Origin of the sequence: Nonomuraea salmonea (genome assembly GCF_042428605.1) — a bacterium.
Lineage (GTDB): Bacteria > Actinomycetota > Actinomycetes > Streptosporangiales > Streptosporangiaceae > Nonomuraea > Nonomuraea salmonea.
The window spans coordinates 56,328-111,966 of record NZ_JBHMCF010000013.1; the positions used below are offsets into that span (position 1 = coordinate 56,328).

At 69.8% G+C, this 55,639-nt stretch carries 54 protein-coding genes and 1 pseudogene (2 of these 55 only partly in view); 28 read left to right on the forward strand and 27 right to left on the reverse strand.

The annotated features are described in order from the left end of the window. Both ACFFR3_RS18175 and ACFFR3_RS18180 read right to left on the reverse strand, forming a co-directional pair. On the reverse strand, window positions 1-554 hold the 5' end (the start) of the coding sequence (locus tag ACFFR3_RS18175; RefSeq protein WP_379483480.1) for a hypothetical protein. 3,535 nt of this gene lie to the left of the window's left edge; only the first 554 of its 4,089 coding nucleotides appear in the window; it begins with the start codon at window positions 552-554; its stop codon lies off the left edge, out of view. A gap of 104 nt (window positions 555-658) precedes the next feature. Continuing rightward, on the reverse strand, window positions 659-3,001 hold the full coding sequence (locus ACFFR3_RS18180) for a S1 family peptidase (RefSeq protein WP_379483481.1): 2,343 nt from the start codon (window positions 2,999-3,001) through the stop codon (window positions 659-661). Between the two features lie 189 nt (window positions 3,002-3,190). On the opposite strand from ACFFR3_RS18180, the gene ACFFR3_RS18185 reads away from it, so the two are divergent. Together ACFFR3_RS18185 and ACFFR3_RS18190 are read left to right on the forward strand one after the other, a co-directional pair. Beyond that, window positions 3,191-3,958 (forward strand): oxidoreductase, encoded by a 768-nt coding sequence (locus tag ACFFR3_RS18185; protein WP_345390820.1) that lies wholly within the window; start codon window positions 3,191-3,193, stop codon window positions 3,956-3,958. A gap of 15 nt (window positions 3,959-3,973) precedes the next feature. Next, a complete protein-coding gene (locus tag ACFFR3_RS18190; RefSeq protein WP_364377268.1) occupies window positions 3,974-4,705 on the forward strand; it encodes an SDR family NAD(P)-dependent oxidoreductase in 732 nt (243 codons plus the stop codon). A gap of 6 nt (window positions 4,706-4,711) precedes the next feature. On the opposite strand, the gene ACFFR3_RS18195 is transcribed toward ACFFR3_RS18190, so the two are convergent. Both ACFFR3_RS18195 and fxsT read right to left on the reverse strand, forming a co-directional pair. Next, window positions 4,712-5,605, reverse strand: a complete 894-nt coding sequence (locus ACFFR3_RS18195) for a LysR family transcriptional regulator (RefSeq protein ID WP_345390823.1) — start codon at window positions 5,603-5,605, stop codon at window positions 4,712-4,714. A 69-nt stretch (window positions 5,606-5,674) separates the two neighbouring features. Beyond that, a complete protein-coding gene (gene fxsT / locus ACFFR3_RS18200) occupies window positions 5,675-8,251 on the reverse strand; it encodes an FxSxx-COOH system tetratricopeptide repeat protein (protein ID WP_364377270.1) in 2,577 nt (858 codons plus the stop codon). 102 nt (window positions 8,252-8,353) lie between these two features. On the opposite strand from fxsT, the gene ACFFR3_RS18205 reads away from it, so the two are divergent. The 7 genes from ACFFR3_RS18205 to ACFFR3_RS18235 all read left to right on the forward strand — a co-directional run bounded on the left by ACFFR3_RS18205 (window position 8,354) and on the right by ACFFR3_RS18235 (window position 15,313). Further along, window positions 8,354-8,515, forward strand: coding sequence for an FxSxx-COOH-like cyclophane-containing RiPP peptide (locus tag ACFFR3_RS18205; RefSeq protein ID WP_345390832.1), 162 nt, complete (start codon window positions 8,354-8,356; stop codon window positions 8,513-8,515). A gap of 83 nt (window positions 8,516-8,598) precedes the next feature. Beyond that, on the forward strand, window positions 8,599-9,471 hold the full coding sequence (locus ACFFR3_RS18210) for an SIR2 family NAD-dependent protein deacylase (protein WP_379483482.1): 873 nt from the start codon (window positions 8,599-8,601) through the stop codon (window positions 9,469-9,471). Window positions 9,472-9,481: 10 nt separating this feature from the next. Continuing rightward, window positions 9,482-11,113: an nSTAND1 domain-containing NTPase gene (locus tag ACFFR3_RS18215; protein ID WP_379483483.1), complete on the forward strand. Its 1,632-nt coding sequence runs from the start codon at window positions 9,482-9,484 to the stop codon at window positions 11,111-11,113. A 6-nt stretch (window positions 11,114-11,119) separates the two neighbouring features. Then, complete coding sequence (locus ACFFR3_RS18220) at window positions 11,120-12,358, forward strand: FxsB family cyclophane-forming radical SAM/SPASM peptide maturase (RefSeq protein WP_379483484.1); 1,239 nt, start codon at window positions 11,120-11,122, stop codon at window positions 12,356-12,358. Beyond that, a complete protein-coding gene (locus ACFFR3_RS18225) occupies window positions 12,355-13,638 on the forward strand; it encodes an HEXXH motif domain-containing protein (RefSeq protein ID WP_364377279.1) in 1,284 nt (427 codons plus the stop codon). Before ACFFR3_RS18220 ends, ACFFR3_RS18225 begins: the two co-directional genes overlap by 4 nt. 64 nt (window positions 13,639-13,702) lie before the next feature. Next, window positions 13,703-14,503 (forward strand): hypothetical protein, encoded by an 801-nt coding sequence (locus tag ACFFR3_RS18230; protein ID WP_379483485.1) that lies wholly within the window; start codon window positions 13,703-13,705, stop codon window positions 14,501-14,503. A 120-nt stretch (window positions 14,504-14,623) separates the two neighbouring features. Then, the gene (locus ACFFR3_RS18235) at window positions 14,624-15,313 is read left to right on the forward strand and encodes a hypothetical protein (RefSeq protein WP_345390859.1); all 690 of its coding nucleotides are present in this window, start codon (window positions 14,624-14,626) and stop codon (window positions 15,311-15,313) included. A 51-nt stretch (window positions 15,314-15,364) separates the two neighbouring features. Here the strand turns inward: ACFFR3_RS18235 and ACFFR3_RS18240 are convergent, their stop codons facing one another. Beyond that, window positions 15,365-16,786: a class I adenylate-forming enzyme family protein gene (locus ACFFR3_RS18240; protein WP_379483486.1), complete on the reverse strand. Its 1,422-nt coding sequence runs from the start codon at window positions 16,784-16,786 to the stop codon at window positions 15,365-15,367. Beyond that, on the reverse strand, window positions 16,776-18,326 hold the full coding sequence (locus ACFFR3_RS18245; protein WP_345390869.1) for an NAD(P)-binding domain-containing protein: 1,551 nt from the start codon (window positions 18,324-18,326) through the stop codon (window positions 16,776-16,778). Before ACFFR3_RS18245 ends, ACFFR3_RS18240 begins: the two co-directional genes overlap by 11 nt. A gap of 62 nt (window positions 18,327-18,388) precedes the next feature. On the opposite strand from ACFFR3_RS18245, the gene ACFFR3_RS18250 reads away from it, so the two are divergent. Further along, complete coding sequence (locus tag ACFFR3_RS18250) at window positions 18,389-19,876, forward strand: aromatic amino acid ammonia-lyase (protein ID WP_379483487.1); 1,488 nt, start codon at window positions 18,389-18,391, stop codon at window positions 19,874-19,876. Window positions 19,877-19,880: 4 nt separating this feature from the next. Continuing rightward, on the forward strand, window positions 19,881-20,264 hold the full coding sequence (locus ACFFR3_RS18255; RefSeq protein WP_345390874.1) for an Hsp15 family ribosome-associated heat shock protein: 384 nt from the start codon (window positions 19,881-19,883) through the stop codon (window positions 20,262-20,264). Here ACFFR3_RS18255 and ACFFR3_RS18260 read toward each other — a convergent pair. The 5 genes from ACFFR3_RS18260 to ACFFR3_RS18280 form a co-directional block, all read right to left on the reverse strand. Further along, window positions 20,261-21,319, reverse strand: a complete 1,059-nt coding sequence (locus ACFFR3_RS18260; RefSeq protein ID WP_364377289.1) for a VWA domain-containing protein — start codon at window positions 21,317-21,319, stop codon at window positions 20,261-20,263. The two genes, ACFFR3_RS18255 and ACFFR3_RS18260, sit on opposite strands and share 4 nt — an antisense overlap. A gap of 72 nt (window positions 21,320-21,391) precedes the next feature. Then, window positions 21,392-22,342, reverse strand: coding sequence for a VWA domain-containing protein (locus tag ACFFR3_RS18265; protein WP_379483488.1), 951 nt, complete (start codon window positions 22,340-22,342; stop codon window positions 21,392-21,394). Between the two features lie 31 nt (window positions 22,343-22,373). Beyond that, window positions 22,374-23,318 (reverse strand): DUF58 domain-containing protein, encoded by a 945-nt coding sequence (locus ACFFR3_RS18270; protein ID WP_364377293.1) that lies wholly within the window; start codon window positions 23,316-23,318, stop codon window positions 22,374-22,376. A gap of 6 nt (window positions 23,319-23,324) precedes the next feature. After that, window positions 23,325-24,329, reverse strand: a complete 1,005-nt coding sequence (locus ACFFR3_RS18275; RefSeq protein WP_379483489.1) for an AAA family ATPase — start codon at window positions 24,327-24,329, stop codon at window positions 23,325-23,327. Further along, entirely contained in the window at window positions 24,326-25,159 is an 834-nt protein-coding gene (locus ACFFR3_RS18280) for a S1C family serine protease (protein WP_379483490.1), read from the reverse strand. The genes ACFFR3_RS18275 and ACFFR3_RS18280 overlap by 4 nt, the downstream gene beginning before the upstream one ends. Window positions 25,160-25,296: 137 nt before the next feature. On the opposite strand from ACFFR3_RS18280, the gene ACFFR3_RS18285 reads away from it, so the two are divergent. Together ACFFR3_RS18285 and ACFFR3_RS18290 are read left to right on the forward strand one after the other, a co-directional pair. After that, window positions 25,297-26,187, forward strand: a complete 891-nt coding sequence (locus ACFFR3_RS18285) for a diacylglycerol/lipid kinase family protein (protein WP_379483491.1) — start codon at window positions 25,297-25,299, stop codon at window positions 26,185-26,187. A gap of 17 nt (window positions 26,188-26,204) precedes the next feature. Next, a complete protein-coding gene (locus tag ACFFR3_RS18290) occupies window positions 26,205-27,203 on the forward strand; it encodes a MerR family transcriptional regulator (protein ID WP_379483492.1) in 999 nt (332 codons plus the stop codon). On the opposite strand, the gene ACFFR3_RS18295 is transcribed toward ACFFR3_RS18290, so the two are convergent. Beyond that, entirely contained in the window at window positions 27,194-28,513 is a 1,320-nt protein-coding gene (locus ACFFR3_RS18295; protein WP_379483493.1) for an AAA family ATPase, read from the reverse strand. The genes ACFFR3_RS18290 and ACFFR3_RS18295 overlap by 10 nt on opposite strands. A gap of 79 nt (window positions 28,514-28,592) precedes the next feature. Between ACFFR3_RS18295 and ACFFR3_RS18300 the strand changes: the two genes are divergently transcribed. After that, on the forward strand, window positions 28,593-29,030 hold the full coding sequence (locus ACFFR3_RS18300; RefSeq protein ID WP_379483494.1) for a DNA-binding protein: 438 nt from the start codon (window positions 28,593-28,595) through the stop codon (window positions 29,028-29,030). A gap of 75 nt (window positions 29,031-29,105) precedes the next feature. Then, entirely contained in the window at window positions 29,106-30,167 is a 1,062-nt protein-coding gene (locus ACFFR3_RS18305; protein WP_345390916.1) for a glycoside hydrolase family 19 protein, read from the forward strand. 41 nt (window positions 30,168-30,208) lie between these two features. On the opposite strand, the gene ACFFR3_RS18310 is transcribed toward ACFFR3_RS18305, so the two are convergent. From ACFFR3_RS18310 to ACFFR3_RS18320, 3 genes are all read right to left on the reverse strand, one after another. Then, on the reverse strand, window positions 30,209-32,053 hold the full coding sequence (locus ACFFR3_RS18310; RefSeq protein WP_379483495.1) for a protein kinase domain-containing protein: 1,845 nt from the start codon (window positions 32,051-32,053) through the stop codon (window positions 30,209-30,211). 64 nt (window positions 32,054-32,117) lie between these two features. Continuing rightward, a complete protein-coding gene (locus tag ACFFR3_RS18315) occupies window positions 32,118-32,597 on the reverse strand; it encodes a phospholipase (protein WP_379483496.1) in 480 nt (159 codons plus the stop codon). Window positions 32,598-32,692: 95 nt separating this feature from the next. Continuing rightward, complete coding sequence (locus tag ACFFR3_RS18320) at window positions 32,693-33,073, reverse strand: hypothetical protein (RefSeq protein ID WP_345390925.1); 381 nt, start codon at window positions 33,071-33,073, stop codon at window positions 32,693-32,695. A 186-nt stretch (window positions 33,074-33,259) separates the two neighbouring features. Between ACFFR3_RS18320 and ACFFR3_RS18325 the strand changes: the two genes are divergently transcribed. After that, window positions 33,260-33,688 (forward strand): anthrone oxygenase family protein, encoded by a 429-nt coding sequence (locus tag ACFFR3_RS18325; RefSeq protein WP_345390928.1) that lies wholly within the window; start codon window positions 33,260-33,262, stop codon window positions 33,686-33,688. A 65-nt stretch (window positions 33,689-33,753) separates the two neighbouring features. Then, the gene (locus tag ACFFR3_RS18330; RefSeq protein WP_364377313.1) at window positions 33,754-34,224 is read left to right on the forward strand and encodes a PPOX class F420-dependent oxidoreductase; all 471 of its coding nucleotides are present in this window, start codon (window positions 33,754-33,756) and stop codon (window positions 34,222-34,224) included. A gap of 16 nt (window positions 34,225-34,240) precedes the next feature. Here ACFFR3_RS18330 and ACFFR3_RS18335 read toward each other — a convergent pair whose 3' ends face one another. After that, window positions 34,241-35,362 carry a serine hydrolase domain-containing protein gene (locus ACFFR3_RS18335; protein ID WP_379483497.1) on the reverse strand — a complete coding sequence of 374 codons (1,122 nt, stop codon included), beginning with the start codon at window positions 35,360-35,362 and terminating at the stop codon, window positions 34,241-34,243. A 200-nt stretch (window positions 35,363-35,562) separates the two neighbouring features. Next, window positions 35,563-36,285, reverse strand: coding sequence for a Clp protease N-terminal domain-containing protein (locus ACFFR3_RS18340; RefSeq protein ID WP_345390934.1), 723 nt, complete (start codon window positions 36,283-36,285; stop codon window positions 35,563-35,565). Between the two features lie 63 nt (window positions 36,286-36,348). On the opposite strand from ACFFR3_RS18340, the gene ACFFR3_RS18345 reads away from it, so the two are divergent. Beyond that, entirely contained in the window at window positions 36,349-37,806 is a 1,458-nt protein-coding gene (locus tag ACFFR3_RS18345; RefSeq protein ID WP_379483498.1) for a serine hydrolase domain-containing protein, read from the forward strand. A 107-nt stretch (window positions 37,807-37,913) separates the two neighbouring features. Here ACFFR3_RS18345 and ACFFR3_RS18350 read toward each other — a convergent pair whose 3' ends face one another. The 4 genes from ACFFR3_RS18350 to ACFFR3_RS18365 form a co-directional block, all read right to left on the reverse strand. Continuing rightward, a complete protein-coding gene (locus ACFFR3_RS18350; RefSeq protein ID WP_379483499.1) occupies window positions 37,914-39,743 on the reverse strand; it encodes an ABC transporter ATP-binding protein in 1,830 nt (609 codons plus the stop codon). An 11-nt stretch (window positions 39,744-39,754) separates the two neighbouring features. Further along, complete coding sequence (locus tag ACFFR3_RS18355; protein ID WP_379483500.1) at window positions 39,755-41,644, reverse strand: ABC transporter ATP-binding protein; 1,890 nt, start codon at window positions 41,642-41,644, stop codon at window positions 39,755-39,757. A 125-nt stretch (window positions 41,645-41,769) separates the two neighbouring features. Further along, on the reverse strand, window positions 41,770-42,627 hold the full coding sequence (locus ACFFR3_RS18360; protein WP_364377325.1) for a fumarylacetoacetate hydrolase family protein: 858 nt from the start codon (window positions 42,625-42,627) through the stop codon (window positions 41,770-41,772). Continuing rightward, entirely contained in the window at window positions 42,624-43,457 is an 834-nt protein-coding gene (locus ACFFR3_RS18365; RefSeq protein WP_379483501.1) for a dioxygenase family protein, read from the reverse strand. Before ACFFR3_RS18365 ends, ACFFR3_RS18360 begins: the two co-directional genes overlap by 4 nt. Before the next feature lie 64 nt (window positions 43,458-43,521). Between ACFFR3_RS18365 and ACFFR3_RS18370 the strand changes: the two genes are divergently transcribed. Continuing rightward, window positions 43,522-44,214 (forward strand): FadR/GntR family transcriptional regulator, encoded by a 693-nt coding sequence (locus ACFFR3_RS18370; RefSeq protein WP_379483502.1) that lies wholly within the window; start codon window positions 43,522-43,524, stop codon window positions 44,212-44,214. Between the two features lie 187 nt (window positions 44,215-44,401). On the opposite strand, the gene ACFFR3_RS18375 is transcribed toward ACFFR3_RS18370, so the two are convergent. Next, window positions 44,402-44,920, reverse strand: coding sequence for an ATP-binding protein (locus tag ACFFR3_RS18375; RefSeq protein WP_379483503.1), 519 nt, complete (start codon window positions 44,918-44,920; stop codon window positions 44,402-44,404). A gap of 113 nt (window positions 44,921-45,033) precedes the next feature. Here ACFFR3_RS18375 and ACFFR3_RS18380 point away from each other — a divergent pair, with 113 nt between their 5' ends. From ACFFR3_RS18380 to ACFFR3_RS18390, 3 genes are read left to right on the forward strand one after another with little or no spacing between them, the layout of a single operon-like run. Then, window positions 45,034-45,270: a helix-turn-helix domain-containing protein gene (locus tag ACFFR3_RS18380; RefSeq protein WP_379483504.1), complete on the forward strand. Its 237-nt coding sequence runs from the start codon at window positions 45,034-45,036 to the stop codon at window positions 45,268-45,270. A gap of 47 nt (window positions 45,271-45,317) precedes the next feature. After that, the gene (locus ACFFR3_RS18385; RefSeq protein ID WP_379483505.1) at window positions 45,318-45,998 is read left to right on the forward strand and encodes a DUF5753 domain-containing protein; all 681 of its coding nucleotides are present in this window, start codon (window positions 45,318-45,320) and stop codon (window positions 45,996-45,998) included. Further along, the gene (locus ACFFR3_RS18390) at window positions 45,896-46,351 is read left to right on the forward strand and encodes a DUF397 domain-containing protein (protein WP_379483506.1); all 456 of its coding nucleotides are present in this window, start codon (window positions 45,896-45,898) and stop codon (window positions 46,349-46,351) included. Before ACFFR3_RS18385 ends, ACFFR3_RS18390 begins: the two co-directional genes overlap by 103 nt. 13 nt (window positions 46,352-46,364) lie before the next feature. On the opposite strand, the pseudogene ACFFR3_RS18395 reads toward ACFFR3_RS18390, so the two are convergent. Next, window positions 46,365-47,000: pseudogene (locus tag ACFFR3_RS18395) on the reverse strand (DUF6551 family protein); the annotation flags it as partial. 1,769 nt (window positions 47,001-48,769) lie between these two features. Continuing rightward, entirely contained in the window at window positions 48,770-49,021 is a 252-nt protein-coding gene (locus ACFFR3_RS18400; protein ID WP_345390964.1) for a GntR family transcriptional regulator, read from the reverse strand. A gap of 166 nt (window positions 49,022-49,187) precedes the next feature. Here ACFFR3_RS18400 and ACFFR3_RS18405 point away from each other — a divergent pair, with 166 nt between their 5' ends. The 4 genes from ACFFR3_RS18405 (at window position 49,188) to ACFFR3_RS18420 (ending at window position 51,063) form a co-directional block, all read left to right on the forward strand. Beyond that, window positions 49,188-49,370 (forward strand): hypothetical protein, encoded by a 183-nt coding sequence (locus ACFFR3_RS18405; protein WP_345390967.1) that lies wholly within the window; start codon window positions 49,188-49,190, stop codon window positions 49,368-49,370. Window positions 49,371-49,498: 128 nt separating this feature from the next. Then, the gene (locus ACFFR3_RS18410) at window positions 49,499-49,645 is read left to right on the forward strand and encodes a hypothetical protein (RefSeq protein ID WP_345390970.1); all 147 of its coding nucleotides are present in this window, start codon (window positions 49,499-49,501) and stop codon (window positions 49,643-49,645) included. Between the two features lie 252 nt (window positions 49,646-49,897). Continuing rightward, entirely contained in the window at window positions 49,898-50,764 is an 867-nt protein-coding gene (locus tag ACFFR3_RS18415) for a hypothetical protein (RefSeq protein ID WP_379483507.1), read from the forward strand. Beyond that, window positions 50,761-51,063, forward strand: a complete 303-nt coding sequence (locus ACFFR3_RS18420; protein ID WP_379483508.1) for a hypothetical protein — start codon at window positions 50,761-50,763, stop codon at window positions 51,061-51,063. Before ACFFR3_RS18415 ends, ACFFR3_RS18420 begins: the two co-directional genes overlap by 4 nt. Window positions 51,064-51,065: 2 nt before the next feature. Here the strand turns inward: ACFFR3_RS18420 and ACFFR3_RS18425 are convergent, their stop codons facing one another. Beyond that, window positions 51,066-51,818, reverse strand: coding sequence for a DUF429 domain-containing protein (locus ACFFR3_RS18425; protein WP_379483509.1), 753 nt, complete (start codon window positions 51,816-51,818; stop codon window positions 51,066-51,068). Between the two features lie 16 nt (window positions 51,819-51,834). On the opposite strand from ACFFR3_RS18425, the gene ACFFR3_RS18430 reads away from it, so the two are divergent. Further along, on the forward strand, window positions 51,835-52,443 hold the full coding sequence (locus tag ACFFR3_RS18430; RefSeq protein WP_379483543.1) for a mycothiol-dependent nitroreductase Rv2466c family protein: 609 nt from the start codon (window positions 51,835-51,837) through the stop codon (window positions 52,441-52,443). Window positions 52,444-52,591: 148 nt separating this feature from the next. Continuing rightward, entirely contained in the window at window positions 52,592-53,125 is a 534-nt protein-coding gene (locus tag ACFFR3_RS18435) for a hypothetical protein (protein ID WP_364377355.1), read from the forward strand. 47 nt (window positions 53,126-53,172) lie between these two features. Here the strand turns inward: ACFFR3_RS18435 and ACFFR3_RS18440 are convergent, their stop codons facing one another. Together ACFFR3_RS18440 and ACFFR3_RS18445 are read right to left on the reverse strand one after the other, a co-directional pair. Continuing rightward, a complete protein-coding gene (locus tag ACFFR3_RS18440; RefSeq protein WP_364377357.1) occupies window positions 53,173-53,631 on the reverse strand; it encodes a nuclear transport factor 2 family protein in 459 nt (152 codons plus the stop codon). 56 nt (window positions 53,632-53,687) lie between these two features. Further along, window positions 53,688-55,639, reverse strand: partial view of a xanthine dehydrogenase family protein molybdopterin-binding subunit gene (locus ACFFR3_RS18445; RefSeq protein WP_379483510.1) — the 3' portion only. It continues 295 nt past the right edge of the window; only the last 1,952 of its 2,247 coding nucleotides appear in the window; the start codon falls outside the window, past its right edge; the stop codon is at window positions 53,688-53,690.

Genomic DNA, 55,639 nt, shown 5'->3' on the forward strand with positions numbered 1-55,639 from the left:
ACGGCCCGCAGGTCGATCCGGTACGGCAGCCGCCACCCCGTCTCGATGAACTCCCCCATCGCGCCGCGCGAGCCGTTGCGCAGCACCGCGTTGGCGGCGGCTTTGACCTCGGGACCGCCCACCGCCTTCATCTTGTTCACGCTGGCCCGCAGGTCGATCTCGCGGGCCAGCTCCCATCCGCCGTCGAGGAACGCCGCCACCGCGCCCGGCTGCTCAGAGCGCAGGGCGGCGTTGGCGGCGGCGGCCACCTCGGGACCGCCGAGCGCCTTGACGCGGCCGACCTGCTCGCGATCGTCGAAGGCGGCGAGCCTGGGCAGCTCGGCGAGGAAGGCGCAGACGGCCGCCCTGTCGCCGAGCAGCGCCTGCTCCGCCTTCGGGCGGACGTTCAGCCCGCCCGTCACCCAGGCTTCCAGCACCACCTGCCGCTCGCAGACCGGCTCCTGCGGCGGGTCAGCCGATGCGGCGCGGGCCTGCCCGATCGGGGCGACCGACGTGAGCACCAGGCCGGTGACCAGGGCGGTCCGTCCTAAGAATCTTCTGCATAACGCATTCATCGCCGTCTCCTTGAAAAGAGGGCCGGCCGGACACCCTGGTCCGGCCGGCCGGGTGCTCCGTTCCGGCCGGCCGGCCGGGTGCTCCGTTCCGGCCGGCCGGGTGCTCAGCGAACGACCCGCAGTTCGAGGAGGGTCTCGCGGCAGTTGTCCGGGAAGTCGGGGTGACTCTCGTCGCAGAGGGGGTCCGTACGCCCGAACTGCTCGCTCTCGTCCGCCTCGACGCGCTTGGTGCGCTCCGTGCCGGTCGCCAGGTGCCGCACGGTCGCGTCCACGTCGTGGCCGGCTCCTGGTGCGCGGCTGTCGCCCTGGACCTCCTGGACGTTCGGGATGCGCAGCTTCACGTACCCGCCCGGCGACAGGATCTTGAAGCACACCGCCGTCACGCCGAGATACGGCTCGCCGACCTGGCCCTCGCCGTTGATCAGGCCCGGGAAGACCTTGAGCGTGCCGACCCCGTCCTCCGACGGCGTGCTGCACGAGACCCAGATGATCCCGCCGTTGCCGGACAGCAGCTCGAAGTTCTTCGCCTCGGCCGCGGCCGTGCCCCAGTCGGTCTGGCCGGACGTGCCGCCGTAGTCGTGGCGGAAGGTCGCCGGGTAGGCGAAACGCTCCAGGATGGAGTCGGGCCGGTGCACGGGGTACGCGACGATGTTGCGCGGTATCAGGTAGCCGTTGCTGCGGCTGACGATCCAGGCGATCCTGCTGGCCGGCCGGTAGAGGAAGAGCTGGTTCTGCGTGCCCCAGCCGAGGCCGTCCAAGGCGATGATCCGGTCCGCGGGGCTCTCCAGCGCGTACCCGCCGATGCCCGCCGAGCTGTGGAAGACGGCTCTGAACGAGCTGCCCGCTTCATGCGCGAGGATCCAGGCCGTACGCGAGCCCGGGCGGTAGAGCAGCAGGTGGTCCAGCTTGCCCGAACCGTCGTAGTCGTAGGCGATGATCCGGTCGGCCGAGCTCTTCAGGTCGTAGCCGCCGATGCCGGTCGAGCTGTGGAACACCGCCCTGAACGAGGCCCCCGAGCCGCGCTCCAGGATCCACGCGATCTCCACACCCGGGCGATGGAGCACGAGGTGGTCGAGCTTGCCCGAATGGTCGTAGTCGAAGGCGATGATCCGGTCGCGGTCGTCCCTCAGGTCGTAGCCGCCGATCCCCGTGGTGGAGGTGAAGACCGGCGTGAAAGCACCGCCCGCGCCCCGCTTGACGATCGTGACCAGCTGCGCCCCCGGCCGGTACAGCAGCAGGTGGTCCTGCTTGCCCGTCCCCTCGTAGTCGAAGGCCACCACCTGGTCGCGGGCGTCCTTCAGGGTGAACCCGCCGATGCCGTCGTGGGTCGAGGTGAAGACCGGCGTGAACGTGGTGCCGCTGCCGTGCTTGAGTATGTGGATCGTGCCGACGCCCGGCCGGTACACCACGAGATGGTCCAGCTTGCCCGTCCCCTCGTAGTCGAAGGGGACGATCCGGTCGGCCGCGTTCTTCAGGTCGTAGCCGCCGATGCCCGTCGTGGAGGTGAAGACCGGCGCCCAGGCGCCCTCCGCGCCCCGCTTGACGATCCTGGCCAGCTCCCCGCCCGGCCGGTAGAACAGCAGGTGGTCCTGCTTGCCCGAGTGGTCGTAGTCGAAGGCCACCGCCTGGTCCCTGGCGTCATTGAAGTCGTAGCCGGCGAACCCTTCCGACCCGTGCTCGAACGCCCGCATCGTCTCGGTGGGCTCCCGCGCGGTCGTCCGCACCCAGTTCGCCAGGCCGTCCGTCCGCTGCGCCTCGCCGCCGCGTCCCCCGTCGGCGGCCGCGCCCAGGCAGCCGCCCTGCCCGGCGCCGATGGCGAGACCGACGAGCTCAGGGCCGCTCCCGCCCGTCCTGATCATCGGCGCGCCCGCGTCGCCCTGGCAGGCGCTCACGTCGGCGCCGTTCGCCCCGCTCCAGCCGAACGACTCCGCCCCCACGGCTCCGATCGCGACGGGCGCGGTGTGCAGCCGGTCGGGCGCCCACTCTCCCGCGGTCCGCCCGTAGCCGGCGAGCTGCAGCACGTCCCCCGCGACGGGGGCGGAGCCGATCGCGACGGGCGGCACGTCGACCACCCGCAACGCCAGCCTGACCAGCACGAGGTCGAGGCCGTCGTGGGGATGGACCCAGGTCGCGGGCAGCACCCGCGCGCCCGTGCCGGTGCGGCCCGTGCCGGTGAGCGTCACCGTCGTCGGCAGGGGCGGCGCGCCGGTCCTGACGGACCCGCCCTCGGGCGTGAAGCACGTGGCCGCGGTGAGCACCCAGTGCGGACTGATCAGGGCGCCGCTGCAGGAGTGCAGCTCGCCGACCTCGACCTTCGCGACGAAGCCCCACGCGCCGTCGGAGGGCTGTCCGCCGCCCCGCACCCCGTGGGCCGGCGTCGCGACGGCGCAGAGTGCGAGCGCGAGGGCTGTGATGGGTAATAACCGGATTAATCGCTGGAGGTTCACGCCACGATTCTGGAAGTCGCTCTCCTGCCGAACCAGGGCACTGACCGGCCATGGACCGGACATTTCGCTGCCCCCACGCGCTATAGGGACCGTCTATAGGAACCGTCTATAGGGGCCAACGACATTTCCTCTTTGCTTCTCGTTCTTTTCCGGACGTAGCGTTCATTCGGTTGATACGGAAAGGACGACATGATGGAACTTGCGGGAAAGCGGGCCGTGGTGACCGGGGGAACGCGCGGGATCGGGGCGGCCGTCGTACGGCAGCTCCTGGACGCCGGCGCCCAGGTGCTCACCACCGCGCGGTCCACGGCGAGCGCGGCGCCCGAGGGGGCCGGTTTCGTCCAGGCCGACGTGCGGACCAGGGCAGGGGCCGAGAGCATCGCGGCCGCCGCGCGTGACGTGCTGGGCGGCGTGGACATCGTGGTGCACAACGCAGGCGGGGCGCAGCCGTACGAGGGGAGCGCCGACATCCCCGACGAAGTGTGGCAGTACGCGCTCGACCTGAACTACCTGGCCTCCGTACGGCTGGACGCGCTGCTCGTGCCCGGCATGCGCGAGCGGCGCTGGGGCGCGATCGTGCACGTCTCGTCGGCCGCCACCCTCGCCCCGGAGGCGCCGTCGTTCCTGCACTACGCGGCGGCCAAGGCGGCGCTGGAGACCTACAGCAGGGGGCTGGCGCTGGAGCTGGCCCCGCACGGCATCAGGGTCAACACCGTCTCGCCCGGCCGGGTCGCCACGCCCGGCGGCGAGCAGACCCGGGCGCGGTGGGCGGAGGTGGCCGCGCGCATGGCCGGAGCCCCGGCCCAGAACGACACCGCCCACGCCGCCACGCCGGTGGGGCGTGACGGCCTGCCCGACGACATCGCGAACGCGGTGCTGTTCCTCATTTCCGAGCGGGCGGGCTATTTGATCGGCCGCAATCTCATCGTCGACGGCGGCGAATTCCCGATGGGCTGAGAGGTAGTCAACGACATGGAATTGCAGGGCAAAATCGCGCTCGTCACCGGCGGCACGTCAGGCATCGGCCTCGCCACCGCCCGGCGGCTGGCCCGTGAGGGCGCCGAGGTCGTCATCAGCGGCCGCGACGGCCGGCGCGGCAAGGACGCCCAACGCGCGGCGCAGGAGGACGGCAGCGTCCGCTACGTCCAGGCCGACATGGCGGACCTGGGCTCGGTCGCCGAGCTGGCCAGGCAGAGCGGGCCGGTGGACATCCTCGTCAACAACGCCGGCATCTTCCCCACCGCCGCCACCCTCGACCAGACCCTGGAGGGGTACGAGGAGATCTTCGCCACGAACGTGCGCGGCCCCTTCTTCCTGGTCGCCGCGCTCGTTCCGCACATGCTCGCCAAAGGCGGGGGCAGCATCGTCAACGTCAGCACGCTCGCGGCGCACCGGGGGTACGCGGGCGCGTCGGTCTACGGCGCGTCCAAGGCGGCGCTGGAGGGGCTGACCAGAACGTGGGCCAAGGAGTTCGGGGACGGAGGCGTCCGGGTCAACGCCGTCTCGCCCGGGCCCGTTCGTACCGAAGGGGTGGTGGCCGCGTACGGGGAGGAGGGCAACGAGCCGGTGGCCCGCGGCCTCGGCATCCCCCGGACGGCCAGGCCGGAGGAGCTGGCCGAGGCCATCTACTTCCTCGCCTCACCGCGTGCCGGCTTCGTCAACGGCACCACGTTCTTCGTGGACCTGGGCGGCGCCGTCTTCTAGCCCTTCCTAAACCAGAGCGCTCGTACGCGACCAGCTCTCCTGCTGCAGCAGCTCCAGCAGGGCCGTCTCCGCCGGGCCCGCGCCGATCCTGAGCCCGGCGATGACCGGCTGCGACACGACCGGTGACACCGGCCGCGCGAGCTGCTCATACCCGTGCGGAACGGCGGAGGCCGGGACGAGCGTCACGCCCAGCCCGTGGGCGGCCCAGCGCACGGCCGTCGCCGTCTGCGTGACACGCGCGACCGTGGAAGGCGCCATCTTGTTGTCCCGCAGCACGTCGCGCAGCACGGCGTCGAGCGCGCTCTCCCGGTCGAACCGGATCCACGGCTCCCCCTCCAGCTCGCGCAGCTCGACCCGGTCCGCGGCGAGCAGGCGGTGCCCGGCGCCCAGCACCACCACGAACTCCTCGTCGCCGAGGTGGTAGGCGTCGGCGCCGCCCTCGTCGCACGTCGAGGCCACCAGCACGAGGTCGAGCACGCCGCGGCGGCCGAGCCGTTCGAGCTCGGCCGGGTTCGGCTCCTCGAAGACGGTGACCTCCAGGAGGGGGAAGCGGCGGCGCAGCTCGGCCAGCGCGCTCGGCAACTGCCGCGCGCCGAGCCCCATCTGCGCCGCGACCAGCAACTCACCGGCCAGCTGCTCGTCCGCCCCGGCCCTCGCCATCGCCCGCGCCCGCCGCGCCGCGGTCACCGCCACCTGCGCCTCCCGCAGGAACGCCCGCCCCGCCACGGTGGGCACCAGGCCGGTCGGCATGCGGGTGAAGAGGGCGACGCCGAGCTCGCGTTCGAGGGTGCGGATCTGCTGGGAGACGGACGGCTGCGCAACCCGCAACACCTCGGCCGCCGCCGTCACCGACCCCTCCTCGGCAACGGCCAGGGCGTACTCGTACTGACGCAGACTCATGATCCCCTCCCACCGCCCGTAATCATGTAAGCGTTGGGTACAACACGGGGGCCGGCGCCTTTAGTCCGGTTAGAGCACGGGCGGGTCGAAGTCGAAGTCGAGCCGCTTGTTCTGCTCCGCCACGATCACATCGGGGTGGCCGCGCCCGAGGACCCGCCTGTAGCGCTGCAGGGTGTCGGTCTTGAGCTCGTCCGCCTCCTGCTGCGCGCCGAGCTGCAGGAGATCGACGACCAGGTTCGCCGCCCCTGCCAAGGTGAGCGGGTGGTCCATACCGAACCGGGCGCGCAGCTTGCCGAGCGTGCTCTCGCCCAGCCGGATGGCCTGCTCGTGCTCGTTCATCGCGGCGAGGTCGCTGGCGAGGTTGATCGCGCACGTGAGAGTGAAGTGGTGATCGCGCGCCAGCCTCCTGTCGAGGCCCTCGCGGGCCGCCCGGTCGAGGTCGACCGCTTCTTCCGTGCGCCCGTTGATCCGCAGCAGCAGCGCGAGGTTGGTGTCGCAGCCGTACTTGAACGGGTGGTCGTCGCCGTACATCTTCTTGAAGCGCGGCGTCAGGTCCTCCAGCAGCTCCAGCGCCTCAGCGACCTCACCGAAGGCCCGTTGTGCGTTGGCCAGGCAGAGTCCGGCGGCCAGGGCGTCGGGGTGGTCCATGCCGGTGTTGCGCACCTGCGTGTCGAAGGTGCGGCGAGCGAGATCCAGCGACTCCTCTACCTTGCCGTCACGCCGCTTGGCGATGGACAGGTCCTTGGCGACACGGAGGGTCCACGGGTGCTCGGGGCCGAGCTGCTCGACGCCGAACTCGTACGCATCCTCGCCGAGGTCGCAGGCCTCACGATATTGGCCCTGCAAGCGAGTGATGCGGGCCAGGCCGTTCCAGGACGACAGGACGTTCAGGCTGCTGACGCCCGCGCTCGCGCGCTGCCGCTCGAAGGTCGTGGTCTGCAGCTCGCTGGCCTTGTCGTACTCGCCGAGCAGCAGGTAGTCGAGCGCGAGGTTGTTCATCGCCCGCAACGTGCGCCGGTGCTCAGGCCCGAAGACGGTCTCGTGGCGGCCCAACGAGTCGAGGTCGTGTTGCAGCGCCGGCTCGAAGTCACCACGGAACCGCAGGTCGGCGCCATGGCTGTTCCGCAGCAGCAGCGTCTCTTCGTGATCTTCGCCGAGCACGTCGCGCATGCGGTTCATCAGCTGCTGGTTGAGCTCGAACGACCCCGCGATGTCCCCCAGCTCTCTGATGATGATCGCCTGGTGGCGTTGGGCGGCCAGGACGCTGTAGTCGTCGGGGCCGCTGTCGGCCTGCCATTGCGCGATGAACAGCTCGACCAGCGTCTGCGCCGACTTGAAGTCGCCGGAGGAGTAGAGATAACGGACGATGCTGAGCGCGAACCGCCGGGTCCGCGCATCGCTGGAGTGATGGACGCCGGCCGGTGAGACGTGTCCGAGCAGGGCGGCGTAGCGGGGCCACGCCGCGTTGTCGTCCGGCTCGAACGACGCCACCGCGGCGGCCAGGAGGAGGTGCGCCTCACCCCGCATGGCGGCGTGCTCTGTCTTGGGGAGGTCGTCACGCAGCAGTGCCTGGATCAGCCGGTGCACCTGGATCGTGCGGTTGCCCGAGTCGATCTTGACGAGCGCGTAGCGGCCCAGCTCGCGGATGACGCGGCTGGTCAGGATGGGGTCGGCGAGGATCTCAGCCAGCTTCGAGCCCTCGGCGTAGTCGGCGGGCAGCCGCTGGAAGAGGTCGCGTGGAATCGGCTCAGGCCCCAGGAACGCGCAGCACCGGAGCACTTCGACCGCCTTCGGCATGCGTGCGGTGAGCTGCTGCACCGACAGCGTCCAGGCCGCCGACATCGACAGCGGATAGTCGGTCGGCTTGTTGGTGCCGAGCAGCCGGGTCGTCTCCTCGTCCAGCAGCCGCAGATATTCCTCGACGGAGATGCCGGTCTCCACCTGCAGGGCGCCCGCCTGCTCCAGAGCGAGCGGCAGGTCTCCCAGCGCCTCGGCCAGCTGATTCGCCTCGGCCTCCGTGATGCCCTGGCCGACCCGCTTGACGAGGAACTCGACGCTCTCCTCACGCGGGAAGACGTTGACGGGCACCGTGGGCACCACGCCCTGCCAACTGTGGTTGCGCGAGGTGATCAGCACGTGACCGGGCCCTCGGGGCGCGATCGTGTTGATCTCCTCGACCTCGTCGGCGTTGTCGAAGATCAGCAACCACTTCTCGTACGGATCGCCGCGCCGCAACGCGTCGAGCGCCGCCTCCGCCGCCTCCTCGACCTTCGCCGAGGCGCTGATCGGCAGCCGCAGCTCGCGCGCGAGCCCCGCCAGCGACGACTTCACCAACATCGGCTGATCAGCGGGGATATACCAGACAAGGTCGTATTCGCTGCGATAGCGATAGGCGTATTCGATGGCCAAAACCGTCTTTCCGACACCGCCCAGCCCATGGAGGGCATGCGGGACGACGGCGGCGACGTTGGACATCAAGCTTTCGTGCAGATTTCGCAACAATTGGGCGCGGCCGGTGAAGTTGTTGTTGCGCTGAGGAACTCGTCCCCAGATGGCAGGCACGCGCGCAGAATCCGGCGAATGGTGCGAAACCGACACAGTACCGCCTCCGCTAGACCGGGCCTTTGAATGAAGCTTAGACGTCACACCGACCTCGGAGAACCCCATGGGCGGGCCGCTCTCGCCACGTCCGCACAGCCGTGGGAGGATGAGGCCGACCTAGCACGACTCATGGACCGAGGAAAGCCCATGACCAGCAGTGAAGCAGAATACGGCGGTGGCCTCATCGACGTGAGCACCTGGAGCTTGACCGACCTTGACAGCCTGCCTCCCGGCCCCTTGGCATACGCCCTGCGCCGGCTGGACGAAGCCGGCTCAGGCCCCGTGGCAGGTTTTCAATCAGCTCTTTGACTTTCACTGGACACGTTCTAGCCTGAACCAAAACAATTATGTGACGGAAGACTTGGGCAGACGAGGTGACGGTCGGGGCGGGTGTGTTGAGGGAGCCGGACTGGGATCGGCTGATCAAGCAACTGAGCCGGGGAGACTGCACACCGCTGCTCGGCGCCGGGGCGAGTTTCGGACGATTACCAACAGGCGGCCAGCTCGCCCAATATTTTGCCGACCGCTACCAATATCCGTTCGCCGACTCGCATGACCTGGCCCGGGTCATGCAATACGCGGCATGGGTGAGCGGCGACACGGTGGAGCTGAAGCACGAGGTCTGCACCTATCTCCAGCAGTACGCGCCGTCCGACGACGTCTGCGACGCCGACCCCCACGCGATGCTGGCGAAATTCCCCATCAAAACATTTCTCACCACCAACTACGACGACTTCATGCTGCGCGCCCTGCACCAGGAGACCGGAGGACGCAAGAAGCCGGTCAGCCAGGTCTGCTCGTGGTGGGACGTCGGGGTGGAGAAGCCGTACATCGAGCAACCGACCGAGGCAGAGCCGCTGATCTACCACCTGCACGGCCGCTGGAACGATCCCCGGTCACTCGTCCTCACCGAGGACGACTACCTCACCTACCTGGGGAACCTCGTGGAGGTGAACGCGTCCGCCGGTTCTCCGCTGCCCAGCACGGTGCTGCACACCATGACCGTCAGCCCGCTGCTCTTCGTCGGCTACAGCCTGCGCGACTGGAATTTCCGGGTGCTGTTCTACGGGCTGCTCAAGACGATGCCGCAGAACATGCGGCGGCGGCACGTCAGCGTACAACTCATGCCGGATCTGAACACCTCCGTCGCGGATGCCGCGGGCCGGGCCCGGGAATACCTCCAGCGATATCTCGACGGCTGGAACATCACGATTTTCATCGGCAGTACCGAGGAGTTCTTCGAAGAACTGCGGAGCAGGATGTGAGGACGGTCGCATGCCAGTGACGGACCCGCAGGTGCAACCGTACGTCGGGCTGCGTCCCTATCGCCGTGACGAGAGCGCGCTGTTCCACGGCCGCGGCCGGGAGGCGCAGGAGGTCGCGACGCTCTGGCAGGCCGCCGGCCTCACCGTGCTCTACGGCGCCTCGGGCGTGGGCAAGACGTCCCTGCTGCACGCCGGAGTGCTGCCGCTGCTGGATCCCGAACATGCCGACGTCCTGCCCGTGGCGCGCATCGCCCCCCGGATGAGCAAGCCCGCGACCCGGGGCGGGAACCCGTACGTCCGCGCCCTGCTGTCGTGCTGGACGGACCGCCGGGACCTCGGGGATCTGACGATCGCGCAGTTCCTGGACGACCGGCCCGAGCAGATGGACCGCTACGGTGACCCCGTACCGATCCTCGCGGCCATCGACCAGGCGGAGGAGATCTTCCACGGCTCGCCGATCCTGGAGAAGGAGCGCAGGGTCTTCCTCGACCAGCTGGCGGAAGCCGTCAAGAAGCACCCCGGCCTGCACGTCCTGCTGGCGCTGCGCGAGGAGTATCTCTTCCTCGTCCTGCCGCACGAGCGCCGCATCGGGCAGGGCTCGCGCAGCCGCTTCCACCTCGAGGCGCTCAGCCCCGAACAGGCCCTGCAGGTCGTGCACGGGCCGCTGCCGCAGACCGGCAGGACGATGACGCCGGAGGCCGCCGAGCTGCTCATCGACGACCTGCGCGAAGTGCACTTCGAGAACGAGGCCGGTGAGACCACCACCATCAAGGTCGACACGGTGGAGCCCATCCAGCTCCAGGTGGTGTGCTCCGCCCTGTGGGAGTCGCTGCCGCCGGAGGTCGTCGAGATCACGGAGGAGCACGCGCTCCTGTACGCCCAGGTGGAGGAGTTCCTCTCGGCCTTCTACCGGCGCACCATGGCCGAGGTGGCCGCCGAGCACGGCCTGCCGGCGAGCAAGCTACGCCTGTGGATGCGCAAGACGTTCATCACCGAGCACGGCACCAGGAACGCCGTCTACGAGGGACTCATCGAGACCGAGGGCATGCCGAACGCGATACCGCGCACCCTTGAGGACCGCCACCTCCTCCGCGCCGAGCAACGGCTCGGCATCCGCTGGTACGAGCTGACCCACGACCGGCTCATCGCCCCCGTCACCAGGTACGAGGCGCCGGAGTCTTACCTGCAGGAGGCCCGCCAGGCGGTGGAGGAACGCGACTGGGACCACGCCCACCACCTCGCCGAGCTGGCCGAGCGCGCCGCCGACGTGGACGAGGCGTGGGTACGCGCCGAGGCGGCGGAGGTCTTCGCCTGGGTGGCGCACGCCCGCGGCGACCTCGGCAGCGCCAGGCGGTATTGCGTGGAGGCGGCCGGAATCTTCTCGGAGTACCAGCGGTTCGACGGCGTGGCCCGCGCGCTGACCAAGGAAGGGCTGCTCTGGCTTGACCAGAACGACTCGGTCCAGGCCATCCAGCGCATCAAGACCGCGCTGGACTACGCACCCAACGACGTGTCCGTCCAGATCGCGCTGGCCAAGGCGCTCCAGCGGTCGAGCACGCCCAAGGCCGCCGAAGCGATCATCAACGGCCTTCCGTCAGATCTTGCCCAGCAAGCGTGGATAACGCTTCACGAACCGGACTGATTCATTATGCTCAACGGCCATGACGCACGTTCCGCGGGCTGGCAGACATTGCCCGAATGGCCGCTGACACTCGACCTGGCTGCGCTGGCGGAAAAGGGGTGGCAGCCGACCCCGTTCAGGCAATTCATCCTGAAGATTCACAGCAGATGTGATCTCGCCTGCAGCTATTGCTACATGTACGAGATGGCCGACCAGAGCTGGCGGTCACGGCCGATGCGCATGGCCCCCGACGTGGTCGACGCGGTGGCGGCGCGCATCGCCGAGCACGTACGCGCTCATGATCTCCCGTCGGTCGAGGTGATCCTGCACGGCGGCGAGCCCCTGCTCGTGCGTCCTGAGGAGATCGACAAGCTGGTCGACACGGTACGCGGCGCGGCCGGCACCGACGTCCTCTTCACCGTGCAGACCAACGGGACCCGGCTGGACCGCACGTACCTGGAGCTCTTCGAGCGGCACCAGGTCGGGGTCGGGGTCAGCCTCGACGGCAGCGAGCAGGACCACGACCGCAACCGCCGCACCGCCGACGGCCGCGGCAGCCACCACAAGGTCGCGGCCGGCCTGCGACTGCTCGCCGAGCCGCCGTTCCAGCACCTGTTCCGCGGCCTGCTCTGCACGATCGACCTGCGCAACGACCCCCTAGAGACGTACCAGGCGCTGCTGGCGTTCGGCCCCCCGGCCGTCGACCTGCTGCTTCCGCACGGCACCTGGTCAGACCCCCCTCCCGGGCTCGACGGCGGCGACCCCGCCACGCCCTACGCCGACTGGCTGATCGCGATCTTCGATCAGTGGTATTCCGCGCCGGCTCAACCAGCCAGGGTGCGTTTGTTCGACGAAATCATCTACCTCCTCATCGGTGGCAGCTCGGTCAGTGAACAGATCGGCCTGTCCCCCGCCGCCATGGTCGTCATCGAGACGGACGGCGAGATCGAGCAGTCGGACTTCCTGAAATCCGCCTACCCGGGCGCGCCCAGCACCGGATTTCACGTCCTGCGCGATTCCTTCGATGACGTTCTGCGGCTGCCGTCCATCGCGGCCCGCCAAATCGGCTGGTCCGCGCTGTCGGACACGTGTAAAGCCTGCGCGGTCGGCCGGGTGTGCGGCGGCGGCCAGTACGCTCATCGCTATCGGCCCGGCAGCGGCTTTCTCAACCCGTCGGTCTACTGCGCCGACCTGCTGCGGCTCATCACTCACATCAAGAACACGATCCAGCGCGATTACCACGCACTGCAGAAGGACCACAGATGAACCTCGCAGAGCACCGCATTCCTGCTGCGGCCTTCGACGAACTGGCTTCGGGCGCCGGCGGAACGGCCACGGTCGAGCAGCTCAAAGCCGCCCAGCGCAGCAAGCACCTTCTCCTGCTGCGGGGCGTGCTCGAAAAGACGCGCAATGCCGGTCATCACAGCTGGCCCGAGGTACGCCGGGCCTACGACCTGCTCGCCGGCATCCAGGCCGCACATCCCGAAGCGGTCAACGCCGTGGTGCACCACCCCGCCGTCGCCGCGTGGGCGCGCCACACCACCAAGACCCTCGACACTCCCGAGCAGATGTCCGCGCTGGCGGCCGCCGCGGCCATCCGCGCCGGCGTCGCGTGCGACCTCGACGTCACCGCGATCGACGGCGTGATCAACCTGCCCTCGCTCGGCCAGTTCGTCGTGGGCCGAAGCGTCACCAGCGCGACCCTGCACTGCTCGGCCGACGGCGTGGAGGTCTCCGCCGAGGGCCTGTTCCTCCAGCTCGGCGACGACGAGCCGAACTGGCGGCCACTGCGCGGCCTGTCCGCGCAGGCCGACGACGAGCGGCTCGACGTCCTCATCGACGATCTCCACCCGCACCGCATGCCCGGGTCCGACGCCCTGCGTGCCCCCCTCACCGAGCAGGAGGCGCGGCTGTGGCAGGACCTCCTCGACGAGGGCTGGGGCCTGCTCGTACGCAACCACCTGCCGGTGGCCAAGCAGGTGTCGGCGGCGATCACCGTCTTCACCCCGCTCGCCCCGCCGCAGGAGGGCATGGGGATGGCCAGCGCCACCTCGCGCGAGACGTTCGGCTGCATCGCCATGTCGACCCCGCCCGACGCCCACGCGCTGGCCGTCACGCTGACCCACGAGACCCAGCACGCCAAGCTGTCGGCGCTGCTCGACGTCGTGCCCCTGACCAAGCCCGACAACGGCCGCCGCTACTACGCGCCGTGGCGTCCCGACCCCCGTCCCGCCTCCGGTCTCCTCCAGGGCACGTACGCCTACGTCGGCGTCACCGACTTCTGGGAACGCCAGCGGCACCTGGAGAGCGGCGAGTCGGCGATCCGGGCGAACGCGGAGTTCGCCAGGTGGCGTTCCGGGGCGCGCCAGGTCGCGGGCACCCTGCTCGACAGCGGCGCGCTGACCATGGAGGGCGAGGTCTTCGTCAGCCGGATGGCGCGCCGGCTCGACGAGTGGGCACGCGAACCCGTACCGGCCGCGGCCGCCGCCCTGGCTGAGGGAGCGGCGGACCGGCATCGTTCGCTGTGGCGCGAGCGCAATCAATGACGTAATTGGAGAATGACACCGCCCACCCGCAATCTTCGCGGTTTAGTATCAAGTGGGAGGTGTCATGCTCCGATCTGCCCGGCGCGTCCTCAAGGATTTACGCGAGCGCAGGAATATCGACGCCTACGTCATCTCCCTGCTCTCCATCGTCTTCGCCGCCCTGACGTTGGTCGGGGACAAGGTAAGTGATCAGTTCAAGTGGGCGGTGTTGCTGGCCGGGGTCGGGGTTCTGGTGCACCAGATCACGTTGCCTCGGGGTGAGGGCCGGCTTTCCGACAGAGCCCTTGAAGACCGGACCGGTTTCGAGCAGACCCCTTTGAAGGATCGGCTGCGGAGCAGCCAGGAAATTTGGATGTTCGCTCCTTCTGGGGTCAACTTCCTGTCCGATGAGAACTGCCGGGCGATCGGCGGGACCGTGCTGAAGCGGCACAACGGAATCGTCAAGATGGTGGTCCTCGACCTCGAGGCGACCGCGGCGTTGGACATCGCCACCCGGCAGCTCGACAATGGGCTGGAATATCCGCTGCAATCACTCGGCGACAGCATCCGCACCACGCAAGGCATGATGGCCGCGATGGCGTCGTGGCAGTCGCCGGGGAGCCGGCAGTTCAAGGTTTTCGGTTATAACCCCGGGTTCAGTTTGGTGGCGTTCAATCCGCTGCAGCGGGACGGGATCATCATCGTGGAGATTCACGGGGTGAGTAATACGTCCACGTCCGGGCGGATGCATCTGGAGCTGACGCGGAAGAATGCGCCGCAGTGGTATTTGTACTGGCTGGAGCAGTTCGACGTGATCTGGCATGCTGCGAAGCCGCTGCCCTTGCCACCCGCGGAGAGCGCCTTGGAGTCCGGAGATCGGCACTGAAGCCACAATTCCGGATATTTCCTGCTATGGGATAAACGCCACTCCCACCGCCGAGAAATTTCGAAGATCTTTTGGGCTTTTGCTGCGTCGTACTTTTGCCAACCCATCAAACTGAAGGCCGTGACGAACGATCTCACCGACGCGCGGGACCGCCTGATCTCGCCCCGCGAGCTTCACCAGGTAGCGGCCCTGCTGAACATGCCGCGTCTCCATGAGAACGCCACCCGTGACGACGACGGCGCTCCCTACAAGAACCACCAGGCGGCCCTGTACGCCGGCATCGCCGAGTGGGCACGGCTGTCGGCCCAGGCGGCCGAACACCTCGGCGCGTCGGAGCAGCCTGAGACGACCGACGAGTTCGCTTACCTCATCGAATACACCGACAGGCACGCCAAAGGCTGGTATCCAGCACCCAGCGAGCAATCCCACGGGATGACCCTGGCCGACCGGGCCGAGACGGTCGCGCAGACCGTACTGACGCGCTACATCGCCCACCTGGCCGACCACCGCGACGACTACGAGCTCTGGCTGGTCGACTCGCTCTCCCTCCGGGCCAGCGTGTGGCACGTGAACACCGCCGAGGCCTACCCCCGCGGCCTCGGCCCCGACCGCCCCTCCTCGCCGTACGCGTTCTCGGACGCGGCCATCCCCCCGCACGCCGTGGAGATCCGCACCCCGACGCAGATCCACCGGGTCATGGACCACCGCATCCCGCCATGGCCCGACACCCTCCTCTGGGAAGCGGAACCAGAGCCCCAGGTCGGCCTCAGCCAGACCTACCTCGCCTCCATCGAACACCGCCGTAACTAGAGACCATGGGACGCCGGTCATCGATGTGCAGCCGGTGCTGGACGCGGGGCGCTAACTCGGTGGTTTCAGGAGGCGTTTGTCTGGTTTGCCACTTGGAGCTGTGGGGACCTCGTCGATCACCGTGATCGTGGCAGGGACGCAGGCGGGGCCCAGACGGTCCTGGACCAGGTCACGTAGTGCCCCGAAGTCGGGGGTGCGGCCGGGGGCGGGGACGATGAAGGCGTGGGGGGCCTCGCCCTTCTCCTCGTCGGGGGCGGCTGTCACGTAGGCCTCCGCCACGTCGGGTGAGGTGGCCAGGGTGCGTTCGATGGGGCCTATGTAGTGCAGCTCGGCGTTGACGATCACCACGTCCCGCGTACGGCCCACCAGGTGCAGGCGGCCGTCGGCGTCGAAGTGGCCGAGGTCGCGAGTGCGGACCCAGCCGTCCACGAACACCTCCGCCGTCTCCTCCGGGGCGCCCCAGTAGCCGATGGCCTGGGTGGGGGTGCGGACGTACAGTTCGCCGGTCTCGCCGGAGGGGTTCCTGATCTCGATGTCGATGGCGTCGGGCGGGACGCCCAAGGACGGAGGCGGGTCGTACGGCGTGGCCAGGGAGATCGAGCCGGTCTCGGTCTGGCCGTAGCCGTGGAAGACGACCGGGCCCAGCACCTCCTGGGCCTCCCGCAGCCGGGCCGCCGGGATCGGGGAGCCCGAGACCACGAGCGCGCGCAGGGTGCTCAGGTCGGACGGTGTGTCGCGCTGGGCGGCCACCAGCTTGTAGAGGCGGGGGACGGTGATGACACTGGCGGTGGCCCGGTGCTTGACGATCGCGTCGGCGAGTGACGAGGGGTCGGCGGCGGCCATGGTGCCGCCCGCGGCCAGGGTGAGGATGCCGTACTCGTACATGACCAGGCTGCTCAGCGTGCCGAAGACGAGGTAGCGCTGCAGGCGGGAGGCCAGCTCCCTGATCGCCGGCGGCCAGGCGGGCGGACGGGCGAACCAGGCGGCGTTCATGGCGGCGTACGTCTGCGCGCACGCCTTCGGCCGGCCGGTGCTGCCGCTGGTGTGGATGAGCCTGGCGACGTCGTCGGGGCGGCCGGACAGCACCAGCGAGCCGTCGTCGGGCGCGTCCAGCAGTTCCCCGAGCGCCAGGTCTCCCCCGCCGGAGGGCTGGTCGGTGACGACGGCGGTGATGTCCTGGCTCAGCACGTGATGGAGGCGGTCGGCGGGCAGTCCGGGCCGTACGCCGACGACGCGGGCGCCCACCACGTACCCCGCGATGATCGCCGCGAACGCCTCAGGCGTGACGCCGAGCCGCATCGCCACCCCGTCGCCGGGCCCGAGCCCTGCGGTGCGCAGGCCCGCCGCGCACCGGCGAATCAGGCCGAGCATCCGCGCGCCGGAGACCGTCCGGTTCTCGTGCTCGAACACGGGACGGTCCCCGGCGGCGGCCAGCACGTCCAGAACGGGCCTGGGGTACGGGTCAGCCGGCATCGGCCAGGCACTCCTTGGCGAAGGCGGTCAGCGGCTGCCGGTGCACGACCGGCAGGTCCCACTCGTTCTCCAGGTTCTCGGCCAGGTGGTGGACGGCCGTCAGCGTGCCGTCGCGGTAGTAGCGCACGACCGGGTGCAGGTAGCTGGCGTCGTGGGCGTTCTCGTAGTCGTTCTCGGCGACGCGCGGGATCGAGATGTCGAACGGGTCCACGGTGTCGTGGTCGGCGCCGTATTCGAGGGTGACGACGAAGCGGTGCCTGGCCGGGCCGAGGCCGCCGTCGGCGACGTACGCCACCGGCACCTCCTCCTGGTACAGCCCGGAGCCGTTGACGGTGACGACGTCCCCGAGCACGGCGAACTGCTGCCACAGCGCCGACGACCGGTTGACCCGCTCGATGATGGCGTCGCTGATCGCGTCCGGGCTGGGCTCGAGCTCCTGAGCGGGCCAGGCGCCGCCGTGGTAGCGGCTGGTGAGGATGCGGTGCAGGGCGCGCGCGCCGTACCGGAAGCCGTGGATGAAGCCGCTGGTCGCCTTCTTGAAGTCGCGCTGCTGGGTGAGCGTGCCGGCGAAGTACAGGCCGGGGACGTTGACGGACTCGTACGCGGAGGTCTGCTCGGGGAAGCGGTCGTCGATGACCAGCGCGGGCCGGCAGGAGTCGTCGAACACCGAGGCGTCGAACCGGAACCCGGTGCACGCGATCACCCGGTCGTAGTGCAGCTCGCGCAGCGCCTCCACGGTACGCGCGTAGCGGAAGACGACCCGGTAGCGGCCGTCGTCGAGGCGTTCGATGCTCTGCACGGTGCCGTCGAGCACGGAGTTCTGGGACTTGAGCTGGTAGCTGTCGAGGAAGTTGTTGTTGACCGCGCGCAGGTGGCCGACGTAGTGGGACTGCCAGGCCATCCTGACCGAGTGCGGCCCGGCGACGTGGATGACGGCGGCCTTGGCCATGAGCGCGTCAGCGGTCTCGAAGCCCGAGTTGCCCTTGCCGATGATGAGCACCCGCTGACCGGTGAAGGACGCGGGGTCGGTGTCGAACGTGTCGTACCGTTCCGCGGTCTCGATGCCGGGGATGGGCGGCACGTTGAGCTGGGAGACGCCGGTGGCCATGATGAGGCGGCGGCTCTGCCAGGTGTGTCCCGCGGCGTCGGTGACGGTGAAGCCGTCGTCGCCGCGCCCGATGCGGACGACGTCGACGCCGTAACGTACCCGCACGCCGGTCTTCGCCGCGAAGTCGGCGAGGTAGCGGAGGAGGTCGTCGGCCTGCGGGAAGTACTCCTCGCTGTAGCGGGTGAACAGCAGGTCGGGGTCGTCGCTCAGCAGCGAGTTCCAGTCCATCCGCAGCCGCTGCTCGGGGTCGGCGTACCCGGTGTGCACCTTGTTGATGGAGATGAGCTGGCGGTGCCGCGGGAACCGGGTGAAGAACGTGCCGGGCCCGGGCCCGCGTTCGAGGACGACATAGTCATGACCGTGGCGTTCCAGCTGTGCGGCGAGCTGTAGCCCGGCCGGTCCGGCTCCGATGATCACGTAATCATGCGCCATGACCTGGAAGCTAGGGACGAATTCTCAGAGGATTCTGAGAATTACCGCCTTATCGTCCGGACATGCGCGACATCGAACTCACCGCCCCGCTGTGTCCCGCCGATCTCCGCCGCGCCGCGGCTCCCGTGTCCGTCGTGGTGGACGCGAGCGTACGGGGCCGGGTCGAGCGCGGCCGTGGCCACCTGCGCGAGGTGCTGAAGGAGGAGGACCGCCCGGTTTACGGGGCGACGACCGGGTTCGGGGCGCTGGTCGGGTTCGCCGGGCGGGAGGACGAGGCCGACCAGTGCGACAACACGCTCGCCCACCTCGGCGCGGGACAGGGCCCCGACCTGCCGCTCGACGTGGCCAGGGCGGCGCTGCTGGTCCGCGTGTGGTCGCTGGCCCAGGGCCTGTCCGGGGTGTCGGCGCACGTGGTGGACGGGCTGGCGGCGATGTTCGGGACGACGTTCGTCCCGGCGGTCCCGCGCTACGGCTCGGTCGGCGCGAGCGGCGACCTGATCCCGCTGGCCTACGCCACGCAGGCGCTGCGCGGCCGGGGGCACGCGTACGTGGAAGGCCGGCGCGTACCCGCCGCCGACGCGCTGCGCGAAGCCGGGCTGAGCCCGCTGGGTTTGGACGGCAGGGACGCGCTCGCCCTGGTCAACGGCACCTCGCTCACCACCGCCGCGACTGCGCTCGCGCTGGAGAGCGTGCGGGCCGCGCACCGGGCCGTCCAGACGCTGACGTGCCTGCTGGCCGACCTGCTCGGGTGCGACCCCCAGTTCCTCGATGCGCGGCTGCTGGACGCGTACGGGCATCGCGGCGCGGCGGACGTCGCCGACGGCATGCGCAAGACCCTGGCCGGGGTGCGCCCTTCGGGGACGCGGGCGCTGCAGGAGCCGTACAGCATCCGCTGCTCGCCGCAGCTGCTCGGCGCGGCCGAGGACGCGTTGCGGTACGTGGACGGCGTCGTCGCGGCCGACCTGTCGAGCGTCTCCGACAACCCGCTGTTCTTCCCCGACGACGATCTCGTGGTGCACGGCGGCAACTTCTTCGGCCAGCCGGCCGCGTTCGCCTCCGACGTGCTGGCCATGGTCGTCGCGCAGCTCGGCAACCTCGCGGAACGGCAGCTCGACCTGCTCGTCGATCCGGCGCGCAACGGCGGGCTGCCGCCGATGCTGGCCGCCGGGCCCGGGCGGCAGCACGGCATGCAGGGCGTGCAGCTCGCGACGACGGCGTTCGTCGCCGAGCTGCGGCGTGCGGCGGTGCCGGCCGGCATGCAGAGCCTGCCGACGAACCTGCACAACCAGGACGTGGTGCCCTTCGGGACGCAGGCGGCGCTGCGGGCGTACGACATGGCGGGGCTGCTGCGGCTGCTGTGCGGCTCGCTGGCCGTGGGGCTGCGGCAGGCCGCGCACGTCGGCGCGCGCCGGCCGACCGCCCCGGCCTGCGCGGAGCTGCTCGACGCGCTGGCCGAGGCGATCCCGCCGATCGACCCGGACCGGCCGCTGGACGCCGACGTCCGGGCGGCCGCCGACCTGCTTACCGGGGCGTCCATGTCGGTAAAGTGACGGAATGGCAGGTGAGCAGCAGCCGAGCGCGCGGGTCGACAGCTGGATCTGGGCGGTGCGGCTGACCAAGACCCGGTCGGTCGCGGCCGACGCCTGCCGGGGCGGTCACGTGCGGGTCAACGACGTACGCGTCAAACCGGCCCACGCGATCCGTCCCGGCGACGAGGTGCGGCTGCGGCACGACGGCCGCGAGCGGATCGTCGTCGTCTCCAAGATCATCAGCAAGCGGGTGGGCGCGGCGGTGGCCGCCGAGTGCTACGTCGACAAGAGCCCTCCCCCGCCGCCGCGCGAGGAGGCCGTGACGGTCGCCGTACGCGCGCGGGGCGCGGGCCGTCCCACCAAGCGCGAGCGCCGCAGCATCGAGAAGCTGCTGGGACGGCGGGACTAGCGGGTCGCCCTGGGGCGGTTCCACCACAGCGACAGCGCCAGGGCGGAGCCGACGAGCAGCGCCCCGCCGGCCGCGAAGCCGGCGGCGGTGTCCACCTTCTCGCGGACGACGGTGAACGCGCCGGGCAGCGAGTCGAGGGCGGTCTCCAGCTCGTCGGCGTTCTCGGCGCGGTGGTACGAGCCGCCGGTCGTCTCGGCGATCTGCTTGAGGGCCGGCTCGTCGATCATGCGGACATTGCGGCCGCGGTCGAAGCCGCCCCCGCCCCAGCCGCCCCACGAGCCGAAGCCACGGCCGTCGAACTGCGAGTTCTCGCACACCATGGGTGACGGCGTGGTGGTGCCGAAGCCGATCGGGAAGACGCGGACGTGCCGCAGGGCCGCTTCCTGGGCGGCGGTCTGCGGATCGACGCCCTGGGTGTTGGCGCCGTCGGTGAGCACGACGATCGCGGCGGCGGCGTAACCCGCGTCGCCCGCGTCGCCGGCGGGCGGGGTCGCGCCGGTGGGGGCGACGGACGGGTCCACCTCGGCGATCGCGTCGATCGAGGCCAGCATGGCCTGGCCGATGGCGGTGCCGCGGGCGGTGGTGAGGTCGTCCATCGCCTTGATCAGCGCGTCGGTGTCGTCGGTCGGCGGGACGAGCAGGCCCGCGGTGCCGGCGAACGTCACCAGCCCGATGCGCGGCCCGCCGCGCTGCGACTCGATGAACTCGGCGGCCGCCTTCTTGGCGGCGGTCAGGCGGTTGGGCTCCACGTCCGTCGAGCACATGGAGCCCGAGGTGTCGAGGGCCAGCAGGATCGTCGCCGACCGCTGCGCCACCGGCACCTCCGCCTGCGGCCTCGCTGCCCCGACCGCGAGCAGCGCGAGGCCCGCGACGAACAGGGCCGGCGGGATCTTCCTGATCCACCGCGTACGCCCCGGCACGGCGGTGCGGACCAGCGCGATCGACGTCACGCGGACGGCGGCCCGCCGTCGGCGGCGCAGCGCCCACCAGCGCACGGCGAAGATGAGCGGGATGACCAGCGCGAACAGCAGGGCCCACGGCCATGAGAACGTCACTCAGACCACCTGCCAGGGCGTCCGGTTCATGAGCATTCAGATCACCTGCCAGGACGTCCGGTTCATGAGCATTCAGATCACCCGTCCAGAGCGGAGCACGGTGAGCGCCGCTCCCGCGGTGAGCAGCGCGAGGGCGAGCCAGATCAGCCCGCCGGCGAGAGGCAGCGGCTCGTCGGAGACGGTGAGCCGCAGGTCGATGGTGTCGGCGACGCCGTCGAGCAGGGCGGCGTCGGAGGCGGGGTGGTAGTCGCCGCCGGTCGTCTGCGCGATCTTGGTCAGCGTCTCCTCGTCCAGCGAGGTCTGCAGGTTGTAGCCGTCCACCTTGACCGTCGCGCCCGCCGTGGTGCCGACGCCGACCGTGTGCACCTGGACGCCGGCCGTCTGCGCCACCTCGGCGGCCTTGTCGAGGCCCTGGCCCTGGTTCTGGCCGTCGGAGAACACCACGATCGTCGCCGACGGCCAGTAACCGATGTCCGGTACCTTCCCCTCCTTGTCGATCGTCACCTGCTCGCCGCTGATCGCCGTCAGCGAGACCGCGATGGCCGCGCCCAGCGAGGTGCCGCCGGCGACCTTCAGCCGGTCGATGGCCTTGAGCGCCTTGGCGTGGTCGGCGTCGGGGCGGGCCGTCGTCAGCGCGCCCCGCTCGAACGCGACGACTCCGATGTCCACGCTGTCCGGCTGGGCCGCCACGAACGCGCGGGCCGCCCGTTGCGCCGCCGCCAGCCTGGTGGGGGCCACGTCGTCGGCGCCCATGCTGTTGGAGACGTCGATGGCGAGGATGACCGTCCCCGCCGTACGCGGCACCGGCACCATGGCCGTCGGCCCCGCGGTGGCGATCGCGAGCACCGCGACGCCGGCGATCGTCAGCCCGGCGCCGAACGACGTACGCCTGCCTCCGGCCAGGGCGACCCCTGCGGCGGCGAGCGCCGCTTTGCGGCGGCGCCCCGACACGACGACCGCCCAGCCGAGCGCCACCGTCACCAGCAACCCGACGACCAGCGACAACGGCGAGGACAGCGTCATGACACCTCCTCCACCGGTGCCGCGGGGCCGGTCATGAGCGCCGGTCCCTGGTTTTGGCGACGACCTCGACGAGGGTCTCGGCCAGGTCGCGTTCGGTCTCCACGCGGTGCACGGGGACGCCCGCGCGGCGCATGCCCGCGGTGAGGCCGGCGTCGCGGGTCGCCACTGCCTCGCGGAAGCGGACGCGGAGCAGGGGGTCGGCGGAGTCCACGACGAGTTGCTCGCCGGTCTCGGCGTCCTCGACCACGATCAGGCCGGCCTCAGGAAGGACGTCGTCGGCGGTGTCCACGATGCGCAGGGCGACCACCTCGTGGCGGCGGGCCAGGCGCTGGAGTGAGCGTTCCCAGTCGCCTTCGCCGATGAAGTCCGACAGGACGAGGATGAGGGCGCGGCGCCGGGCCAGCCGTCCGGCCGCGTCCAGCATCTCGGCCAGGTCAGTGGTCGCGCCGCCGCTCCGCCCGCCGCCGCGACGTCCGCCGCCGCGACGTCCGCCGCCGCGACGTCCGTCGGAGGCGCGTTCTGCGGTGCGGTCGAGTTCGGCGGCGATGCGGAGGGCGTGTCTGCGGGACGTGCCGGGTGGCACGACGCGCAGCATCCCCGTGTCGTACAACAGCGCCCCCACCCGGTTCCCGCCCCGCCCGAACAGCCGGGCGAGGACCAGCGCCAGCTCGGCGAGCACGTCGTGCTTGGCTCGTCCGGGCCGGCCCGCCGCCATCGAGGCCGACCGGTCGAGCACGAGCCACACGGTCAGCTCGCGGTCCTCGGTGAACACCCGCAGGTGCGGCTCGTCCAGCCGCGCGGTCACGTTCCAGTCGATGTGGCGGGCGTCGTCGCCCTCCATGTACGCCCGCAGCCCCGTGAAGTCGATCCCGGAGCCCCGGTACGTGGTGCGGTGTGCCCCCTGGAGCCGGCCGTCGAGCCTGCGGACGACCTTCCACTCCAGGCGGAGCAGGAGTTTCTCTGGGGCGGTTGCCATGGCGGGTCAGCGGTTCTGCAGGACGACGTCGGGCGCGCGGACGGCTCCGAGCACTCTGGTGACGATCGTGTCGGGGTCGATGTCGTCGGCGAGCGCCTCGTACGACAGGACGAGGCGGTGCCGCAGCACGTCGAGGGCGAGTTCGGCGAGGTCGTGCGGCAGGACGTAGTCCCGCCCGCGCAGGAACGCCAGTGCCCTGGCCCCGGTGACGAGCGCGATGGAGGCCCGGGGGCTGGCGCCGTGGGTGACGTACCGTTCCAGCTCGCCGAGCCCGGCCGTCGCCGGGGAGCGGGTGGCGGTGACCACGCGGACCGCGTAGTCGACGATCGCCGGGTCGACGTACACCTGCCGGGCGCGTTCCCGCATGGCCATCAGGTCGCCGGTGGTCAGCATCGGCTGCGGCGGCTCGGGCGGGCGCAGCGCCCGCGCGACGATCGCCTGCTCCTCGGCCTGGGCCGGGTAGTCGACGATCACCTTCATCATGAACCGGTCGACCTGCGCCTCGGGCAGCGGGTACGTGCCCTCCGACTCGATCGGGTTCTCCGTCGCCATGACCAGGAACGGCTCGGGCACCCGGAACGTCTCACGCCCGATCGTCACCTGGTGCTCCTGCATGACCTCCAGCAGGGCGCTCTGCACCTTGGCGGGGGCGCGGTTGATCTCGTCGGCCAGCAGCAGGTTCGCGAACACGGGGCCGAGCTCGGTCTTGAACTCGCCGGAATGCTGGTGGTAGACGCGGGTGCCGACGAGGTCGGCGGGCACCAGGTCGGGGGTGAACTGCACGCGCTGGAAGCTGCCGTCGATGGCGGCGGCGAGCGAGCGTACGGCGAGGGTCTTGGCCAGGCCAGGCACGCCCTCGACCAGCAGGTGGCCGTCGGCGACCAGCGCCACGGCCATGCGTTCGAGCAGCACGTCCTGTCCGACGATCGTACGTTTGACCTCGAACAGCACCTGTTCGAGCGGGTGGGCCTGGCCCGGCTCCATCGGGGTCATGGGGTCCCTTCGCGTCATATCTGCAGTCCTTGGCCGGGCGGGCCGTCGCCGTCGTCGCCGCCGAGTGCGGCGCCGATCGGCACCGCGAACGCGATCCCGGCGAACGCCTCGTCGCCTCCAGGGTCGGCGATCGAGACGACGATGCCGATCACCAGGCCGCGGGCGTCGAGGAGGGGGCCGCCGGAGCTGCCCGGGTTGACGGAGGCGTCGAACTGGATGAGCCCGTTCAGGTCGCCGTCGTCGGAGGTGCGGTCGGCGGTCCTGTTCAGGCCGGAGACGACGCCGGTGGAGACGCTGTACGTCAGGCCGAGCGGGTTGCCGATCGCGATCACGGGCGCGCCGACGGTCACGCCGCCGCCGAGCGTCGCGGGGACGAGGATCTCGGGCAGCTTCGCGGGCTTGAGCGTGGCGACGTCGCGCTTCGGGTTCTCCGACGTGACCGCCGCCTTGGCCTTGGTGCCGTCCGCGAAGCGGAGTGTGACCTCTTTCGCGCCCTTGATGACGTGGTGCGCGGTCAGGATCGTGCCGTCGTCGGCCGCGATCACTCCCGTGCCGAATGATGTGCCCGCCTGGACGACCACCACTGACGGGCCGACGCGTTCGAAGACGTCGGACACGGTCAGGGTGGCGCTTGGTGACGGTGTCGGGCTGGGGCTCGGCGCGGCCTGCTCGGCTCCGCCCGTGACGCTGCCCAGCGCGTACGCCAGGACCGCGACGACCAGCAGCGCCGCACCTGCGGCGACGATCCACCGGACGCGTTTCCCGGCCCCGGCCCCCTGGGCTGCCTGTTCCGCCTGCGCCCCGTTGACGTCGGTGGCCGCACGGTCCGCCTGCGGCACACGCTCCATCGCCCCATAGTCATAAATCTCAGGCGAAAGTGCTACAAACTTCGCCTGAGAACTTCATGAGAACCACCTCCTGGTTAGGCGACTTCCGTAGGGGTAGGCGTCGGCCCCGTAGAGGACGCGCGGCGAGGGAGGGCTCCATGCGCCGGTTGCTGGCGATCGTGAACGCGGCGGCGGGCGGTGCCGGCGACGACGTGGTCGCGGACATCATGACCGTGCTGCACGAGCACGCCGACACCGCTCAGGTCCGCCTCGACGACCCCGGCGCGCTCGCCAAGGCGCTGGACGAGCACCCCGACCGCGACCCGGTCGTGCTCGGCGGCGACGGCACGCTGCACACCCTGGTCGCCACCCTGTCAGAACGGGACGAGCTGGCCACCAGGACCGTCGGCCTGATCCCGCTCGGCACCGGCAACGACCTGGCACGCGGCCTCGGCATACCGCTCGACCCGGTGGAAGCCGCACGGGCGGCGGCGTCGGGCCGTCCCCGGCCGCTCGACCTGCTGCGCGACGACGAAGGCGGCATCGTGGTCAACGCCGTGCACATCGGCGTGGGCGTCGAGGCGGCCCGCACCGCCACGCCGCTCAAGCCGGTGCTGCGCCGCTTCGCGTACGCGGTGGGGAGTCTGGTGGCGGGCGCGCGTACCAAGGGACTGCCGCTCAAGGTGGAGGTGGACGGCCAGGTGGTCGCGGACGGCCGGCGCCGGGTCCTCATGGTCGGCATCGGCAACGGCACCTCGATCGGCGGCGGCACGCCCCTCACCCCCGACGCCCGCCCCTCCGACGGGCTCGCGGACGTGGTCGTCTCGTTCGCCACCGGCCCGCTGCAGCGGCTCATGTACGGGGTGCTGCTCAAGCTCGGCCGGCACACCGAGCGGCCGGAGGTGGTCACCGTACGCGGAACGCGCGTCCACGTGTCCGGGCCTGACCTGCACGTCAACGCCGACGGCGAGCTGACCGGCCCGCACGCCGCCCGCACCTGGACCGTGGAGCCCCACGCCTGGCGGATGGTTGCACCTCAAGCAGCTTGAGGTCCCATAGTGACAGCATGGACGAGCTCTACTCGATCGGGGACGCCGCCCGCCGCACCGGCCTGAGCGTCAGCGCGATCCGCTTCTACGCCGACGCCGGCATCGTCGCCCCCACCCGCCTGGCCGAGTCCGGCACCCGCCTGTACGACCTGCGCGCCATCGCCCGCCTCGACCTCGTCCGCACCCTGCGTGACCTGGACACGGGCCTGGACGACATCCGCCGCCTCCTGGCCGGCGAGACGACCCTGCACGAGCTGTTCGTCCTGCACCTGGAGCTGGTCGAAAGTCAGGAACGCACGTTACGCGCCCGCCGCGCGGTGCTCCGCACGCTGGTCGGCCAGGGCGGCACCATCGAGCAGGCCGCCCTCATGCAGCGGCTCGTGTCGATGTCCGACGAGGAGCGCGAACGCCTGATCGACGACTTCTGGACGGACGTCAGCGCGGGTCTGGACGCCTCCCCCCTCTTCGTCGACAGCCTGCGCGCCATCCGCCCCCACTTGCCCGACGACCCCACCGCCATCCAATTGGAAGCCTGGATCGAACTGGGCGACCTGGTAGGAGACCCGGACTTCCGCCAAGCAGTCCGCACATACCTACAAGACGCCTACCACACCCCGTCAGGCCGCCAGATGACGACCACCCCCGTACAGGAGTTCATCCACATCACCGGCACGGAGATCATGGCGGACCTGCTGGCCGCCCACCGCGAGGGCCTCCCGCCGGACGCCCCCAGGGTGAAAGCCGCCGCCACCCGCCTCGCAGCGGCGACCGCCGGCCTGACCGACAGACAACCGGACACCACCTTCAAGACCGACCTGGCCGCGAAGTTCCGCCTGATCGAGGAGATCGAACGCGAACCCATGGACGAGGACTCGGCCTTCGACTCGACCCACGGCAGGTACCTGTCGCTGGTGGCCACCATCAACGCCACCCCACCCGACCCCCCGCTCCCCTTCACCTGGCTCGCCGCCGCCCTCCTCGCCACGACGGATCGCTCCTCGCCGGGTCATTCGTGACCGCCGATCATGAGACGTGCGACGTCGACGAACTCCTCGTGGCTGACGATCGGCGTCGCGCCGTACCGGCCGGAGAGGTACTGCTTCCCGATGACCTCCTCCTCGTGCGGCGACAGGTCCGACAGGGGGTAGAGGCGGCTCCGGCCGTCCGCGAGCTTCTCGATGAACCAGATCTGGTCCCGCCCCAGAACGCCCTGGCGCGCCGTATCGCCCATGAGCGACGGGGCATGAGAGCTGAAGATGAGCTGGGCATCGCGGGGATTGGCCTCGGGGTCCTGAAAGAGACCGATGATCCGCTCGGCGAGGACGGGATGCAGGCTCGACCCCAGGTCGTCGACCAGCAACACCGCCCCCAGCTCGAGAGCCTCGAAGACCGGCCCCACCATGCCCAGCCAGACGAGAGTGCCCAGAGATTCCTCTGACACGTCGAAGTCGGCGTCGCCCCGCACCCCGCGGTGCGTGAGCGTCAACCCCAGCTCGTCGAGGTCGATCTGCGGGAAACCGCCGCCGCCGTCCCTGTAGCCGCCCCAGATGAGCATGGCGCGGTTGACCCGTCCGAGCACTTCGGGGTCGAGCGGCCGGGTCCTGACGTCCGCGATGCCGAGATCCCCGGCGCGAAGCAGCGCCAGGACCTGTTCGCGGGTGATCTCCTCGCGAAGCAGCTGCGCGGTGTACGTCCACCGGGCCTGCCTGCTCAACGCATCCACAAGCTTCAGGTTCCGTCCGAACCAGTTGTGCAGCGGCAGCAGATCAGGGTGCTCGCCGGCGGCCGCGGCCGACAGGAACAAGGCGTCCGGCCTGACGACGCGCTCGATCGCCTGCCCGATCGCCCGCTTGCCCGCGGGGATGTCGACCTGCTCTCCGTGCTTGCGCTCGAAGAGCAGCGCCGCGCGGCCGTGCGGATATCGGTACGCCCATTCATGGAGCACGCGCCGGTCGTCCAGGATGACGCCGTACTCGTGACGCACGCCGTTGAGCACGAGATCGACCTCGTAGCGGGTCGGCTGCTCGGCCGCCTCGGGGTCGAGCCGGAAGCCGTGACGCCGAATCCCTTCGGAGCGGAACGAGAACAGCACGAGATTCCGCAGATCGTGGAGCGCCTTGAGCAGGTTGGTCTTGCCTGACGCATTGGCACCGAACACACCCGCCGCAGGAAGGACCCGCAGCGGCCGACCGTCTTCCCGGTGCCATGGGACGCCCTCCTCGGCCGTCGCCTCCAGCGAGAAGTCCACCTCGTCGTGGAACGAGTAGATGTTCTCCGCCCGGAACGCCAGAAGCATCGAGGGCCGACCCGCTTCGCCGTCCACCATGAGAGCGATCATCGCACATTGAACAGTCTGTTCAAAACATTATGTTGACATCAGTCATCGCCTGCGCCACCGTGGTTCCATGCAGAACTCCCAGCAACCCGACCCCTTCACCGCGCCGCACCCCGAGCAGGCGCGGGCCGAGCGGGTGTACGCGTCCCTCTTCCGGATCGCCGAGCGGCATGCCGCCACCGACGAGCAGCGGCTCCGGCAGGTTCATCCGTCGATGCTCGGGCCGCATGAGGCCATCAGGCTGGTGACGTTCCTGCTCAGTGGGGCCGCCCCTTTCGACGACGGGGAGCCGGCCGTGGATCAGGCGGACATCACCGCTGCGCTGAGTCTTGTTCCGATGGTGCGGAGTGAGATGGACGCGCTGGAGGCCGGGCTGCTCGAGATGGCGCGGGGGCGGGGGATGACGTGGCAGGAGATCGCGTTCGGGCTGGGGCTCGGCACCGCGCAGGCGGCGCGGCAGCGGTACGAGCGCCTCGCCGATCGGACGGCCGCCGAGGAGGCGCCCTGACTTTGGGCCTTGCGTGGGGGCAGGTTCTCCGTTAATCCTTAGGAAACTTTCCTAAGAGATTGAGGGAGTGGTCACGTGCGTAGACTCCTGGCCCACCTGGCGGCGTTATGCCTGGCCGCGGGCGTGCTCGCGGTGCTCGTGCCGAGTGCGGCGAACGCCGCCGCCTGCGCCGGCGCCTGGAGCTCCTCGGCGGTCTACACCGGTGGGGCGACGGCGTCGTACAACGGGCGCAACTGGAGGGCCCAGTGGTGGACCCAGGGCGAGACGCCGGGCAGCGCCGCCGTCTGGGCCGACCAGGGCACCTGCACCGGCGGCAGCGGCGGCGGGACGTCCTGCAGCTACCCGAACTGGGTGGCGGGACAGTGGTACGCCGTGGGCAGCATCGTCCGCTACACCGACGGCAACCACTACATCGCCGTCCACGAGAACCCCGGCTACGACCCGGTGATCAGCCACTGGTACTGGGACCCGTACACCTGCGACGGCGGCGGCCCCACCGACCCGCCGCCCGACCCGTCCGGGTTCGTCGTGAGCCAGGCGCAGTTCGACCAGATGTTCCCTGGCCGGAACTCCTTCTACACCTACAGTGGCCTCGTCGCGGCCCTGAGCGCGTACCCGGCCTTCGCCAAGACCGGCAGCGACACCGTCAGGAAGCAGGAGGCGGCGGCCTTCCTCGCGAACGTCGGCCACGAGACCGGCGGCCTCGTCCACATCGTGGAGCAGAACACCGCGAACTACTCCCACTACTGCGACCCCGGCCAGTCGTTCGGCTGCCCGGCCGGCCAGTCCGCCTACTACGGCCGCGGCCCCATGCAGCTGAGCTGGAACTACAACTACAAGGCCGCCGGTGACGCGCTCGGCCTGCCGCTGCTCACCAACCCGTGGCTGGTGCAGCAGGACGCCTCCGTCGCCTGGAAGACGGCCATCTGGTACTGGATGACCCAGAACGGCCCCGGCACCATGACCGCCCACAACGCGATCGTCAACGGCCGCGGGTTCGGCGAGACCATCCGGAGCATCAACGGCCGCGTGGAGTGCGACGGCGGCAACCCGGCGCAGGTCCAGAGCCGGATCAACAGCTACCAGCGCTTCACCCAGATCCTCGGCGTCTCGCCGGGCGGCAACCTCTCCTGCTGAGCCTTCCCCTCCGACGGCCCGCCTGCTTCATGGCGGGCCGTTCAAGGTTTGGGGATCTCGCCGTTCTCCTGCCACTTGGCGTACTTGGTGGTGAAGACCGATTCGTACGTGCCGTTCACGCCCATCGGCACCTTCCACGCCAGCTCGAATCTCGCAGGGCGGTTCTGGGAGCCGAGGGTCAGCTCGTACGTGATGAAGGACTTGTCGTCGTCCGGAACCTGGCCGCCCAGCCAGGAGGCGAGCAGGGTCCGCAGCCGGCCGGCGGCCGTGGTGGTGGGCAGGCCACCCGAGTAGGTACGGCCCTTGGCCTGGAAGGTCGTGCTGTTCTGGACGACGTCCCTGATGACGGACGGCCCCGCGGTGCCCGCGACCAGCAGGGCGAACCACGGCTTGTCTGCCGTCTTCTGCTCCAGGGCCAGGGCTCGGGCGCCCGGCCGGTCCACGTACAGCTCGTCGTCCGCGATGACGTAGTCCGCCTCTCCTGAGCCGTCGGCGGGATTGACGTGCATGGTGAAGGCGTCGGAGTCGGAGGCGTCGTCGTGGTGCAGGCGGCCGGAGGCCACGGCGGTGGCGGCGCTCTGGGTGAAGCCGCCCTCGTACGAGAAGGTCGCGGCGGGGGTGGCACTGAGCGCGAGGTCGAGGGCGGCGGCCAGGTCGGCCTGGGTACGGGGCGCGGGTGCCGACGTGGGGGTGGCCGGTTCGGTCGCCGGGGTGGCATCGCGCTTGGTCGTGCTGGTCGGCCGGCCGGTGGTGGTCGGTCCTTGGGTGGTGTCCGGTCCTTGTGCGGTGGTCGCGCCGGGGAGGGTGTTCAGCAGGATCACGCCCGTGAGCACGGCGGCCGTCGCGACGGCCGCGATCGGCACGACCTTGACGCGGCGCCGGGGCGGCACGGTCGCCGGCTGTCCCGAGGGCCCAGCGGCGCCGGGCCGGGCGGTCGCGCCGGGCGGCCAGGACGTCGCGCCGCCCACCGCGGGCGGCCGATCGGCATTCGGCCAGGGAGTCGCGCTGCCCGTGCGGGACGGCCAGGTGCGCTTGACGCGGTCGGTGATGTCGGCGACCGCGTCCCCGAAAGCCACCGGCTGCCCGCGCCATGCGGTGGCGACCGCCGCGAGCACCTCGCCCATCGCGGGCCGCTGCTCGGGCCCCTTCGACAGGGCCCGATCGGCCGAGGCTCTGAGCGCGGGCGGTAAGGCGGTGGTGTCCACCGCGTTCCGCAACACGCGCAGCGCGAGCACCTCGGCCCGCTCGTTCCCGTACGGCTGCCGCCCCGTAGCCGCGTACACGACGACCAGCGCCCAGCCGTACACGTCGGCGGCAGGGCCGGTCGGGCCGCCCGCGTACTCCTCGGGGCTCACCCACCCGGGCGAGCCCACCACGTGGCCGGTCGCCGTCAGGGCGGTGCCGTCGAGGGCGCGGGCGATGCCGAAGTCCACCAGCCGGGGCCCGTCCGGCGACAGCATCACGTTGGAGGGCTTCAGGTCGCGGTGCACGACCCCGGCCGCGTGCACGGCGGTCAGCGCCTCGGCGAGCCCGGCGGCCAGGCCGTACAGCTCGTCGCCGCGCAGCGGGCCGTGCTCGGCGACGTGCTCGGTCAGAGTCCGGCCCGCGATGTACTCGGTGGCCAGCCAGGGCTGCGCCGCGTCGGCGCCGTCGGCCAGGATGCGTACGCAGTAGGCGCCCCGCACCCGGCGCAGCATCGCGACCTCGCGCCGGAACCGCGCCCTGAACTCCTGGTCGGCGGCGTGCGAGTCGTGGATGAGCTTCACGGCCGCGCGCTGACCGGCGGCGTCCACGCCGGCGTACACGACCCCCATCCCGCCGGCGCCGAGCCGCCCCACGATCCGGTACGGTCCCACCTGCTCCGGGTCGCGCGTCGGGCCTGGCACCGCTTCCCCCTCCGCCCGCGACGACGATGATCGCGAGCAGACTATCGCCCGGAGTCCCCCGGTATCAGGCGAACTCGTCGAGCCTGTCCCCCGGCACCAGCGCCCCGAGCCGCCGCACCGCCTGGTAGTACGACCAGGCGAGCCGCTCGCACACCCTCCTGCGTGCCCCTTCGTGACCGGCGCACACCTGGCGCAGGTCGTGCAGGAAGGCGTCGTCCACGTGCGCCTTGTTCTCCGTGAACCGGCTGACCGCCTTGTAGTTGCGGTAGCCGAAGTCGTGCCGCGTGCAGGGCATCCTGAAGTCGAAGCCGAGCGGCTTGTCGGGGCTGGCCGAGCACTGGTCGGTGGTCCAGTCGAAGGCGTACGCGGCCCACGAGCCCTGGTCTGCCCAGGCGCCCCGCCAGGCGGTCGAGCTGGCGTCGGTGGGCTGGGTGAACGCGGCGAGCGTGGCCAGCTTCTGCTCAAGCGTCACGGCGTACGCCGGAGCCGGATGCGTGAGAACGGCGGTGGTCAGGGCGAGGGCGGCGAAGGATCGTCCGAGCATGAGAGCCTGCCTGTCGGGCCAGAACCTGTCCAGGCAAGCCTCGCCCGATCACCCGTGACGGCGCGGGGAGACACGCTCGGGGCCTCCCCCAAGTTTTAGTAGATGCGGTACTTCTTGCCGCAGTTGTCGAACTTCCCGGCCCAGCAGGTGAACGTGTACACCTTCTGGATCCCGTGCCCGCTCCACGTGCCGACGACCTTGCCGTCCCACGCCTTGTTGAACTTCGTCCAGTGACCGTTCTGGTACACCTCGAACCAGACCCAGCCCTTCTTCCCGCCCCGCTTGTCCACCCCGTACCACTTCGTGAACACCTTGCCGCCGGACTTCCAGGTCTTGCCGAACGTGTACGCCTTGTGGTCGCTGGAGAACACCTTGCCCCAGCTAGTCCCGGTCGAGGCCTGGGCGGGCGCGGTCATCGCGAGGCCGGTGACGGCCATCGAACCGGCAAGAGCGGCGATAGCAAGGGTCTTACGCATTTCGGGTTCCTCCCCGTCGTCGGTGTGATCCGTTGACAGGGACATTACGGAGACCCAAGCAGATCAACTGTGGACGAATGCACACAGCGAACGTGACGACCGTCACAGCGACCTTGAGACGCTCTCTTATGCGAATGAGCGGAACGACCATGGCCCGTCTCACCTGCTGCGGGTCACCATGAAGGCATGATGGTTCTGGCTCTCCTCACCCTCCTGCTGCACGGCGCCCTCACGGGCCTGTTCTACGCCTTCTCCATGTCCGTCATGCCGGGCCTGAACGCCATCGACCCGGCCCAGGCGGAGGCGGCGATGCGCAGTATCAACCGGAAGATCCTCAACCCGTGGCTGTACATCGCCTTCATGGGCTCGCCGCTCGCCGCGCTGGCGGCCGGGATCGTCGGCGGCTCGATGTGGTTCTACGCCGCGGCGGCGGTCAACGCGGTCGGGTCGTTCCTCGTCACGGTGGCGATCAACGTACCGATGAACAACGCCCTGGACGCCGGCACCATGTCCTACCAGGAGTACGCGCCGCGCTGGACCCGCTGGAACACCATCAGGACCGTGGCCTGCGCGGCGGGCCTCGTCCTGGCCGGCGTCGGACTGACCACCCTGTGAAGAGCGTTCCCGGGCGGGTGGCAGGATCGGGCTTGTTGCACTGACGTCATGAGAGGCATCTGCAGATGGCACCGAGCATCGCCACCGCCCGCCGCGTCGAGCTCCCCGAACTGCTCGACTTCCTCCGCCCCCGCCACCACGGCCTGCTCTCCACCACCCGCGCCGACGGCCGCCCCCAGCTGTCGCCGGTCTCGTGTGGTGTGGACGAGTCAGGCCGGATCGTGGTGTCCACCTATCCCGACCGCGCCAAGGCCGTGAACGCCCGCCGCGACCCCCGCGTGTCGATGTGCGTGCTGTCCGACGACTGGAACGGCCCCTACGTGCAGGTCGACGGGCAGGCCGAGGTGCTCGACATGCCGGCCGCGCTGGAGCCGCTGGTCGAGTACTACCGGTGCATCGCCGGCGAGCACCCCGACTGGGACGAATACCGCGAGGCCATGCGCCGCCAGGACAAGTCGCTGATCCGCATCACCATCGACCGCTGGGGCCCCATCGCGACGGGCGGCTTCCCCGCCCGCCTCGTGGACAACGGCTGACCGGCTCAGGACCGCCTCAGGACTTCGCGCACAGGGCCGTGTCCAGGGCGGCCTCGACGTGCTGCTGGGCGGGCGCGGTCGCCGGCAGGTGGGTGACCGCGATGGCGGCGGCGCGGCCGTCCTCGGTGGCGGCGTTCGTGGTGTAGAAACCGGGGATCGCCCCGCCGTGACCCCAAGCCGTGCCCCCGCAGGACAGCTTGACGGCGCTGATGCCGAGCCCGTACCGGCCGCCGGGGCCCAGCTCCGGCGCCTTGACGGTGGTGCGCATCTGCTTGAGCTGCGCGGGCTTGAGCAGCTTGCCGTCGAGGAGCGCGGTGAAGAAGCGGTTGAGGTCGCTCGGCGTCGAGATCATCTGGCCGGCGGTCCAGGCGCCGGACGGCTCATACGTGGACACGTCGGTCATCGGCTTGGCCGGGTCGTCGCGGTGGTAGCCGGTCGGGTGCGGGTCGCGGATGCCCTGGTCGCCGACGTTCGGGAAGTACGTGTGCTCCAGGCCCAGCTTCCTGACGGTCCGCCTCTCGATCTCCTCGGCGGCCGGGCGGCCGGTGACCTTCTCGATGATCAGGCCGGCGACGACGAAGTTGGTGTTCGTGTACGACCACTTCGTGCCGGGCGCGAACTGGGCCTTCTTCTTCAGCGCCAGGTCGAGCAGGTCGCGGGGCTGGAAGTAGGTGTGCTGGTACGGCAGCGCGCCCTTCGCCAGGAAGTCGGTGTACTCGGGCAGGCCGCTGGTGTGCTGGAGCAGTTGCCGTACGGTGATGCGGCGGCCGTCGACGCCCTTGCCGCGCAGCAGGCCCGGCAGGTACGTCTCGACCGGGCCGTCCAGCTTGACCTTGCCCTCCCCGACCAGCTGCAGGATCGTCACCGCCGTGAACGTCTTGGTGTTGCTGCCGATGCGGACGTAGCCGTCGGCGGGCGGCTCGCCCTTGCCGGCCGTGTAGTCGGTCATCTCGCCGTCCTTGTCCTGGATGGTGGCGATGGCGGCGGGGAACTTGTCCTTGGTGACCAGGTCGTCCACGACGTCCTGGAATGCCGCCTCGGGCGCGGCGGCGTGGGCGGCGGTCACGGCGGGACCGGCCAGGACGGCGAGGGCGAGAGCGGAGGCGCCGGTCCAGCGGAGGGTGCGTCGAGTGATCATGCTGGAAACGCTACTGAGCGCTGCCAGGCCGTCGCGATCCCGTATACGGGCCAGCACGAGGTAGCGCTAGCTGTACCACCGACCCCCGCCAGCCACGTGAACCCACGCCACCTTCCCGCCCGCGACACCACCCCTGGGTCGTCTCCGCGTTCGAATCCCTCGCCGCGCTCGTGCTGGTCTCTGCGCTCAACCCGCCTTCGCTACCCCTCCCGGGCGCGCAGGATCGCCTCCAGCGCCGACCGTACGGCGGCGCGCGTCGGTTCGAGCATGACCCCGCGCTCGCGCAGCAGGCCGATCGACTTCTCGCGCAGGAGGCCGAGCAGCATGTGCTCGGTGCCGACGTAGTTGTGCCGCAGCTCGGCCGTCTCGACCAGCGCCGCCTGGAGGGCGCGGCGGGCGTCGGCGCCGATGGGGAGCGTCGCGGGAGACCCTGGACCCTCGGTGAGCTGCTGTTCCAGGTCGGCCCTGAGCGCGGCCGGGTCCGCGCCCTGGGCGGCGATCGCCCGTACGGCCAGTGTCTGCGGATCGTCGAGGATGCCGAGCAGCAGGTGATCGGCCCCGACGGCGGTGGCCCCTCGCCGGCGGGCGTGGGCCTCTGCCCGTTCCAGGGTCTGCTTGGCGCGGCCGGTGTAGCGGTCGAACGCGCCCGACTGCGCGAGGTCGGCCACGGTCAGGCTGGACCAGCGGCGACCGTACCGCTGCTGGGCGGCCTGGCGGCTGATGCCGAGGTGGTCGCCGATGTCGGACCACGAGCAGCCCTCGGCCCTGGCCAGCTCGACGAGGTAGCCGAGCAGCCGGTCGCCGACCCCCTCCAGTTCGGACAGCACGCCTTCGGCGACGGTGAGGCGGCTCAAGGGGTCGGCGGCCTCACTGCGCTCTTCGACGATCGACAGCAGGGCGGTGAGGTCGGGTAGCTCGGGCACTATCCCATTATGCTGTCAACGTAATCCTTGACACTTCTGAAGCGTCAAGGCCATCGTTGACGCATGGACATCAAGAAGCTGGCGGAGGCGCTCGACGTCCTCACGCCGGAGATCCTCGGCCACTGCGGTGCCCCCGGTCTCTCACTCACCGTCGGTGTGGGCACGGACGTGGCGTTGACCAGGGCGTACGGGCTGGCGGACGTCGCCACCGCCCGCCCCATGACCCCCGACACGGTCGGCCCCACGGGCTCCGACTCCAAGGCGTACACCGCCGTCGCCGCCCTCCAACTCGTCGAACGCGGCGTGATCGGCCTGGACGACCCCCTGGACGAGCACGTACGCAACCCGCTCGGGGAACGTTCCATCACCTTGCGAGACCTGCTGACCCACCGCAGCGGCCTCGGCACGAACATGGGCAACTGGGACCACCTGCCGCCCCCTCCGCTGGCCGACCACCTGCGCCAGGTGCTGACGGAGGCCCGATCGGACGCGTACGGCGGCACCCTGCTCCCCTTCTGGGCCGCGCCCGTCGGCGAGCGCTACACGTACAGCAACATCGGCATCGCCCTGGTCGGTCACCTGGTCGAGCTGCTCAACCCCGACGGCGTGACGTTCTCGGAGTGGGTGGCGCGACACGTGTTCGCCCCGCTGGGGATGGCCTCAACCGTGTTCCCGCGCGCTCAACACCCCGACCACGTGCCCGCCGAACTGCTGGCCCGCCGCTCCACCGGCTACGCCACCCTGCCGGGCCTGCGCCTCGCGCTGCCACCCCTCTACCCCGGCGACTGGCCCGCCGGATCGGCGCTGAGCACGCCGTCCGACCACACCCGCTTCATCCTGGCCCTCCTGAACGGCGGCGAACTGGACTCCGGCTCCATCCTCACCCCGGAGACCGCCCAGCAGATGATCACCGCCCAGGCATCCGGCGGCACTCTGACGGGCCCCAGCACGGACGCCTCGGTGGGCTTCGTCTTCAACGTCTTCGACGGCGGCGAGCACCCGTACATCGGCCACGGCGGCGAGTACCTGTGGGGCTGGAACCACTTCACCCGAGGCTGGACGAAGGACCGCGTGGTGCTGGTCATCTCCACCAACCAGTACGACCTCGGCGATCTCGGCCTCTCCGACCGCCCCAGCCACGCCGCCGCCCGCCTCGTCGCCGAGGTCGTCACCGCCTGGGTACACGGCGCCGACCCCCGCCCCCGGCGCACCCCGGTGTCAGGCCGCAGCTACCTCGCGGGACTCCTGGTAGGAGACCGTCTCACCACCCGCCTCGGCATAGCCACCCCACCCAGCGCGGAGTCGATCACCCGGATGGCGGCCGGAGCCGAGGCCGCCGCCGGCTGGGACCCGGAGGCGTTCGCCGAGGGAGTCCGCCAGGTCCGCCTGACAGACAACCCCCTCCTCGACAACGCGATGACCATCCGCCGGGAACTCCCCGACCACGAGGCCGAACTCCTCAAGAGGCAACTCGGCGTCCCCAACCTGGGCGCCCAAGCCCGCAAGCAGACAGCCTCATAACCCACCACCGCCACGACTCCCCTGCCACCAACCAACCCGAGGCACCCACCACCGACTCCAGCCGGTCAGGCTGAGCCGGTCAGGCCGAGCCGGTCAGGCCGAGCCGGTCAGGCTGAGCCGGTCAGTTGGCCCTCGCTGACCGGGACGAAGCCTGTCCCCGCGCGGTAGTTCGGGGACTGGTGACGGAAGTAGGTGTTGTAGACCTGGCAGTAGCGGCCCCCGCGCGCCAGCAGCGAGGCGTGGTCGCCTTCCTCCACGATCCGCCCGTGGTCGAGCACGATGATGCGATCGACGTGCTCGATGGTGGACAGCCGGTGGGCGATGACGATGGAGGTGTGGCCGGCGAGCACCACGTCGAGCCCTTCCTGGATCTGCGCCTCGGTCAGCGGATCGACGCTGGCCGTGGCCTCGTCGAGCACGACGATGGCCGGGTCCTGGATGAGCAGCCGGGCCAGGGCGACGAGCTGCCGCTGCCCCATCGACAGCGCCCGCCCGTGCTCGCCGACGTCGGTGCGCAGCCCATCGGGCAGCGCCTCGATCCAGTCGCCGTCGCCCACGGCCGAGGCGGCGGCCAGCACCTCCTCGTCGGTGGCGTCGGGCCGCGGGTAGCGGATGTTGTCGGCGACGGTGCCGCTGAACAGGAACGGAGCCTGCGGCACCGCGCCGATCTGCCGCCGGTAGGAGCCGAGGTCGAGCGTACGGATGTCGTCCCCGTCGATCAGCAGCTTCCCGTCCTGGAACTCGTAGAACCGGGTGATGAGCTTGCTGAGCGTGGACTTGCCGGCCCCGGTGTGCCCGACGAGGGCCACGCACTCGCCCGCCTCGATGGTCAGGTCGAAGTCGCGCAGTACGGGATGCGCGGCGTCGTACCCGAACGTCACACCCTGGAACTCGATGCGCCCGGCCAGCCGCCCGACCGGCTTCGTGTCGGTCTGCACGACCCGAGGCGGCGCGTCGATCAGCGCGAACACCCGTTCCGAGGCCGACAGCCCCTGCTGGAACTGCGACCAGAACGCCGCGATGGACGTGAGCGGCATCCAGAAGAGCGCGACCCCCTGGAGGAACAGGTACCAGTCACCGGCGGTCAGCCCTCGGCTGAGCACCGCCGAGCCACCGAGCTGGACGAGGGCCACGGTCGCCAGCCCCGCCACCAGGAACAGCACCGGGAAGATCCCGGAGAAGACGAACCCCTGCCGCAACGTCACCTGGTAGCTCTGCTGGTTGATCGGCCGGAACTCGTCGTAGACCTGCTGCTCCTGGCGGAAGTTCTTCGCGACGGCGATGCCGCCCATGGTCTCCTGGAGGTTGGCGTTGACCCGGCTGAGCGAGCGCTGCGCCTGGCGGGTGCTGGCCCGCGCGAGCCGCCTGAACAGCAGCGCCAGCCCCACCACCACGGGCACGATCAGCAGCGTCAGCAGCGCCAGCTCGACACTGCGCAGGAACAGCAGGGCCGTCACGATGCCGACCATCAGCACCTGGCTGATCAGGTCCATCGTCAGCGTGGAGACGGTGGCGAAGTCGTCGGTGTCGGAGGTGACCCGGCTGACGATGCGCCCGGACGGCGTCTCGTCGTAGAAGGACATGTCACGCTCGAGCACCGCGTCGAAGGCGTCTTCGCGCAGCTTGAGCACCACGTCGCCGGTGACGCGCGAGCTGAACGACTGGCGTACGAAGTTGAACACCCACCCGAGCGCCCCCGCCCCCAGCAGCCCCAGCACGAACATCCACCCGACCCGCCCGATCGAGCCGTCGGCGATGGCGTCCACGACGTGGCTGGTCAGCAGGGGCACGAACGCCTGACTGGTGGACGACAGCACGATCATTACCGCGACCAGCACCATCGGCCCGAGCTTGGGCCGGAAGTAGGCCAGGATGCGGCGCAACAGGTCACGATCGTTGTAGGTGCGGTCGTAGTCCTCGGCCTCGAGGCCGTCCATGATGAACCCCATCAGCGCACACCCCCCTGCTCCTGCGCGAGCACCTGCGCCCCGTCCCCGGACCCGCCATCCCCGGACGCGCCGTCATCGGGCCCGCCGTCCCCGGACGCGCCGTCATCGGGCCCGGCGTAGTCGGCCTCGTCGTAATGGGCGAAGATGCGGCGATAGAGGCGGCTGCGGGCGATCAGCTCGTCATGGGTCCCGCAGTCGACCAGCTCACCCCGCCGCAACAGCACGACCTTGTCGGCCCACCTGATTTGCGAAAGCCGATGGGTGATCAGCAACGTCGTACGCCCTTCGAGCACCCGCCCGATCGCCTGCTGGATCTTGTCCTCGGTGGCGGAGTCGATGGCGCTGGTGGAGTCGTCGAGGATGAGGATCGCCGGGTCGGTGAGCAGCGCCCGCGCGATGGCCAGCCGCTGCCGCTGCCCGCCCGACAGGGTGACACCACGCTCCCCGATCACCGTGTCGTAGCCGTCTTCCAACTCGGCCACGAACTCGGCGGCCTGCGCGTCCTCAGCCGCCCTGATCACGGCCTCCCGATCGGCCCGCTGCCCCATGCTGAACGCGATGTTCTCGGCCACGGACCGCGAGAAGAGCACGATGTCCTGCTCGATCGTGGAGATCTGGGACCGCAGCGAGTCGAGATCCCAGGCGCGTACGTCCACGCCGTCGACCAGGATGCGCCCGGAGGTGACGTCGTAGATGCGCGGCACCAGCTTGGTCAGCGTGCTCTTGCCCGACCCGGTCTCCCCCACGATCGCCACCGTCTCGCCGGGTTTGACGGTGAAACTGACCCCGCGCAGCGCCGGCTCCCCGTCGTCGTAGCCGAACGTGACGTCCTCGAAGACGATCTCGCCGGAGATGCGGCCGGCGTGCCCGTCGGCGGGCTGGTGCAGCTCGGTCTCGGCGGTGATGATGCCGAGGATGCGCCGGGAGGAGGCGATGCCGATCTGCACCAGCGAGAACGTGAAGATCGACATCTGGGTGGGAAAGCCGAGCATGACCATCAGCCCCATGAACGCCACCAGATCTCCCACGGTGATCGCGCCCATGCCCTGGAGATAAAGGCCATGCCAGAGGGCCCCGGCGAGCGCGCACGCGAACAGCAGCGTCGGCAGGTAGCGAGCCTGGACGAGCCCGTTGCGTACGAAAAGATCCCGGTAGCGGCGCGCGTTGGCACGGAACCGCACCCGCTCCTGCCCCTCCTGCGCCATCACCTTGATCACCTCGATGCCGCGCACCGCCTGGTTGAGCCCGGCGTTGACCTCGCCGAACTGCTCCCGCATCTGCGTCGCGACCGGGTTGAGCTGGCGCATGTAGTGCCAGAGCGCGAACACGAAGATCACCGCGAACACCCCGGGCGCCAGCAGCAACCGAGGGTCGATGGCGGCGATGAAGAACAGCGGCACCAGCCCCGACAGCCCGGAGTCGACGATCAGATCGACGCCGGGCGAGATCATGAAGGACAGCTGCCTGATGTCGTTGGCGGCGCGGGCCATCAGGTCGCCGACCCGCTGCCGGTTGTGGAAGGTCTGGCTCTTGCCGAGCAGGCTGGCGTAGAGCTCGTCGCGCGCGTCGCGTTCGAGCCGCTTGGCCAGCATTTCGCTGGACATGCGAGCCACCAGGTCGAACAGCCCGCGCGCGACCACGATGGCGAGCAGCGTCACCACGATCAGCCCCAGCGTGCGGGCCGCGCCGGCACCGCCGCCCAGCACGGCGTCGAACGCGGCGCCGGTGAGCTGCGGGACGGCGGAGTTGAGCACGATCATCACGACCGAGCCGCCGAGGAACCCGGCGAGCTGCACCGGATGGCGGCGCAGATGCGACCAGAGCCAGCGCACCGGGCCGCGCCGATCGAAGCGCGGACCGGTCACGACGAACTCGGAGCTGGTGGTCACGGACATGGTCTCCCCGGCCGGTGTGGTGAGCTTACGCGGACCTGATGTGTATCACCGGGGTCCGACAGTTTCCCACCGCTTAAACGGCCGCCGCGCGCCCGGCCTCGCACGCCGGGCGCGCGCGGTCAGGGAAGGGTGGCCGTGACGGGAGTACGAAGCACGCCGAGCCGGTCGATCTCGACCTCCACCACGTCACCGGGCTGCAGCAACCAGGGCGGGGTGCGCACGTATCCGACGCCGTCGGGGGTGCCGGTGGCGACGACGTCGCCGGGGTTGAGCGTGAGCGTGCGGCTGATCAGCGACAGCACCTCGCCGACGCCGAAGATCATGTCGCGGGTGTTGCCGTCCTGGACAAGAGTCCCGTTCACTCTGGTACGCACCCGCAGCCCGTCCCGCAGATCCCCCACCTCGTCGGCGGTCACGATCGGCCCCAGGGGGCCGCTGCGGTCGGCGTTCTTGCCCAAGGTCCACTGGCTGGTGAGCTTCTGGGCGCGGCGCGCGGTCAGGTCGTTGAAGGTGGAGTAGCCGAGCACGGCCTTCAGCGCGGTCGTGGGGTCGGCGTCGCGCACCGGCTCGGCCACGTACGCCGCCACCTCCCCCTCCCAGTCCAGCCCCGCCTCACCGGCCGGCACCGCGACCGGCACCCCGCCCACGCTCAGCGAAGCCGTCCACCGCCCGAACAACGTCGGATGCTCAGGCACCTCAAAGGAGCCCTCGGCCGCGTGCGCCCGATAGTTCAATCCCACGCAGATCACCCGCGCGGACGGCGGCACCGGCGGCACGAACGTCACGGCCTCCGTGGAGAGCGTCACGTTGCCGTCGGCCAGCCGCAGCCCCTCCCTGATGCCCGCCACCTTGGCGACCAGGCTGCGCGCGTCGGCCCAGAACTCGTTCACCTCGGCGAGCAGCGTCACCGTGTCGCCGTCGAGCCGCGCGACCCGTACGACGTCGTCCCCGCGGACGCGGACACCGACGAGCCTCACTGCCCCTCCTTCCAGTCCAGCGGGACCAGCTTGATGTCGAACGTGATCTCCTCGCACCCGTCCGCACGCCGCACCGGCTCGCGCACCAGCGCGTCCTTCACCGCGTACGCCGCGTCGGAGCCCAGATAGGGGTCACCGGCGAGGAAGACGTGCGTGGTCAACGGCCGGTATCCGGGGGCGGTGACCCGGTAGTGGAAGTGCGCGGGCCGCATGGGGTGCCGCCCGACAGCCCGCAGCAGCCGCCCGGCGGTGCCGTCGGTGGGCACGGGGTAGCTGCTCGGCCGGATCGTACGGAACCAGTAGCGCCCATCCGCGTCCGTGGTGAACAGGCCGCGCAGGTTGCCGAGGTCCTGGTTGTCGTCCTGGGTGTCGTACAGGCCGGTGTCGTTGGCCTGCCACACGTCCACCACGGCGCCGGGCAGCGGCGTGCCGTCGCAGTCGAGCACCCGCCCCTGCACCACGGTCGTCGTCCCGCGCTCCCGCTCGGGCCCGGCACTGATCCACGCGCCAAGCTCCCGCTCGGGGGCGGGCGAGTGGAACGGCCCCTCCACCGAGGACGGCGTCATGCCCTCGGGCCCCTCGTTGTTCACGTCGTCCACGGCGCTGGTCAAACCGAGCATGTCGGACAGCAGGATGAACTCGTTCCGATGCGGCGTGCACATCTGCCCGGTCTCTATGAGGAAGTCGAGCCCCGCGATCCACTCGCGCTCGGTGGGCCGCACCTCCTCGACGAAGGCGTGCAGGTGCTTGACGAGCGCGGAGACCACCTCGTTGACCCGGGGATCGGGCCCGTCGATCTGGCTCAGAACCTGTCGCAGCAGCGGGGTCACATAGTCCTCCAAAGGGTTGACCGGAGCGTAGCGCCGCCGCGCTCGATTGACCAGAATGGTTCGGGTGTTTTCCGGTTCACCTCCGACCCGCGCCGAGTCCCTCGCCACCGACATCGAGTCCATGATCGACGCCCGCGGCCTCGGCCCCGGCGACCTGATCGGCACCATGGACCACTTCCGCGACCTGTCGGGCTACGGCCGCGCCACGATCAGCGAGGCGGCCCGGCTGCTCAGCGACCGCGGCACGGTGGAGATCCGCCCAGGCCGCAACGGCGGCCTGTTCGTCGCCGCCCCCAACCCGATCGTCCGCCTCCGCCACACCCTGCTCTCGGTCCGCTCGCTGCCGACGACGGTGGCCGACGCGATTGCCGTACGCGACTCCTTGGAGCCCTTGATCGCCCTGGACGCCGCCCGCCACCGCACAAAGCAGGACATCACCGCCCTCCGCCGGCACCTCACGGCGCTCAGAAGAGCAACAGCTGACAGAGGCCGCTTCATGCGCGCGAACTGGTCCTTGCATGAACGCATCGCCGACATAACCCCGAACCACCTGGCCAAAGCGGTATACCTGACAATGACCCGCTGCATCGCCGACCTGTCCGACAACGCCACCCCCGACTCCACCACAGACCCGACCACCTACCTGCACCACCGCGTTGAGGTTCACGCAGAACTGGTCGAAGCAATCGCATCCGGCGACACGGCCCGCACCACCACCGCCGTAAAACGCCACCAAGAAGCGTGGCCCGGGCCCTGACCGCGGGAGCGGATGGAACGGATGGAAAAAGGCCGTCCTCATTGCGGGAGTCCTCGCAAGCGCGTGCACCTCCCCGCTCGCTCCCTAGGCAGGTGACGGCTGAGCTGCAGGAATGCGGCCTTATCCTCCAGCAAGCCATCACCATCGAACTCGTCCGTCAGCTCAAACCGACCCCGTTCAGGTGACCTCAGTTCGAGACAGTGGTATAGATCATCTTCGGCCCCGCCATGGGCCGGCACTGAGCACAGGTCGGCTCCAGCAGCGGGACCCCATCCCAAGGCGAGGGGCCACCCTGATCGCACGACAGATCGGCCCACACCACCCGCCCGTCCTCATCCCCCGCAACTCCGAGCCGCTCGGCGAGCGCGATCACAATGGCCAGCCCGCGCCCGCTTTCCGCCAGATCCTCCTGCCCGGACCTCACCACAGGTTCATCCCAGCCACCGGCGTCCTGGACGGCCACCCGGACAACAGCATCGCCCGCCGACCAGATGCCGACCGTGAAGACACCGTCAGCCGATCTGGTGTGCAGGACCGCGTTGGCGGCCAGCTCCATCAGGCACATGATCGCGTCGTCCCGCACCTGCGAGTCCTGGAGCAGCGCCTTGGTGAGCCGCCGAACATCCCCCAAGTGCGCGAGATCACCGGGGAACTCGCCACGCCACGCCATCCCGTTCATCGCCCGCCCCGCCTGTTGATGCCTCACGTCTCTTTGAGGCTGGCACGCGTTGTGCAAGTTTGTAATGCGAAAGCTTGAACACCTCTGGAGGCGCGCGGCGGCGCGTGTAACGTTCGGGACAGCCGATCGAGGTGGTGAGCATGAGCGGAAAGCGCGGGGGGACGCTCCGAGCCCAGTGGCTCGGCAAGCAGCTGCGGGATCTGCGCGAACGCGCCGGCCTCACGCTCAAGGAGGCCGGCGAGTACGTCCAGCGCGACGGGTCCACGGTCAGCCGCTTCGAGGCCGGTCTCTATCCGGCCCGCACCCCCGGCGTCCTGGCCCTCCTCGACCTGTACGGCGTCACCACCCCCAGGAGCGCGACGGCCTGGTCCGCCTGAGCCGCGACGTCTGGCAGAACGGCTGGTGGGACGACTACTCGGGCGACGTGTCCCACGGCATCGTGGACTACGGCTGGCTCGAGGCCCGGGCCGAGCGCATCACGTCCTTCGACGCCCTGGTGATCCCCGGCCTGCTCCAGACCGAGGCGTACATGGAGGCCGTCATCCGCGCCGAGGACCCGGACGCGACCGACGAGCAGGTGTCCCGCTGGATCGACTTCCGCCGCCCCAGGCAGCAAATCCTGCCCGACAGCCCCCACTTCTCCACCGTTCTGGACGCGTACGTCCTGAGACGTCCGATCGGCACCCCCGCCACCATGCACGACCAGCTCACTCACCTCGCCGACCGCGCCCCCACCATCGACCTCCGCGTCATCCCTCTGGACGCAGGCGCCCACGCCAGCCCGGACGGCTCCTTCCGCATCTTCCAGCTCCCGCCGCCGTTCCCGCCGGTGGCGTACGTCCCGACCCCGGCCGGTGCGATCTACGTCGAGGGCGAGGAAGCCGACCGGCTCAAGCTCAAATACGACCGTCTACGGCGTGACACGCTCAGCCCGGACGACTCCCTGGAGCTGATCGCCACCGTCGCGAAATCCTCGCCGACACGTAGGACGGAGCCGCTCCCATGCCCACCCCAGAGATCGCCTGGCACATCAGCACCTTCAGCGCGGACGGCGGTGGCAACTGCGTCGAGGCCGGCCCCCTCCAGGACGGCTCCGGCCGAATAGCCGTCCGCCGCAGCAGGCTGCGGGACACCGTGATCGTTTACACCAGGGCGGAGTGGCAGGCTTTCCTGGACGGTGGCCGCGCAGGAGAGTTCGACTTCTCCCATCAGCTGGCGCCCGACGCCAACAAAGCAGGGTCGATACGTACTACCGCCGCTAACGACCCCTGGTTACGCGGCCGCAAGGTCACGTACTTCACCCGATTCGCTTGGACGCGGTACGCCCTTTATTCCAGCATTCGACCACCATCTGGTAGCACTGGCTTTCACGCGATCCGGTGCCACTGTTGTTATATCCACCGTTGGATGCCCTGGTCAGCGCCTCGGATCGCCATCGAGCTGCTAGACCTCGTTTGAGCATGCGCTTCGCGAGGTCACCATCATCAATCTCAGCCCCATGGCGGCTAAGAAACATCGCCACTCCGCCGAGGATTACACCGTCCCAGGACTCCTTGTCCCTACCCCAGGCGGCCTCGACCACGTTTAGGGTTCGATCCAGCACTTCCCAGCCGTACTGTTTCGTAATCCGCAACACCGCCGACACTGCGCCCACGCTGTTCGTGGAGCTGGAGCCCAAGCCAAGGTTGTGGGCTTTCAGAACCCGGTCGACGCTCACGCACAGTTCATCTCCGGCCGTCAGCCCAACTCGATATTGGTCCAGCGTGCTGACCTTTGCCGATTCCCGATTCTTGATGAGGAAGAGGGTCGCCTCTTGCTGCTGAGTTAGGCCATAGTGAATCTCAGCCTTGATCGTCCGCAGCCCTCGCAGCCTGCATGCTTCCTTGCGATGCATGCCGTCGACGACATAGCGCGTACCGTCGGCCCGTTCGGACACCACAATAGAGCCAAGGGCATCCACGATCAGACCGTCAGCTATGCTCTGTGCTCGTTTTTGATTGAGCTGCCGCTGCGCTTCCGCGTCGACCTGCAGCGTGTCAATCTCCACCTCGACGCCATACTCGACGTGGTGGTCCGGAAGAACATACTGGAAACGAGACTTAGCCACTGGCGCGAGGCCTCCATGCTAGAGGTTGCCGGACTTTGCACTAGGGGGCTCGCTTGAAGAGCCCAGTGGAGGAGGGACACTCTTCAGGAATTGCGTAGCGACCTTCTCACTAGTCGTTGACACCGTTCGGCGTGCCGTCCCGTACTGCTCGTCCCACCGGAGCACCGGATGCCCCGACTTGCTCCGACCTGCGGCCCCGCCCTTGTCGCTTTCGCCTGCCATGGAGGCGATCCAGCCCACCGCGACAGCAAGAACCAGCACGGCAAGCCAGGCTACGACGTTGTACTTCCATTCGGTAGCCAGGTTCACCGCAACACCAACTGCGGCTGCACCGATGCTGCCCCAGAGTGCCCAGGAGTTGAGTCGCATCTATGACCTACTCAAGACGGGTTCTCAGCGGAAGCCCGTCCTGCGTTCACACGAACGCTCTTCAGGCTCTGGCAGCTCGCACTCTAATGCCCTCTGTGCGTGGAGACAACTTAGACGGCAACCGAGCCATGCTCGCCCACAGCGAACCAGAAAGGCAGATGTATTTTCCCAGGCTATGGCCCCACTCCGCTACGGCCGAGCTGACTAATCAGCGCTCGGAGCGCTGCAAGAGGACATGTCATCTCAGCGGTCGAACACGGTCGCTATTGCCGGAACCTTATGTGAACGCGGCCTCCGTTATCCCAGGTGAACGCCCCTATGATCACTCCTGCACGGCTACACTTACCCCAACTCAGCGGGCCACCTGACTACCGCGCCCACCCGGGACGATAGTTTGATAACAGAGAAATAACATCCATCAGCACCAGAGGAAGAGGCGCCAGCACTCGACCAGGCTCGACGCACGCCCCATGGACACCACCACGAGCTACATCACCAAACGGATATATGAGGTCACCCAAAGTAGCGATCACAGGGTGGCCTTCCGCACTGACGAACCACTCCTAAGCAGGCTCTCGGCCGATGCACTGCAGGTAGCTACGTGGGCTCGCAGGAATAGACCCTCGTCTCCCCGCAACTCCGCTTAGTCGAGATCCGGGAAGGTTTCCTTGATGATCTTGAGCAGCATGGCTGCTCGCTCTCGATCGAGCTGCAACGTTTGGCTGACCTTTTTCTCGGACTGTCTGCCATCCGAGCCGTACGTACTCAGCTGTAGGTACCTGCCGCTAGGGCCCGAGACGGTCTGATATCCGCACTCCACCTCCGTGGGATGCGGACGCCCGCTCTGCTGAGTTTTGAAGAACTCCGTCACTCGCGCCATTCGAACCCCTCTCCGCACAAGAATGTATTCAGCATTGCACGACATGGACTACGCCGGAGCAACGTCTCGCTGCGCCTACTCAGAACATCTGTGCGTTCGGGCCGGCATTCGGAGTCGCCCTTGTCAGGCGCTGACCCCGGTGGGCCGCGGCATGCTGATCACGCCGTTCGTTGACGCCCGTCAGACTCGGCCCGAGAGGGATGCCGTAGCTGTGGCCATGAACGGGCTGGTTACGCCGCGCATATGGAGCGTCGCGTGAAGGTGCCTACCGGGCCCGTCGCTGCTGCTGAGCGGTTTGACGGTGAGGCGCCGCACACGTCGGGTCCGGAGGCGGCCGATATGGCGAGCACGTAGAAGGCCGTGGCTTTTACGCATGGTCAGTCGAGCAACGGTGTGCGATCTGGAGGTCGATGTTCCGCATACCTTCCAGTGGCTGCCTTCGACCGACTGCGGTTACGCCTGGAACGACCTGCACTCCGAGGCGTTTGGCTGAGGGGCGTTCCAGGCTCACAGCCGGCCGTCAGTCCTTTGGCCAGCGGGCCTTTGGGGCGACGAAGGTGCCGCGGCCCTGGATGGTGACTACCCAGCCCTCCTCCCGCAGCACCTCCATGGCGCGACGTACCGAACCCCGGGCGATGCCGTGCTCCTGCTGGAGGGAGCTTTCTGAGGGTACGAGCTGACGCTCCTCCAGGTCGCCGGCCGTGATGCGGTCCCTGATGATGCGGGCCAGTTGCTCGTAGATCGGGGTGGGGTCGAGCTGGTCGATGGTCACATCAACACGTTAAGGACGTATGGCTAGGGGCCTACGTTGGGTACGGGCTATACGTACTGGACGAGCTGTACGTGTTGTGCGTACGCTGCTGGAAAGCCAAATCGGGCCTGTCTCAACGGGGCAAGCGTCGAGACAGGCCCTTGATCGGACGTAGGAGGTCCGACCCATGGGAAACACAATCACAGACGTACGGTTCACGCCCCTTCTCGCCGCCGAGGTGCGGGAGGTGTTGGAGAGGCACGGGTATCGGCTGCCGCGAGAGAGCGATCAAGTCCAGGGGATCGTCATGGCGAGGGTGGGGGCCGCGCTGCGGAATCTGGTCGAGGTCTTCGAGGGGCGGGTCTTTTGAGCGTTCCCGACTATCACGGAGCTCATGTCGGGCCGCTGCTTCCCGACCGGGTCGAGCTCTCCTGGTACGAGCCGGTGTCTCGGGCGGCGGTTGTCCGGGTTGTCGCGCACACGTGTGGGTGTCAGGCCATGGCGTACGAGCTGTGCACCGCAGGTGGGCAGGGGTTCGTGCGGCGGGCTGATCAGGAGCAAGGGGCCGTGCATGAGACAGCCTGGACGTTGGTGGCCGTTGCGCGGCGGACCTTCGAGATGATCCTGGGCGGTCAGGCCGTGTGAGCTGGTGGTGGGCGGTGGTGCCGGTCAGCCGGCCCCATCGCCTCCACCGGGCACCAAAACCCACTGCTCCACCGACCACCCGAGCCCAACTGCTCCACCGACTACCCGAGCCCAGCTGCTCCACGACCATCAAAGCCCGCCGCTCCCCCCGCCACGGCTCCACAGGCCGTTCCGGCATGCCTAATTGGTCGGCTTTCGAACCTGGTCCCGTGCCGCTTCCGTACGCGCTCCTGAGGTCGAGGAGTGTGTTTCATGAAGTGGAAGCTGGGGTCGGTTGTCGCGGCGCTTGTGGCGTTGGTTGCTGGGTCGGCGTTCGCGGTGCACAACTTGTCTGCCGACGAGCCGGTGGCGGCTCTGCCGCTGATCTACAGCTCCTATCCCGAGGGAGTGCACGGTCAGGGCTCCGTTGAGGGGCTGCGGAGGGATCGGGCGCCGAAGGTGATCGCGGCCTCCGTAGGCGGGCGGGTGACGCTTACCGGGTTGCTGGGGAGTCGGCGGCTTGAGGAGACCGTGTCGGTGGCGCGGTTCCGGATCGAGTACTGGGTTCAGAGCCATGTGTCGTTCACGGCTTATCAGCGGGTGACGCTTCCGGCCTATCTGGATCCGACCGTTCCGCCGGAGACGGTGGCGGTGACCGGGACGATGGATGTTCCTCCCTGTCAGCGGATCACCAACGGGGTGCATGGCCAGTACAGCGGGAAGATCTGCATCGTCGTGGGGGCGCGGGAAGGGGACGATCTCGGGGCCTCCTGCCGAGAGTTCCTGGTGGTCAAGGGGGCTCTGCCGGGGCCAGAGTTGCCGGGGCTCGAGGCGGCGGGGGTTGTGCCCTTGTGGCGGGCCATTACCGAGGCGGAGCTCAAGTCGGTCGAGGAGAGGGGCGCTTACACGGTCATCCAGGGGCTGGAGGGGAAGTACTTCTTTCCGACGCGGGAGCAGGCGGAGAACTTCGCGAAGCTGGCTCAGGAGCGGGGATGGGGGACGTACGTCGTCACGCAGGCCGAGATCGACGCGCGGCATCTGGCCAAGGCGGAGGCGATCGCGGCGGCCGGGGAAGGGCCCGCATACTTCTTGCGTAATGGGCTGGTGAAGCTGGTCAGGCTGGTGAGGATCTTCAAATGACGGTGCGGGCGAGGGTGGGGGTGCGGGTGCCGGGGCTCAGGCAACCGATGCCGTTGCCGACGCGGTCGCTCATGGCTCGGATCGGGACGGATGAGAGCGGGCGGCCGCTCCTGCTGGGGGTCGAGGTGGACGTCGCCGGTGCCGTCTCCCTTGCGCCTGGTGACGGCGAGGTCGTGGGTGAGGCGGAGTTCTGGTACGAGGACGCGCAGCGGTATGTCGTGCCGGGTGCCGAATTTCGGCTCTGGTACGGCGGGGAGGTGGGGAGCATCCGGGTGCTGGAGATGATCCCCGCCGGCTGAGGTCAGGGCGCGAGATCGGTGAGGGGGATGGTGGGGAGGGCTATCCAGCCTTCCGTGGCGGCCGTGGGCGACTCCTCAGGCGAGGGGGTGGTGGTCCTGCCGAGGGCGGCGGCGCGGGCGGCCAGGGCGCAGATGACGGCGTCCAGGGCGTCGTCCGAAACCCGGCATCGCGCTTCGTAGGAGCCCAAATCAAGCCAGGGAGCCGAGTCTCGCAGGCGGTCCACGAGAGTGCCCAATGAGGTCAGGTTGCGGGTGCGCTTGTAGCCCTGGTGCGGGAGGCTCCAGAGCTTCAGGCAGGCGGCCGGATAGACCTCCACCACGGCGCCGGTGCCGCGACGGTCCACGGGGTGACCCTGACCGGCCAGAGCGGCGAGGAGGGCGGCGCAGCGCATTGTCGTGTGGCCTATGCGGTCGGCTGAGGGGCTCAGGGGGCGGAGGCCGGTCCGAGCCTGCACGACGTGGTCGGTGAGGCGGTGGGTGAGGGCGCGGCGCCAGGTCAGGCCGGGTACGCCAGGTGGCACCCTGACGGTCCCCGCGCGGTGGGCGGTGATGAAGTCGATGAACGGGGCAGGCCAGCCCAGGGGGCAGTCGATGCCGGTCTTGTCCGCAGTGAGCATGGCTTCGAGGCAGGTCGCGTCGTCCGCGCCCAGGTCGAGGCGGGTGAGGTGGGCTCGGCCCGGGGACCAGTCCAGCCACGCCACGGCGGTACGCGGGGGTTCGGCGGCCAGGTCCACGCCCGCAGTCAGCACACTCATGAAGGTAACCCCGAGGATGGTGGTCATGATGATCGCGGACATGTGGTTCGACCCGTCCTGCCCGTACACCTGGCTGACCTCGCGGTGGCTCGTCGAGGTGAGCCGGGTGCGGGAGGTCGAGGTGCGGTGGCATGTGATGAGCCTGGCGGTGCTCAACGAGGGGCGGGAGGACGACCCGGAAGGGGACCCGGCGGGGTACCTGTGGGTGCCGGCGCGCATCTGCGCGGCCGTCCGCAGGACGCACGGGCAGGAGGCGCTGGGCAGGTTCTACACAGCCCTGTGGACGACGGGCGGAGGTGACTGGCTCGGTGATCTGCAGACGGCGCTGGAAACGGCGAACCTGCCCGAAGACCTGGCCGATGCGGGGATGGGGCACGACTACGACGACGAGTTGCGGGCCTCGACGGCCGCGGCGCTCCACCACGTCGAGGGCAATCAGGTCGGTACGCCGATCGTGGCCGTGACCGGCCGGGCCGCGTTCTTCGGGCCCGTCATCTCCCAGGTGCCGACGGGTGAGGACGCGGGGCGGCTCTGGGACGGGGTGCTGCTGGTCGCGGGCACTCCTGGCTTCCACGAGCTCAAGGGCGGCCTGCCCAGCCAGCCAAGGCCCTACGAACCTCGCTGACCGGAGCCCTACGAACCTCGCCAGCCGAAGCCCTACGAAACCCGCCCGGCAGAGCCTTACGGAAAGTGATGGGTTCGGTCGATCCTGTGATTTCGGGCCGGTGCCGGGGCTATGTTGTGGTCACCCCAGCCGAAGGAACAGAAGTTTCATGAACGAGCCGCACGTGATCACCACCGAATGGGTCGATGCCCCCAAGTTCATCGGCTACCGCGACTACGTCGCCGGCACCTACAACTCCTACCGCTGCTCCTGCGCCGTCCCGCTGACCGACCGGGAGGCGGCGACGCTGCACGCGGCCGAGTGGGGCCGCTGCGTGACCTGCCTGGGGTCGGGCATGATCTCGATCGCCCCCTTCCACAGCGACGGCTGCCACAACTGCGACGGCTCGGGGCAGGGCCGGCAGGCCGCGGTGGTGGTGCGGGCCCGGGTGACGGAGGACTTCGTCAAGGAGGTGGCGGACCTGCTGCCGGCGGAGTTCGGCCTGGAGGACGTGGTGACGGTGCTGCAGCAGCACATGCCGCCGGAGTGCGGCTCGATGGAGACGGTGTTCTCGGTGGCGGCGGGCCTCATCCGGTATCTGGAGGTGCAGGGGCTGGTCGTGCTGGGCACGGCGCCGGACTTCGTGCCGGGTGAGGGCGTCGAGCAGCGGTACGGCGACCCGATGTGGATCCGCACCCCCTGATAGCCGGAGCCCCTGACAGAAGCGGCCCGACCCAAGCGGCCCGAGCGTCAGAAGATCGGCAGCACGTCCACGCCGCGCTCGTCCTCGCCCCTGACCCCGAAGATGCGCCGCTCCGGCTCCGAGATGGGCACGTCGTTGATGCTGGCCTCCCTGCGCCGCATCAGCCCCGACTCGTCGAACTCCCACTGCTCGTTCCCGTAGCTACGCCACCACTGCCCGGAAGAATCCCGCGACTCGTACTGGAACCGCACCGCGATCCGGTTCCCGAGCACCCCCCACAGCTCCTTGCGCAGCGCGTAGTCCAGCTCCCTGTCCCACTTGCGGCGCAGGAAGGCGACCACCTCGGCGCGGCCGGTCAGGAACTCGTCGCGGTTACGCCAGACGGTGTCCTCGGTGTAGGCCAGGGCCACCTTCTCCGGGTCGCGGGTGTTCCAGGCGTCCTCGGCGGCCTGCACCTTGGTGCGGGCGCTTTCCTCGGTGAACGGCGGGAAGGGCGGGCGTGACATGGGAGCCTCCTCAGATCGCTGAGATCAGCTTAGGCACGCCCGCCAGGGAAACCGGCTCACATCAGCTTGTCCAGGGTGATCGGCAAGTCGCGGACGCGCGTGCCGGTGGCATGCCGTACGGCGTTGCCGACGGCCGCGGCGACCCCGGTGATGCCCACCTCACCGACCCCGACGATGCCGAGCGGCATGGTGGGGTCGGGGTCGCCGAGGTGGTGCACCTCCAGGCGCGGGACGTCGGCGTGCACCGGCACGTGGTACTCCGACAGGCTGGGGTTGACGATCCGCCCGTTGCGCGGGTCGATCAGGGTCTGCTCGGTCAGCGCGAGGCCGAGGCCCATGACGATGCCGCCGCGCATCTGGCTCTCGGCGGTCCTGGTGTTGACCACGGTGCCAATGTCGAAGACGCTGAGCCAGCGCGCGACCCGTACCTCCATGGTGTCGGGGTCGACGCGCACCTCGCAGAAGTGCGCGCCGGTGGCGGCCTTCACCCAGCGGCGGCGCTCGCGCAGCATCCCCACGACGAAGCCGAGCATGCCCTGCTTGATGGCGCCCTCGACGTGGTCGCGGCCGGCGGCGGCGAGGATGTCGGCGTACGTCTGCCCGCCCCCTGCGTGGTGCAGCCCCCCGTCGCGGGCCTGGAGGTCGGCGAGCCGGTGGCCGCGCAGCGGCGAGCCGGGCGCGCGGCGGGCCAGGGCGAGCACCGTCTGCTTGATCTTGGCGCACGCGGCCACCACGCCGGCGCCCACGCTCGCGGTCTGGGTCGAGCCGCCCGCCATGGGGGCGGGCGGGAGGTCGGAGTCGCCGTACTCGACGCGTACCGACTCCAGCGGCACCCCCAGCTCGTCGGCCGCGATCTGGGCCTGCGCGGTCGCCGCGCCCATGCCCATCTCCTGCAGCCCGCAGCGCACGACCACGGTGCCGTCGGCGGCCAGCCGCACGGTGACGCTCGCGGGGAGCATGACGGCCGGGTGGTAGGCGGTGGCGACGCCCATGCCGACCAGCAGCCGGCCGTCGCGCATGCCCTCCGTGCGCCGGTGCCAGCCGAACAGCTCGGCCCCCTTCGTGTACAGCTCACGCAGCCGCCGGTGCGAGAACTCCTGCCCGCCCACCGGGTCGCGCTCCGGCTCGTTGGCCAGGCGCAGCTCGATGGGGTCCATGCCGAGCCGCCAGGCCAGCTCGTCCATCGCCGACTCGATCGCGAACGTGCCGATGGCCTCGCCTGGCGCCCGCATGAACGTGGTGGCCAGCAGGTCGAGCTGGACCGAGGATTCGCGCAGCAGGATGTTGGGGGCCGCGTACAGGTGGCGGGAGGCCGCGGTGATCGGCTCGGCGTTGCCGCCGATCCTGCTGGTGTGCGACACGCTGGTGTGGATGAGCGCGGTCAGCCGTCCGTGGGCGTCGGCGCCCAGCGCGACCCGCTGCGTGCTGGGGGTGCGCCCGCCGACGGCCCGGTAGACGGCCTCGCGGGTGAGCGCGAGGCGTACGGGACGGCCGGTCGCGCGGGCGGCCAGGACGGCGAGCAGCGTGCCCGCCCAGACCGAACCCTTGCCGCCGAACCCGCCGCCCACGTACGGCGACAGCACCCGCACGTTCCCCTCCGGCACCCCGAACCGCTTGGCCAGGTGCCTGCGCAGGAAGGCGATGCTCTGGGTGCTCTCGTGCACGGTCAGCTCGTCGCCGTTCCAGACGGCGGTGGTGGCGTGCGGCTCGATCGCGTTGTGGTTCAGGGCGGGCGTGCTGAACGTCAGGTCCACCGAGACCGGCGCGGCGGCCAGCGCCGCCTCCGCGTCGCCCTTCTCGGCGCCGTGCTGCATGATCGGGTTGCCTTTGACGGGTACGGCGTTCGGCGCCTCGGCGGCGAAGTCCACCGCCGCGGGCAGCTCCTCGTACGCCGACCGCACCAGCCGGGCCGCGTGCCTGGCGGTCTCCTGCGTCTCGGCCACCACGACGGCCACCGGCTGGCCGTTCCAGTGCACCTGGTCGGTGGCGAGGTAGTTGACCGAGGTGC

Coding starts and splice junctions, on each gene's coding strand:
- ACFFR3_RS18185 (WP_345390820.1), top strand. CDS start 3,191: ATGATGGAACTTGCGGGAAAGCGGGCCGTGGTGACCGGGGGAACGCGC.
- ACFFR3_RS18190 (WP_364377268.1), top strand. CDS start 3,974: ATGGAATTGCAGGGCAAAATCGCGCTCGTCACCGGCGGCACGTCAGGC.
- ACFFR3_RS18195 (WP_345390823.1), bottom strand. CDS start 5,605: ATGAGTCTGCGTCAGTACGAGTACGCCCTGGCCGTTGCCGAGGAGGGG.
- ACFFR3_RS18205 (WP_345390832.1), top strand. CDS start 8,354: ATGACCAGCAGTGAAGCAGAATACGGCGGTGGCCTCATCGACGTGAGC.
- ACFFR3_RS18215 (WP_379483483.1), top strand. CDS start 9,482: ATGCCAGTGACGGACCCGCAGGTGCAACCGTACGTCGGGCTGCGTCCC.
- ACFFR3_RS18220 (WP_379483484.1), top strand. CDS start 11,120: ATGCTCAACGGCCATGACGCACGTTCCGCGGGCTGGCAGACATTGCCC.
- ACFFR3_RS18225 (WP_364377279.1), top strand. CDS start 12,355: ATGAACCTCGCAGAGCACCGCATTCCTGCTGCGGCCTTCGACGAACTG.
- ACFFR3_RS18230 (WP_379483485.1), top strand. CDS start 13,703: ATGCTCCGATCTGCCCGGCGCGTCCTCAAGGATTTACGCGAGCGCAGG.
- ACFFR3_RS18240 (WP_379483486.1), bottom strand. CDS start 16,786: ATGCCGGCTGACCCGTACCCCAGGCCCGTTCTGGACGTGCTGGCCGCC.
- ACFFR3_RS18245 (WP_345390869.1), bottom strand. CDS start 18,326: ATGGCGCATGATTACGTGATCATCGGAGCCGGACCGGCCGGGCTACAG.
- ACFFR3_RS18250 (WP_379483487.1), top strand. CDS start 18,389: ATGCGCGACATCGAACTCACCGCCCCGCTGTGTCCCGCCGATCTCCGC.
- ACFFR3_RS18255 (WP_345390874.1), top strand. CDS start 19,881: ATGGCAGGTGAGCAGCAGCCGAGCGCGCGGGTCGACAGCTGGATCTGG.
- ACFFR3_RS18265 (WP_379483488.1), bottom strand. CDS start 22,342: ATGACGCTGTCCTCGCCGTTGTCGCTGGTCGTCGGGTTGCTGGTGACG.
- ACFFR3_RS18270 (WP_364377293.1), bottom strand. CDS start 23,318: ATGGCAACCGCCCCAGAGAAACTCCTGCTCCGCCTGGAGTGGAAGGTC.
- ACFFR3_RS18275 (WP_379483489.1), bottom strand. CDS start 24,329: ATGACGCGAAGGGACCCCATGACCCCGATGGAGCCGGGCCAGGCCCAC.
- ACFFR3_RS18280 (WP_379483490.1), bottom strand. CDS start 25,159: ATGGAGCGTGTGCCGCAGGCGGACCGTGCGGCCACCGACGTCAACGGG.
- ACFFR3_RS18285 (WP_379483491.1), top strand. CDS start 25,297: ATGCGCCGGTTGCTGGCGATCGTGAACGCGGCGGCGGGCGGTGCCGGC.
- ACFFR3_RS18290 (WP_379483492.1), top strand. CDS start 26,205: ATGGACGAGCTCTACTCGATCGGGGACGCCGCCCGCCGCACCGGCCTG.
- ACFFR3_RS18295 (WP_379483493.1), bottom strand. CDS start 28,513: ATGGTGGACGGCGAAGCGGGTCGGCCCTCGATGCTTCTGGCGTTCCGG.
- ACFFR3_RS18300 (WP_379483494.1), top strand. CDS start 28,593: ATGCAGAACTCCCAGCAACCCGACCCCTTCACCGCGCCGCACCCCGAG.
- ACFFR3_RS18315 (WP_379483496.1), bottom strand. CDS start 32,597: ATGCTCGGACGATCCTTCGCCGCCCTCGCCCTGACCACCGCCGTTCTC.
- ACFFR3_RS18320 (WP_345390925.1), bottom strand. CDS start 33,073: ATGCGTAAGACCCTTGCTATCGCCGCTCTTGCCGGTTCGATGGCCGTC.
- ACFFR3_RS18325 (WP_345390928.1), top strand. CDS start 33,260: ATGATGGTTCTGGCTCTCCTCACCCTCCTGCTGCACGGCGCCCTCACG.
- ACFFR3_RS18330 (WP_364377313.1), top strand. CDS start 33,754: ATGGCACCGAGCATCGCCACCGCCCGCCGCGTCGAGCTCCCCGAACTG.
- ACFFR3_RS18335 (WP_379483497.1), bottom strand. CDS start 35,362: ATGATCACTCGACGCACCCTCCGCTGGACCGGCGCCTCCGCTCTCGCC.
- ACFFR3_RS18345 (WP_379483498.1), top strand. CDS start 36,349: ATGGACATCAAGAAGCTGGCGGAGGCGCTCGACGTCCTCACGCCGGAG.
- ACFFR3_RS18350 (WP_379483499.1), bottom strand. CDS start 39,743: ATGGACGGCCTCGAGGCCGAGGACTACGACCGCACCTACAACGATCGT.
- ACFFR3_RS18380 (WP_379483504.1), top strand. CDS start 45,034: ATGAGCGGAAAGCGCGGGGGGACGCTCCGAGCCCAGTGGCTCGGCAAG.
- ACFFR3_RS18390 (WP_379483506.1), top strand. CDS start 45,896: ATGCCCACCCCAGAGATCGCCTGGCACATCAGCACCTTCAGCGCGGAC.
- ACFFR3_RS18405 (WP_345390967.1), top strand. CDS start 49,188: ATGGGAAACACAATCACAGACGTACGGTTCACGCCCCTTCTCGCCGCC.
- ACFFR3_RS18410 (WP_345390970.1), top strand. CDS start 49,499: ATGGCGTACGAGCTGTGCACCGCAGGTGGGCAGGGGTTCGTGCGGCGG.
- ACFFR3_RS18415 (WP_379483507.1), top strand. CDS start 49,898: ATGAAGTGGAAGCTGGGGTCGGTTGTCGCGGCGCTTGTGGCGTTGGTT.
- ACFFR3_RS18420 (WP_379483508.1), top strand. CDS start 50,761: ATGACGGTGCGGGCGAGGGTGGGGGTGCGGGTGCCGGGGCTCAGGCAA.
- ACFFR3_RS18425 (WP_379483509.1), bottom strand. CDS start 51,818: ATGAGTGTGCTGACTGCGGGCGTGGACCTGGCCGCCGAACCCCCGCGT.
- ACFFR3_RS18430 (WP_379483543.1), top strand. CDS start 51,835: ATGGTGGTCATGATGATCGCGGACATGTGGTTCGACCCGTCCTGCCCG.
- ACFFR3_RS18435 (WP_364377355.1), top strand. CDS start 52,592: ATGAACGAGCCGCACGTGATCACCACCGAATGGGTCGATGCCCCCAAG.
- ACFFR3_RS18440 (WP_364377357.1), bottom strand. CDS start 53,631: ATGTCACGCCCGCCCTTCCCGCCGTTCACCGAGGAAAGCGCCCGCACC.